Annotated in this window: 44 protein-coding genes and 2 pseudogenes (1 of these 46 running past the window's edge); 14 read left to right on the plus strand and 32 right to left on the minus strand. The window is 71.4% G+C overall.

Annotated elements, in window-relative coordinates; translation table 11 throughout:
* Nucleotides 1-449: 449 nt before the first annotated feature.
* The 3 genes from AB0N27_RS27370 to AB0N27_RS27380 all read left to right on the plus strand — a co-directional run bounded on the left by AB0N27_RS27370 (nucleotide 450) and on the right by AB0N27_RS27380 (nucleotide 3,638).
* On the plus strand, nucleotides 450-1,472 hold the full coding sequence (locus AB0N27_RS27370) for a polysaccharide deacetylase family protein (protein WP_364375687.1): 1,023 nt from the start codon (nucleotides 450-452) through the stop codon (nucleotides 1,470-1,472).
* A gap of 194 nt (nucleotides 1,473-1,666) precedes the next feature.
* Nucleotides 1,667-3,127, plus strand: a complete 1,461-nt coding sequence (locus AB0N27_RS27375; RefSeq protein WP_364375690.1) for an SDR family NAD(P)-dependent oxidoreductase — start codon at nucleotides 1,667-1,669, stop codon at nucleotides 3,125-3,127.
* Between the two features lie 34 nt (nucleotides 3,128-3,161).
* Nucleotides 3,162-3,638, plus strand: a complete 477-nt coding sequence (locus tag AB0N27_RS27380; protein WP_364375693.1) for a heme-degrading domain-containing protein — start codon at nucleotides 3,162-3,164, stop codon at nucleotides 3,636-3,638.
* A 42-nt stretch (nucleotides 3,639-3,680) separates the two neighbouring features.
* Here the strand turns inward: AB0N27_RS27380 and AB0N27_RS27385 are convergent, their stop codons facing one another.
* Entirely contained in the window at nucleotides 3,681-5,060 is a 1,380-nt protein-coding gene (locus AB0N27_RS27385) for an FAD-dependent monooxygenase (RefSeq protein ID WP_364375696.1), read from the minus strand.
* Nucleotides 5,061-5,294: 234 nt separating this feature from the next.
* Between AB0N27_RS27385 and AB0N27_RS27390 the strand changes: the two genes are divergently transcribed.
* The gene (locus AB0N27_RS27390; protein WP_364375699.1) at nucleotides 5,295-6,662 is read left to right on the plus strand and encodes a serine hydrolase domain-containing protein; all 1,368 of its coding nucleotides are present in this window, start codon (nucleotides 5,295-5,297) and stop codon (nucleotides 6,660-6,662) included.
* 22 nt (nucleotides 6,663-6,684) lie between these two features.
* On the opposite strand, the gene AB0N27_RS27395 is transcribed toward AB0N27_RS27390, so the two are convergent.
* The gene (locus AB0N27_RS27395; protein WP_364376061.1) at nucleotides 6,685-7,368 is read right to left on the minus strand and encodes a DUF1275 family protein; all 684 of its coding nucleotides are present in this window, start codon (nucleotides 7,366-7,368) and stop codon (nucleotides 6,685-6,687) included.
* Between the two features lie 237 nt (nucleotides 7,369-7,605).
* On the opposite strand from AB0N27_RS27395, the gene AB0N27_RS27400 reads away from it, so the two are divergent.
* Nucleotides 7,606-7,851, plus strand: a complete 246-nt coding sequence (locus tag AB0N27_RS27400) for a hypothetical protein (protein ID WP_364376064.1) — start codon at nucleotides 7,606-7,608, stop codon at nucleotides 7,849-7,851.
* A 788-nt stretch (nucleotides 7,852-8,639) separates the two neighbouring features.
* A pseudogene (locus tag AB0N27_RS27405) lies at nucleotides 8,640-8,729 on the plus strand (IS5/IS1182 family transposase); the annotation flags it as partial.
* Nucleotides 8,730-8,797: 68 nt separating this feature from the next.
* Here the strand turns inward: AB0N27_RS27405 and AB0N27_RS27410 are convergent.
* From AB0N27_RS27410 to AB0N27_RS27440, 7 genes are all read right to left on the minus strand, one after another.
* Nucleotides 8,798-9,775, minus strand: coding sequence for a hypothetical protein (locus AB0N27_RS27410; protein ID WP_364375702.1), 978 nt, complete (start codon nucleotides 9,773-9,775; stop codon nucleotides 8,798-8,800).
* Nucleotides 9,776-9,807: 32 nt separating this feature from the next.
* Nucleotides 9,808-11,334 (minus strand): copper-binding protein, encoded by a 1,527-nt coding sequence (locus AB0N27_RS27415; RefSeq protein WP_364375705.1) that lies wholly within the window; start codon nucleotides 11,332-11,334, stop codon nucleotides 9,808-9,810.
* Nucleotides 11,335-11,342: 8 nt separating this feature from the next.
* Nucleotides 11,343-15,287 carry a ThuA domain-containing protein gene (locus AB0N27_RS27420; protein ID WP_364375708.1) on the minus strand — a complete coding sequence of 1,315 codons (3,945 nt, stop codon included), beginning with the start codon at nucleotides 15,285-15,287 and terminating at the stop codon, nucleotides 11,343-11,345.
* 18 nt (nucleotides 15,288-15,305) lie between these two features.
* The gene (locus tag AB0N27_RS27425; RefSeq protein WP_364375711.1) at nucleotides 15,306-16,310 is read right to left on the minus strand and encodes a multicopper oxidase domain-containing protein; all 1,005 of its coding nucleotides are present in this window, start codon (nucleotides 16,308-16,310) and stop codon (nucleotides 15,306-15,308) included.
* Nucleotides 16,311-16,607: 297 nt separating this feature from the next.
* On the minus strand, nucleotides 16,608-17,447 hold the full coding sequence (locus tag AB0N27_RS27430; protein ID WP_364375714.1) for an amino acid ABC transporter ATP-binding protein: 840 nt from the start codon (nucleotides 17,445-17,447) through the stop codon (nucleotides 16,608-16,610).
* A 5-nt stretch (nucleotides 17,448-17,452) separates the two neighbouring features.
* A complete protein-coding gene (locus AB0N27_RS27435; RefSeq protein ID WP_139585342.1) occupies nucleotides 17,453-18,247 on the minus strand; it encodes an amino acid ABC transporter permease in 795 nt (264 codons plus the stop codon).
* 75 nt (nucleotides 18,248-18,322) lie between these two features.
* Nucleotides 18,323-19,141 carry a basic amino acid ABC transporter substrate-binding protein gene (locus AB0N27_RS27440; RefSeq protein WP_364375718.1) on the minus strand — a complete coding sequence of 273 codons (819 nt, stop codon included), beginning with the start codon at nucleotides 19,139-19,141 and terminating at the stop codon, nucleotides 18,323-18,325.
* Between the two features lie 233 nt (nucleotides 19,142-19,374).
* Between AB0N27_RS27440 and AB0N27_RS27445 the strand changes: the two genes are divergently transcribed.
* A complete protein-coding gene (locus tag AB0N27_RS27445) occupies nucleotides 19,375-19,725 on the plus strand; it encodes a hypothetical protein (protein WP_364375721.1) in 351 nt (116 codons plus the stop codon).
* Between the two features lie 197 nt (nucleotides 19,726-19,922).
* A complete protein-coding gene (locus tag AB0N27_RS27450) occupies nucleotides 19,923-25,382 on the plus strand; it encodes a carboxyl transferase domain-containing protein (RefSeq protein WP_364375722.1) in 5,460 nt (1,819 codons plus the stop codon).
* On the opposite strand, the gene AB0N27_RS27455 is transcribed toward AB0N27_RS27450, so the two are convergent.
* From AB0N27_RS27455 to AB0N27_RS27485, 7 genes are all read right to left on the minus strand, one after another.
* Entirely contained in the window at nucleotides 25,351-27,213 is a 1,863-nt protein-coding gene (locus AB0N27_RS27455; RefSeq protein ID WP_364375725.1) for an ABC transporter ATP-binding protein, read from the minus strand. The genes AB0N27_RS27450 and AB0N27_RS27455 overlap by 32 nt on opposite strands.
* Nucleotides 27,210-28,919 (minus strand): ABC transporter ATP-binding protein, encoded by a 1,710-nt coding sequence (locus AB0N27_RS27460; protein ID WP_364375728.1) that lies wholly within the window; start codon nucleotides 28,917-28,919, stop codon nucleotides 27,210-27,212. Before AB0N27_RS27460 ends, AB0N27_RS27455 begins: the two co-directional genes overlap by 4 nt.
* A 5-nt stretch (nucleotides 28,920-28,924) precedes the next feature.
* Nucleotides 28,925-29,773 carry an ABC transporter ATP-binding protein gene (locus AB0N27_RS27465; protein WP_364375731.1) on the minus strand — a complete coding sequence of 283 codons (849 nt, stop codon included), beginning with the start codon at nucleotides 29,771-29,773 and terminating at the stop codon, nucleotides 28,925-28,927.
* The gene (locus AB0N27_RS27470; RefSeq protein ID WP_364375734.1) at nucleotides 29,770-30,804 is read right to left on the minus strand and encodes an iron chelate uptake ABC transporter family permease subunit; all 1,035 of its coding nucleotides are present in this window, start codon (nucleotides 30,802-30,804) and stop codon (nucleotides 29,770-29,772) included. Before AB0N27_RS27470 ends, AB0N27_RS27465 begins: the two co-directional genes overlap by 4 nt.
* Complete coding sequence (locus AB0N27_RS27475; RefSeq protein ID WP_364375737.1) at nucleotides 30,801-31,844, minus strand: iron ABC transporter permease; 1,044 nt, start codon at nucleotides 31,842-31,844, stop codon at nucleotides 30,801-30,803. Before AB0N27_RS27475 ends, AB0N27_RS27470 begins: the two co-directional genes overlap by 4 nt.
* The gene (locus AB0N27_RS27480; protein WP_364375740.1) at nucleotides 31,841-32,869 is read right to left on the minus strand and encodes an iron-siderophore ABC transporter substrate-binding protein; all 1,029 of its coding nucleotides are present in this window, start codon (nucleotides 32,867-32,869) and stop codon (nucleotides 31,841-31,843) included. Before AB0N27_RS27480 ends, AB0N27_RS27475 begins: the two co-directional genes overlap by 4 nt.
* A gap of 143 nt (nucleotides 32,870-33,012) precedes the next feature.
* Nucleotides 33,013-33,921, minus strand: coding sequence for a hypothetical protein (locus AB0N27_RS27485; protein WP_364375743.1), 909 nt, complete (start codon nucleotides 33,919-33,921; stop codon nucleotides 33,013-33,015).
* A 195-nt stretch (nucleotides 33,922-34,116) separates the two neighbouring features.
* Here AB0N27_RS27485 and AB0N27_RS27490 point away from each other — a divergent pair, with 195 nt between their 5' ends.
* Complete coding sequence (locus AB0N27_RS27490; protein ID WP_364375746.1) at nucleotides 34,117-35,055, plus strand: superoxide dismutase; 939 nt, start codon at nucleotides 34,117-34,119, stop codon at nucleotides 35,053-35,055.
* A 71-nt stretch (nucleotides 35,056-35,126) separates the two neighbouring features.
* On the opposite strand, the gene katG is transcribed toward AB0N27_RS27490, so the two are convergent.
* From katG to AB0N27_RS27535, 9 genes are all read right to left on the minus strand, one after another.
* Nucleotides 35,127-37,403 (minus strand): catalase/peroxidase HPI, encoded by a 2,277-nt coding sequence (gene katG / locus AB0N27_RS27495; RefSeq protein ID WP_364375749.1) that lies wholly within the window; start codon nucleotides 37,401-37,403, stop codon nucleotides 35,127-35,129.
* A complete protein-coding gene (locus AB0N27_RS27500) occupies nucleotides 37,400-37,855 on the minus strand; it encodes a Fur family transcriptional regulator (RefSeq protein WP_364375752.1) in 456 nt (151 codons plus the stop codon). Before AB0N27_RS27500 ends, katG begins: the two co-directional genes overlap by 4 nt.
* A gap of 83 nt (nucleotides 37,856-37,938) precedes the next feature.
* On the minus strand, nucleotides 37,939-38,514 hold the full coding sequence (locus AB0N27_RS27505; protein WP_364375755.1) for a hypothetical protein: 576 nt from the start codon (nucleotides 38,512-38,514) through the stop codon (nucleotides 37,939-37,941).
* 18 nt (nucleotides 38,515-38,532) lie between these two features.
* Nucleotides 38,533-39,681, minus strand: coding sequence for a zinc-dependent alcohol dehydrogenase (locus AB0N27_RS27510; protein WP_364375762.1), 1,149 nt, complete (start codon nucleotides 39,679-39,681; stop codon nucleotides 38,533-38,535).
* Between the two features lie 186 nt (nucleotides 39,682-39,867).
* Nucleotides 39,868-41,451 carry a polysaccharide lyase family 1 protein gene (locus tag AB0N27_RS27515; RefSeq protein WP_364375765.1) on the minus strand — a complete coding sequence of 528 codons (1,584 nt, stop codon included), beginning with the start codon at nucleotides 41,449-41,451 and terminating at the stop codon, nucleotides 39,868-39,870.
* A gap of 268 nt (nucleotides 41,452-41,719) precedes the next feature.
* A complete protein-coding gene (locus tag AB0N27_RS27520) occupies nucleotides 41,720-44,203 on the minus strand; it encodes an FtsX-like permease family protein (protein WP_364375768.1) in 2,484 nt (827 codons plus the stop codon).
* Nucleotides 44,200-44,961, minus strand: a complete 762-nt coding sequence (locus tag AB0N27_RS27525) for an ABC transporter ATP-binding protein (RefSeq protein ID WP_364375771.1) — start codon at nucleotides 44,959-44,961, stop codon at nucleotides 44,200-44,202. Before AB0N27_RS27525 ends, AB0N27_RS27520 begins: the two co-directional genes overlap by 4 nt.
* Nucleotides 44,962-45,072: 111 nt before the next feature.
* Nucleotides 45,073-45,729 carry a response regulator transcription factor gene (locus AB0N27_RS27530; protein ID WP_364375774.1) on the minus strand — a complete coding sequence of 219 codons (657 nt, stop codon included), beginning with the start codon at nucleotides 45,727-45,729 and terminating at the stop codon, nucleotides 45,073-45,075.
* On the minus strand, nucleotides 45,717-46,931 hold the full coding sequence (locus AB0N27_RS27535) for a sensor domain-containing protein (RefSeq protein ID WP_364375777.1): 1,215 nt from the start codon (nucleotides 46,929-46,931) through the stop codon (nucleotides 45,717-45,719). Before AB0N27_RS27535 ends, AB0N27_RS27530 begins: the two co-directional genes overlap by 13 nt.
* 500 nt (nucleotides 46,932-47,431) lie before the next feature.
* Between AB0N27_RS27535 and AB0N27_RS27540 the strand changes: the two genes are divergently transcribed.
* The 3 genes and pseudogenes from AB0N27_RS27540 to AB0N27_RS27550 all read left to right on the plus strand — a co-directional run.
* Complete coding sequence (locus AB0N27_RS27540; protein WP_364375781.1) at nucleotides 47,432-48,460, plus strand: glycoside hydrolase family 11 protein; 1,029 nt, start codon at nucleotides 47,432-47,434, stop codon at nucleotides 48,458-48,460.
* A 209-nt stretch (nucleotides 48,461-48,669) separates the two neighbouring features.
* Nucleotides 48,670-49,077: a YciI family protein gene (locus tag AB0N27_RS27545; protein ID WP_364375784.1), complete on the plus strand. Its 408-nt coding sequence runs from the start codon at nucleotides 48,670-48,672 to the stop codon at nucleotides 49,075-49,077.
* 8 nt (nucleotides 49,078-49,085) lie between these two features.
* Nucleotides 49,086-50,216 (plus strand): annotated as a pseudogene (locus AB0N27_RS27550) (DUF6596 domain-containing protein); the annotation flags it as partial.
* Nucleotides 50,217-50,281: 65 nt separating this feature from the next.
* Here the strand turns inward: AB0N27_RS27550 and AB0N27_RS27555 are convergent.
* Together AB0N27_RS27555 and AB0N27_RS27560 are read right to left on the minus strand one after the other, a co-directional pair.
* The gene (locus AB0N27_RS27555) at nucleotides 50,282-50,944 is read right to left on the minus strand and encodes a response regulator transcription factor (RefSeq protein WP_364375786.1); all 663 of its coding nucleotides are present in this window, start codon (nucleotides 50,942-50,944) and stop codon (nucleotides 50,282-50,284) included.
* The gene (locus tag AB0N27_RS27560; RefSeq protein WP_364375789.1) at nucleotides 50,941-52,083 is read right to left on the minus strand and encodes a sensor histidine kinase; all 1,143 of its coding nucleotides are present in this window, start codon (nucleotides 52,081-52,083) and stop codon (nucleotides 50,941-50,943) included. Before AB0N27_RS27560 ends, AB0N27_RS27555 begins: the two co-directional genes overlap by 4 nt.
* Nucleotides 52,084-52,276: 193 nt before the next feature.
* Between AB0N27_RS27560 and AB0N27_RS27565 the strand changes: the two genes are divergently transcribed.
* A complete protein-coding gene (locus AB0N27_RS27565; protein WP_364375792.1) occupies nucleotides 52,277-52,789 on the plus strand; it encodes a DUF1772 domain-containing protein in 513 nt (170 codons plus the stop codon).
* A gap of 39 nt (nucleotides 52,790-52,828) precedes the next feature.
* On the opposite strand, the gene AB0N27_RS27570 is transcribed toward AB0N27_RS27565, so the two are convergent.
* From AB0N27_RS27570 to AB0N27_RS27590, 5 genes are all read right to left on the minus strand, one after another.
* Nucleotides 52,829-53,287, minus strand: a complete 459-nt coding sequence (locus tag AB0N27_RS27570) for a hypothetical protein (protein ID WP_364375795.1) — start codon at nucleotides 53,285-53,287, stop codon at nucleotides 52,829-52,831.
* A 49-nt stretch (nucleotides 53,288-53,336) separates the two neighbouring features.
* On the minus strand, nucleotides 53,337-53,930 hold the full coding sequence (locus tag AB0N27_RS27575) for a hypothetical protein (RefSeq protein ID WP_364375798.1): 594 nt from the start codon (nucleotides 53,928-53,930) through the stop codon (nucleotides 53,337-53,339).
* Nucleotides 53,931-54,003: 73 nt separating this feature from the next.
* Nucleotides 54,004-54,534 (minus strand): matrixin family metalloprotease, encoded by a 531-nt coding sequence (locus tag AB0N27_RS27580; RefSeq protein WP_364375801.1) that lies wholly within the window; start codon nucleotides 54,532-54,534, stop codon nucleotides 54,004-54,006.
* A 222-nt stretch (nucleotides 54,535-54,756) separates the two neighbouring features.
* Complete coding sequence (locus AB0N27_RS27585) at nucleotides 54,757-54,975, minus strand: VanZ family protein (protein WP_364375804.1); 219 nt, start codon at nucleotides 54,973-54,975, stop codon at nucleotides 54,757-54,759.
* 17 nt (nucleotides 54,976-54,992) lie between these two features.
* A complete protein-coding gene (locus AB0N27_RS27590) occupies nucleotides 54,993-56,171 on the minus strand; it encodes an aminotransferase class I/II-fold pyridoxal phosphate-dependent enzyme (protein ID WP_364375807.1) in 1,179 nt (392 codons plus the stop codon).
* A 200-nt stretch (nucleotides 56,172-56,371) separates the two neighbouring features.
* On the opposite strand from AB0N27_RS27590, the gene AB0N27_RS27595 reads away from it, so the two are divergent.
* A protein-coding gene (locus AB0N27_RS27595) for a glycoside hydrolase family 15 protein (RefSeq protein WP_364376067.1) crosses the window boundary here: on the plus strand, nucleotides 56,372-57,671 show its 5' portion. 548 nt of this gene lie beyond the right edge of the window; 1,300 of the gene's 1,848 nt are visible here — the first part of the coding sequence; its start codon is at nucleotides 56,372-56,374; its stop codon lies off the right edge, out of view.

A 57,671-nucleotide genomic window follows, 5' to 3' on the forward strand; every position in this document is an offset into this window, starting at 1 on the left:
CCGGGTGTGCTGGGGGGTGCGCGTCCGCTCTTTGGGGGGGGCCTGCCGTGGGCGTGGCCCCCCCCCCGGCGCCCCACCCCCCCGCCCCCCCCGGCGGGGGGGGGGGGGGGGCCCCCCCCCCCCCCCCCGCCACACGCGCTCGTCGAAAGTTTCGACAGCATTCCGGATCATCTGACGAATAACCGCGTCTATCCATGATCATCCAGTCCGGACTCCACGATCCGGCCACTACGGAATACCCGGTCGAACCATCCGAGGCCGAGGCAGATGCTTCCGGAGCACTTCCGGAAGTTGTTGACGTGCCGGAAATCACGCTGCAATACTCCGATTCATTCAGGTCGATGCGATGAGCCTCGTCGGTGTCGATCGACCGTCCCACCCATACCCACCTGTCCGCCGCGCGCCGCCGCATGTCCAGGCGCGTGCGGGCTTGGCCGAAGGGGCACCAGATGAGCACAGTCTCCGCTGGCACGGTCGGAGGGCCCAAGCGACTTCGCGCGGCGCTCGCCGTCCTCGCCACCGCCGTCGCGACCTGCGGCGTCGTCATCGCCGCCACCGCCACCCCGTCCAGCGCCGCCACCTGCAGCGGCTACGTCGGGCTGACCTTCGACGACGGACCGACAGGCAGCACCAGCGCGCTGCTGAACGTGCTGCGCGCCAACGGCGTCCGGGCAACGATGTTCAACGTCGGGCAGAACGTGCAGAACAACAGGTCGGCGGCCCAGGCGCAGGTGGCCGCCGGCATGTGGGTCGGCAACCACAGCTGGAACCACTCGCACATGACCTCGATGAGCCAGTCGCAGATGCAGTCCGACCTGTCCCAGACGAGCTCGGCGATCCAGTCGGCCACCGGGAGCCGACCGCAGTTGTTCCGCCCGCCGTACGGGGAGACCAACGGCACGCTGCAGTCCGTCGCCTCGTCACTCGGTATGCGGCAGGTGATCTGGGACGTGGACTCCCAGGACTGGAACGGCGCCAGCGTCAGCCAGATCGTCTCCAACGCCAGCCGGCTGCAGAGCGGGCAGGTCATCCTCATGCACGACGGGATCCAGAACACCCGCGACGCCATCCCGCAGATCATGGCCAACCTCACCAGCCGCAACCTGTGCCCCGGCATGATCTCGCCGTCCACCGGACGCGCCGTCGCGCCGGACGGCACCACCCCACCGACCGACGGCGGCACCACCCCACCGCCCAGCGGCAGTTGCACAGCGACGGCGACGACCACGAACGTCTGGGGTGACCGGTACAACACCTCGGTGACGGTCAGCGGCGCCAGCACCTGGACCGTGGTCGTGGCGATCCCCTCACCTCAGCAGGTCTCCACCACCTGGAACGGCACCGCCTCCTGGGACGGCAGCGGCAACATGACCATGCGGTCCAACGGCAGCGGCAACACCTTCGGCTTCACCACGATGTTCAACGGCAACAGCGGCGCCCGACCGCAGATCCGTTCCTGTACCGCCGGCTGAACGCCGACGGCTCCACCGGCCGTGCGTGGCGACTCGGCGGTCGCCACGCACGGCCACCACGTGCCACCACCTCTCACGCCGCCGACGTGCCGACGCGTGGGGTGCAGCACGGCCACCCAGGTGCGTACAGTTCCGGGTCGGACGTGGGCGGGCCGGAATGATCCGGCGTGGGGAACGGGACGAGACGAAGACGCATGACGGCGGACAGCATTACCGAAAACGGTCAGGACGGGATCGACCAGGACCGGCTGGAGACCTGTCTCAGCGTCTTCGAGGCGCTGGAGTCCCTGCCACCCGACCACCCCGACGTGGTGCGGGTGCAGCGGGCCACCGCGAAGCTGTACAAGGTGATCAAGCAGCGGCGGCGCGAGGAACGGCGGGACGCCATCCTGGCCGCCGACCGCGCCGTGACGGAAGCCACCGCCACCGGCGCCCCGGGCCGGATCGACGACGAGACCCAGGGCATCCCCCTCGCCTCGCCCACCACCGGCACCACCGCCGGCTTCCTGCACAACCCGCGCGGCTGCTACATCTGCAAGCAGCGCTACCGCGAGGTCGACGCCTTCTACCACCAGCTCTGCCCGTCCTGCGCCGCGCTCAACCGGGAACGCCGCGACGCCCGTACCGACCTGACCGGTCGGCGCGCCCTGCTGACCGGCGGCCGGGCAAAGATCGGCATGTACATCGCGTTGCGGCTGCTGCGCGACGGCGCGCACACGACGGTCACCACGCGCTTCCCCCACGACGCGGTCCGCCGGTTCGCCGCGATGCCGGACAGCGCCGACTGGCTGCACCGCCTGCGGATCGTCGGGATCGACCTGCGCGACCCGGCCCAGGTGATCGCCCTCGCCGACTCCGTCAGCAGCCAGGGACCGCTGGACATCCTGATCAACAACGCGGCGCAGACCGTTCGCCGCTCCCCCGGGGCGTACGCCCAGCTCGCGGCCGCGGAGTCCGCGGCCCTGCCGGACGGTCCGCTGCCCGAGCTGATCACGTTCGCCAAGCCCGACGGCCAGGGCGGCCCGGCGGGCAGCCTGACCGCCGGCCCGCAGTCGACCGCGCTCACCCCGCACGCGCTCACCGCCCTGGCGCTGACCAGCGGCTCGGCCTCACCGGAGCGGATCGCCGCGTCCACCGCCATCGACGCCGGCGGCCTGGTGCCGGACCTCGACCCGGTGAACAGCTGGGTCCAGCGGGTGCACGAGGTCGACCCGGTCGAACTGCTCGAAGTGCAACTGTGCAACGTGACCGCGCCGTTCGTGCTGGTCAGCCGCCTGCGCCCGGCGATGGCCGCGGCGCCGGCCCGCCGCAAGTACGTGGTGAACGTCTCGGCGATGGAGGGCCAGTTCGGCCGCGGCTACAAGGGGCCGGGGCACCCGCACACCAACATGGCCAAGGCCGCGTTGAACATGCTGACCCGCACCAGCGCCCAGGAGATGCTTACCGACGGCATCCTGATGACGAGCGTGGACACCGGCTGGATCACCGACGAGCGGCCGCACCCGACGAAGATGCGCCTGGCCGACGAGGGCTTCCACGCCCCACTCGACCTGGTCGACGGCGCCGCGCGGGTGTACGACCCGATCGTGCGCGGCGAGCAGGGCGAGGACCTGCACGGGGTCTTCCTGAAGGACTACGCGCCCTGCGCCTGGTGATCGACGTTCCACCCGCTCGACGAGGAGAAGACACATGTCATCCGACCATGACCAGTGGCCGACGCTTGACGACCTGCTGCGCGAGGAGAGCCAGCTGGAGCTCGCGGGCCTGACCGAGACGGACGCGTACGAGTTGGGCGTGCTGGCTGTCACGGCCGCCGCGCAGCAGCGGCTCCCGGTCTCGGTAGGCGTGTGGCGGGCCGGGCGTCAGCTGTTCCACTGCGGTCTGCCGGGCTCGACGGCCGACAACGACGGGTGGCTGCGCCGCAAGGGGCGGGTGGTCATGCGCTTCGAGCACTCGTCGCTGTACATGGCCCGGCTCTGCCAGGACAAGCAGACGACGCTCACCGACAAGTTCGGCCTGCCCGCCTCGCGGTACGCCGCCGCCGGCGGCGCGGTGCCGCTGCGTGTTCGTGGCACGGGCGTCGTGGGCTGGTTCGGGGTGTCCGGGCTCCCGCAGCTCGACGACCACCGCTTCGTCGTCGACATCCTCGGCAGACTCCCCCGCTGACCCCGCCGCCCGTGGGCCGGTGGCCCGGCCCACGGGCGAGCGTCAGCGCCCGGCGCGCAGGTTGGCGCGCAGAGACCGCAGGAGAATCCCCGGGGTGCTCAGCGTGCGCGGATGCTCCCGCATCGAGACGACGTCGTTGAACCGCCTGGCAACCGCGACGTCGGTGACCGTCGCCGCCACGATCTGCCGGCCCGCCCAGCTGGAGAGCCGGTAGCCGCGCGGGTAGGGCCCCCCGACGTGGGGCAGCGCCAGGTCCGCCGATGTCGAGATCGACCAGGCCGCGTCCACCACGACCTTCTGCATGTCGAGGTACGCGCGGGCGGGCAGGCTCAGGTCCGGGTCGGAGCGCAGGTACGTCGACAGGCACGCCGCGTGCAGCGCGGCCGCGGTCATCCCCTGCCCGTACACCGGGTTGAACGAGGCGACGGCGTCCCCGACGCTGACGAGCCCGGCGGGGAACCGCGCCAACGCGTGGAAGTCCCGTCGCCGGCTGTCCGCGTGCGCGTACGTCCGGACGTCACCGATCATCTCGCTGCCGGCGACCTCGCCGAACTCCGGCGGGAACTGCTCACGCAGCCGGCGTACGAAGTCCTCGGCGGTACGACCCGGGCGATGGTCGCCGTACCCGGCCATCATGGCCATCCACCTGCCGTCCTCGATGGCGAAGAACGCGGCGCCCGCCACGTCCGAGGACATCTTCGGACTGAACAGTGCCATGACGACCGCCAGGTCGGGGCTCACCTCGGTGCGCCGGAACAGCGCCGTCGCGTAGTTCAGGTGCACAGTCATCCGCCGTGTGACGGGCCGCTCCCAGCCGCCCTGCTCCAGCCAGTCCGACAGTCTGCTCGACCGCCCCATGGCGTCCACCACGAGGTCGGCGCTCTCCGCGCCCGGCAGTCCGTCCACATCGCAGCGGACCCCGGCGACGGCGGCCCCGTCGAACACGAGGCCTGTGGCGCGGGCGACCACCGTCTTGACGTTGGGAAGCCGGAGCACCTGCTGGCGGATCAGCCCCTCCAGCAGCGGCCGGCTCCCCGCCAGGCTGTCGGCGTCGTCGGGCACGACAACCTTCAACCGACCGTCGAGGTACGTCCGTCTGGCCGCGGGCCGAGCCTCCACCGCCCCCGCCGCCAGGGCCTGCTCGCGAAAGCCGGGGAACAGCCGTTCGAGCTGGAGGAGCCCACCGGGCAGCAACGCGTGCAGCTGCGTGCCCTGCGGGACACCGGGCCGCTCGCCGGCCACCTGGAGGTCGTCACGCTCGATGATGACAACACTCTGCGCGTAGTCGGACAGCACCCGCGCGGCGAGCAGCCCGGCGACGCTGCCGCCGACCACGACGGCCTTGCCCACGACCGGCGACGCCTGGCCGGGAGGCGGTGCGGCGTTGAGCGCGGCGAAGACCTTTGCCGGGGAGAGGGACATCGTGCTCTCCAAGAGTTACGAGGCGTGGCGCCTCCCCGAGCCCGTCGGCGGACGCTACGCGGGACGGGGGCGGTGGACGGCCGTTCCGACAATGCCCATCGATCGTTGCACACACGTCGGACGTCGCCCGGACGGCTCCACCCGGGTGTCGGATACCGGCCAGCACGCTGGACGACGTCGACGTTCGGGTGAACCGGTCTGGCGTCACCTTCCGTCGGCTGTCACGATCACCCGATGCCCATCGCCCGTCGTACCCTGCTCGGAGCTGGCCTGGCCGCCGCGACCTCCGCCGTGACCGGCTGCGGCGACCACGGCGCGGCCGTCGGCGACGGCCCGACAGGCGCGGTCACCGCGACCGACGCGGCGGGCAACAGGGTCGGATTCGGCGCGGCCGGGCAGAGCCCGGCGGCCTCCGGTGCCCCGTCCCCGGGTGGTGTCGCCCCGCCCGCCGGTCAGGCCCGCTACGCCGCGGACGTGACCGCCCTGCTCCGCCGGCACCTGCCCGGCACCCCGCAGACCGTCCAGCACAAGGGCTTCCCCGGCGCGGTCGCGGTCGTCCTGGTCGGCGGGAAGACGACTGTGCACACGGCCGTCGGTGAGGCGCTGCGGTACGGGGCCGGCCCCAGGCTGCTCCCCGCGAACCAACGCGTCGCGATGCGACCCGACTCCGTCTTCGATCTCGCCTCGGTCACCAAGGTCTACACCGCCATCCTGCTGCTCCAGCAGGTCGACAGGGGACGTGTCGAGCTGGGCGCGCCGGTCCGCGACTACCTGCCCGGCTTCACCGGTGCCGGCAAGGACCGGATCACCGTCGAGATGCTGCTCACCCACACCAGCGGCCTCCCCGTCGGCGCGAAGGTCACCGGCCTGCCGGACAACGCGGCCCGCTGGAACGCCGTGCTCGCCACGCCGCTGATATCCGGCGCCGTGCCCGGTGACACGTTCCGCTACTCCAGCGTCGGGCTCATGGTCGCCGGCAGGATCGTCGAAAAGGTCACCGGTCAACGCCTCGACCGGGCCCTCACGACAAACCTCACCGGCCCGATGGGCCTGCACGACACCGGCTTCAACCCCATCACCCGGCTGTCCGCCGGCGCCCGGGCCACCCGCCTGGTCGCCACCGACGCCCGCTCGTCGCGCGGCCTGCTGCGCGGCACCGTCCACGACGACGTCGCCAACCACCTCGGCGGGATCGCCGGTCACGCGGGCATCTTCGCCACCGCCACCGATCTCGCCGCCGTCGGCCAGCTCCTTCTCGACGGCGGCACCTACCGGGGCAGGCGGATCCTCGCGGCGGCGACGGTGCGACGGATGCTCACCAACCTCAACGCCGGGAAACCGGCCGTCGACCCCGAGCGCCCCCGCCGCACCTCGGCACACGGCCTCGGGGTCGTGCTCGACCAGCCCTGGTTCATGGGCGCGCTGGCCTCGGCGCGGACCTTCGGCCACACCGGGTTCGCCGGGCCCTCGCTCCTGGTGGATCCCGGCCGCAAACTCGTCCTCGCGCTGCTCACCAACCGGGCGCACCCCAACTGGAGCTGGGCGAACCCGGACCCGGTCCGTGCGGCCGTCGGCGACCTGCTGGCCGAGAAGGTGCGCTGAGCCCGGTCGACCCCTCGCGACCTCACCGTCGCGTACGCGTCGACCGCCGGCCGAGGGTGAGGGCGATCATCACCAGGGCCAACGCCCAGACGATCGCGAAGCTCCGGATCGGACGGTCCTGCGTTGACGCGCCCAGGGCTCCTCCGACGGCATAGCTGACCAGGCAGAGCAGCCCGATCAGGGCGAGCCGACGGACACGTGAGGTGTCGCCGCGACCGAAGACCCACTCGGCGAGCCCCTGGGTGGTGCGCAGCAGGGTCCCGGTCTGGTACGACGTCGCCGTCTGGACACCTGAGGTACGGACCACGAGGCCACCGAGGATGCCGATGGGCAAGGCGCACAGGGCGGTCAGCAGGGTGCGTTCGGCCGACGAGTCGTGACCCGAGTCGAGCCCCGTGTCGACAAGTCCCCAGACGACCAGCAGCACGAGCATGACCACCAGTTCCACAGTGGGCGGCGTGATCGGACCGGCTGCCGGGATCCGTCGGAGGCCGGCACCGAGCAGACCACCGAGACCGAAGGCGACAAGAGAGGCCAGGGCGGACTGCCAGGCCGGAAGGTGCCCGGCGAGTCCCACACCGACGAAAACCACGTTTCCGGTCTGATTTCCCACGAAGACCCCGTACCGCAGGATCGCGAAACCGTCGACCACGCCGGCCAGGACGATGCTCGTCGTCAGCGCGAACAAAGGCGCCCGGAAGGCCACGTCGGTCGTCCGCCACCGGTCCGGTGAGACCTGGGCCGATCGTCCGGATCCGTCAGGGGCCCTTAGACATTTGACACCCTTCCCGAAACGCATGCCGTAAAACTCCCCCTCGGGGCGGCCGAATGGCGCGATCACGCGATTCCCCAGGCGAATCCAGCGCGGAATGGTAGGCAGAAGAGACACGAGGCGCGAGGACCAGCCGCCTTGCGACGACACCGCACGGAGAAGGAGGATGCGATGGACCCGGCCCGCACGGCCAGAATGCGCCTGAAGCTCTATTCGTTCGCCCTCGTGGCCGTTGCCGGAATCGTCGTCGGCGCTCCCCTCTGGAGCATCCTGGCGCCGATCTTCATCTGTGTCGCCATTCCGTTCGCGGCCGCGGCCCAGGGCATCGGGCCGGTCCGCGCGCTGTTTCTTCCGTCCCGGGTCGACCCGCCGGCGCCCACCGCGCGAGAGGCCGTCCACCATGGGCGGGTCCGCTGACGGGATGCGGGCCCAGCCGCCGCCTCCCCGGGCGTCCCAGGCTCGGGCGAGCGCCACTCGGCTCCGGACACCGAGCTTGCCGTAGATGGCCCGCAGGTGGGTGTCCACGGTGTGGAACGACAGGAAGAGTTCGGTCGCCGCCTGCTGCTTCGAGGCGGCGAGTGCCTCCCGCGCCGGAACCGTCGTGAGCGGGCCAGCTCCAGCAGCGCGTCGGCGAACGCCGGGCGCGCGGACGTGGTGCGCAGGAAGGCAACGGCCGTCCGCAACGCCTCGGGATCACCGGTGATGAGCCCGTCCACATGATGGGCGACGCCTCGCCACAGCCGGTCGTTCGTCCTGGCGGCGGCGTGCGAACGAGGTACCCGATTCCCTGCAGGGACTCACGACCGTAAGGTTGGCCGGCCGGGGTGTGCAATGCCCTGGCCGGCCGTTTCGTGAAGGAGGCGCGGCGGTGGGGCTCGACGTGTATGTCGAGAACCAGGTGCACGAGCGACGTTATGCCGGCGTGGAAGCGGGCTCTTCGCTGCAACGCCTGGTGGCGGCGAGCGACCGGGAGCGGCACCACCTGGTGTCGAGAATCGACTCCTACGGCGACACCATGATCAACCTGATCCAGCTGCCGCAGCTGGCCGCCGAGCTGGACGAGATCGCGAGCCGCAGACCCGGAGCTCCGGGTCGACGTGCGGGCGCTGGGGGCGCTCATCGAGGAGGCGACCCGGGCGCGCGGATATCTCTGGATCTCCGGCGACTGAGGCCGGCCCGGGCCGGGACGGACAGGTCGGTCGCAGATCGACCGGGTCGCCGATCAGAAGCCCTGCTACTCCGGGAAGCACCGACGTCATGGCATGAACGTGCAGGTCAGCGCCGGCCCCCTCGGTGTCCGGGCCACGACGTACGGCGGCGGCCGGTCTCCCTCACGGGTCACCGGCCGCCGTCGCGTCATCGGCTACAGCCGGGCGGCGCCCGCCTCGGTGGCCTCGCGCACCGCCGAGGTACGGCGCACCTCGGCGCGTTCGTCGCCGGCGTCCTCCCGCTCCGGCGCGGCCGCCCGGGCCGCCCGGTTGGCGCTCGCGGGTGCCTGGTCACCGGTGACGCCGCCACGGATCCGGTTGTTGTCGGCAACCTGGGCGGCCGGCTCGTTGCCCGTCGCGGTCAACGCGCCGTTGATGATGTTGTCGTCGACGGTGACGCCACCTGTGGTGCTGGTGACGCTGACGTCCGCGCCCCAGTAGCCGCCGGAGGCGCAGCTGTCGAGCCCGCCGTTCGGGCCGAGCTGCACGCCGCCCAGGTTGCCGGCGAACGTGGCCTTGCCGCGTACGGCGCTGCCGCACACGACGCTGCCGGTGGCGCTGTTGAGCACCGACAGGGTGCCGTCGACGAACGAGTCGTGCACGTCGGTGTAGTAGGTGCCGGTGCTGCTGAGGTTGCGGTGCACCTGGGTGCCACTGTCTAGTCGGACCTCACCGGCGCCGACGGTGACGTTCCCGGCGACCGTCGACGCCTCGGCGAACAGGAAGCTGTCGATTGTCGCCGAGCCCTTCGGGCGTACGGTCACCGTGCCGGTCCGGGCGTCCTTCAGGAAGATCCCGTACCCGCCGGCGGCCAGCACCACCTGGCCGTCGACTGTCGTGTCGGTGGCGTCGAGGTAGCCGTCGGCGGCGACGCGTACCTCGCCGCTGACCCGTCCACCGGTCACCACCAGGTTGCCGCCGGCCGCGACCGTGACGTTGCCGGTGATCGTGGTGCCGGTCAGCGCGCAGGACTCGCCGGCCGGCACGTACAGGTCGTTGGGCACGGTCACCGCACCGCCGGTGCCGATGCAGTGGGTGACCAGGTCGGCGTGGGCGGTGGGCGCCACGGTCAGCACCGAGGCGGCGACGACGGCGCTCACGGTGGCCAGCTTGGCGACGGTACGTCCGGGCATCGTGGTTCTCCCTGTCGATGAGATTCGAGGACTCATGCGCCTACCTCCGATCGGGCCGCGGCCCGGACGATGGCGCCCTGCTGCCGCTTGGTGAGCGTTCCGCCGGTCACCAGCGCGGCGGTGACCGTCTCGACGTGCCGGACGAAGGCGGCGTGGTCCGGGTAGTCGGCGTGTTCGTCGATCAGATCGTTGATGGTGCAGCCGTCACCTGTGTCGACGTTGGCGACTCCGGTGTCGTCACCGTCGACGACCACTGTGGCCCGGGTGTCGGACGCGGGGCAGGCGTCGGTGCCGTCGGCCACCACCGTGAACGACGTCGACTGCTCCGTGGAGGCGTTCCCGGCGGCGTCGGTGGCGCGGTACCGCAGGGTGTGCGCGCCTGTCGCGCGCACGGTGACCGGGGCCGTGTACGCGGTCCACGCCCCGGTGTCTAGCGCGTACTCGACCGACGCCACACCCGAGCTGTCGTCGGCGGCGGTGAGGGTCACGGTCGCGGCGCCGACGTACCCGCCGTCGTCGTTCCGGGTGCCGGTGACCGTGACGGACACCGTCGGCGGGGTCTCGTCCTCCTGCGCCGGTGCGACGACCGTGAAGTGGGCCATCTGCTCGGCCGAGGTGTTGCCGGCGACGTCCGTCGCCCGGTAGTGCAGCATGTGCGCCCCGACCCCGGTCACCACTACCGGGTTCGTGTACGGGGTGAAGTCGGCCCCGTCGAGGGCGTACTCGATGGTGGCCACACCGGAACCGGCGTCGGTGGCGGTCAGCGTGGCGGTGGCCGTACCTATGTAGTTGCCGTCGCCGTCGCGGTCGCCGGCCAGGGCGGCGGTGACCACGGGCGCGGTGGTGTCCTCCTGTGTCGGCTCGACGATCCGGAACGCCACCGAGCCGACGGCGCTGGTGTTGCCGGCCTTGTCGGTGGCGCGGAACTGCACCGAGTGGTCGCCGACGGCGGTCAGCCGGACCGGCTGGGTGTACGGCTGGAAGCTGGTGTCGTCGACCTGGTATTCGACGGTGTCCACACCGGATCCGGCGTCGCTGGCCGAGACGGTCACCGTGGCCGCGCCGATGTAGTTGCCGTCCGCGTCGCGGTCACCCGCCACGGCGGCGGAGACCGTCGGCGCGGTGGTGTCCTCGCCACCTCCGCCGTCGGTGACCACCAGTTCGCCGACCATCTGGCTGTGCCCCGGGATCGCGCAGAAGTAGCGGTACCGGCCCGGGGTCAGCGTCACTGTCGCCTGGTGGCGGCCGTCGTTGGCGTCGAACGGGTTGGCCAGGATGTTCAGTGTGACGTCGTGGTTGTAGCCCTCGGTGGAGGTGTCGAAGGTGAGCGTGTGCGGCATCCCCGTGGTGTTGCCGGTGGCCGCGCTGTTCTCCCAGATGATCGTGGTCGGGCCGGCCACCGCCTGGGTGGGCACCGACTTGTAGCGGGTGGTGTCGTCGTCGGCGGTCCAGGTCAGGACCTGGTCGGCGACGATCGGGGCGGCGGAGGCGGGCGGCGCGGCAAACGGGGTCACCGTGAGCAGCAGCGCCGACAGCGCAGCCGTGAGGCGTCTGATCATCGTGTCTCCTAGAGTTCCCGCACGCGGATGTTGCGGAACTCGGTCAGGTCGTTGTCGCCGTGGTTCTGCAGGCCGATGAAGCCGCGCAGGAACTGCCGCAGGTCGGTAGGTGGGTCGCCGGCCCGGGACGACTGCTTGCCGGGCGTGTTGTCGAACTCGTTGATCACCACACCGTTGCGGATCATCGTGTAGTGCTGCCCGACCGCGCGGATCTCGTAGTCGTTCCACTGCTCCTTCGGGGTGACGCCGGCCTGGGCAAGCGGCACGGGGTCGAAGTTGTAGACCGAGCCGGTCTTCTGCGGCTCGCCGGTGTCACCGTCGTAGATCTGGATCTCGTGTCCGCAGTAGATGGCCATCCAGGCCGGGGAGGTACGGGCCGAGCCGACGGTGCCGCAGCTGCCCGGTGGCCGCTGGTCGAGCGGGGTGCGCAGGTCAGGGAACCGGATGAAGACGCCCGTGTTGGCCCGGCCGGTGCCCGGTGCGATGTCGCGGAACTGCACCTTCAGCGAGAAGTCGCCGAGTTCCCTGGTGTGCCAGAGCATGCCCAGGCCGCCGCTGGAGCGCAGCGACCCGTCCGGCTGGATGGCGAACGAGCCCGACGGCGCCTGCTGCCAACCGCGCAGCGACTCCTCGGTGCCGTCGAAGAGCGGCTCGTAGCCGGTGTGCCCGTCCCGGCCGATCGGGGACGCGGCGGCCAGCCGGGTGAGCGTGCCCGCTTCCCTGCTGGTGAGCAGGTCGTCGTCCTGCGCCGCGCGGGCCACCGCGCCCACGTGCCTGACGAAGGCGTCGTGGTCGGTCCAGGTGCTCTCGTCGTCGATCAGGTCGTTGACCGTGCAGCCCTGCCCGACCGTACGGCTGGGCACCCCGGTGTCCGTGTCGCCGAGCCACACGTTCTGCCGGGCGTCGGGCACCGCGCAGCCCACCGTGACGCCCGTCTGCGTCGTCGCCGTCGAACCGTCGGCGTACGTGACTGTCAGCTTCGCGGTGTAGCTCCCGACCCGGGCGTACGTGTGCCGGGGGTTCGCCTCGGTGGAGGTGGCGCCGTCGCCGAACTCCCACCGGTAGCCGACGCCGCCGGAGCGGGAGCCGGTGAAGGCGATGGTCAGGGGCTTGTTCTGCACGGCCACCGAGGTCGCGGCCGGCGCCGGGGTGGGAGCGCCACCGGTGTAGGTGATCCGGATCAGCTTCTGGTTCGGGTGCAGGCTGAAGAACCCGCCTCCGTAGTCCAGCAGGTACAGCGCCCCGTCCGGGCCGAACTTGGCGTCCATCCAGCTCTGCAACCTGTTGTCGCCGTTGCCGCTCGGGATGATGGCCCGCAGCGACTCGGCGTACACGGGTGGGGCCGCGGTCGGCACGCCGGCCGGGTCGACGGTGACCGCTACCCGGTTGGCCGCGTTCGACTGGTCGCCGATGAGCCACTTGCCGTCCCAGTGCTCCGGCCAGGCCACGCCGCTTGTCGTGTCGACGAGTTCGCGGTGGTAGGTCGGACCGGACATGATGGCCTGCCCGCCGCCGCGCAGGTACGGCTGGGTGTAGGTGGCGTCCGCGGCGACGTACGTCGGCAGGCCGCTGCCGTCGGTCCGCTTCGGGAACACCGGGCCGCCACCGCTCGGCGAGTACCAGATCATGTTGTCCCGGGCCGCCGGGATGTCCACCAGGCCGGTGTTGCGCGGCGAGGTGTTCTTCAGGTTGTCGCAGTCGTACCAGCCGGTCAGCACCGTGGCGTCGGTGTCGCTGCGGTCGCGGTACGGCTGCCTGTTGCCCATGCAGTAGGGCCAGCCCTGGTTACCGGCCGAGGTGATGATGGTGGCGGTCTCGTACTTGGCCGGGCCCAGGGTGGGGCTGGGCGTCGACGCGTCCGGGCCGACCCAGCCGGCGGTCAGCCACTTGCGCACCGGGTCGAACTGGAGGCGGGCGATGTTGCGCACGCCCATCACGTAGATCTCCGGTCGGGTCTTCTCGGTCCCCGGTGGGAACAGGTTGCCCTGCGGGATGGTGTACGTGCCGTCCGGCTCCGGGTGGATTCGGATGATCTTGCCGGCGAGGTCGTTGGTGTTGCCCGAGGTACGCCGGGCGTCCTGGAACGAGATCCCCTGGTACTCCTCGGTCCAGTTGTTGCCGGAGTAGCCCTGCGACCCCTCGGAGGAGTTGTTGTCGCCGGAGCCGACGTAGAGGTTGCCCCTGTCGTCGAACGCCATGCCGCCACCGGCGTGGCAGCAGCTGTGGATCTGCACCGGGAACTGGAGCAGGTCCTTGCGGGTCGCCTGGTCGATGCTCTGCGCCTGGCGGTCGTAGGTGAACCGGGAGATCGTGCGCTGACCGATCCGCTTCACCCGGTCGATCGACTCGTGCGGCATCCAGTAGACGTAGAGCCAGCCGTTGTCGGCGAACGCCGGGTCGGGCACGATGCCCAGCAGGCCCTCCTCGTTCTTCACCAGTTCCGAGCCGCTGCCCCGGTTGCCCATCACCTTCAGCGTCGTGAGGAGTTTGACCTGCTTGCTGCGCGGGTCCCAGGAGTGGATGGTGCCGCAGCCCAGGCCGACGTTCGGGTTGGTCCAGTCCGCGACCGGGCCGCTCGGGCAGGCCGCCTTGCCCACGTAGAACACCGTGCCGTCCGGGGCGATGGTCAGCCCGTGCGGCTCACCGATCTGGTCGAGCTGACCGGTCTGGTTGGCCGCGGTGAGCCGCTCCACCTTGTAGTTCGCGGCGATCGTCGCCTGACAGTCACCGCGTACCCGCCCGGTGGTCCAGTTGAGGGCGCCGGTCAGGTGCGCGCGGAACGCCTCCTCGCCGTAACTGCCCTCGGTGTGACCCATTCCCGTGTAGAACGACCGGCCCCCGTCGTAGTCCCGGCACCAGGACACCGGGTGGAAGGGACCGTTGGCGGCCGGCCCCGGGTCGTAGTGCCGCTCCTGCACCTGGGCGAGGGTGTGCACGCTGCCGATCGGGTTCGGGTCCCAGTTCTCCCAGCGGTCCGACCGGGTGACGGTCAGCGGCAGCGACGCCGTGGCCGGGTGCCTGCGGTCCAGGATGTCGACCACCGCGCGGTTCACGGCTGGCGGCGGCGGTGCCGTGGTGCTGCCGGTGAACAGGCGCAGGTCGGCGAGCTGGGTCAGCGGCTCCCCGCTGTTCGCCGTGATGTTGAGCCGGTAACGGGTGAACTCCTGTGGCGTGGCGATGTCGAACCGGCGGGTCTGGAACCGGTCCGGGAAGCTCTGGCCGGTGCGTCGGTCCAGATCGGACCAGGTCTGCCCGTCCGTGGAGCCCTGCAGGGTCCAGTCCTTCGGGTCGCGTCCGGCGGAGTCGTTGGCCGACGTCAGCGCGTACCCGGTGATCCGCTTGGGCGCGGCCAGCTCGTACGCCACCCAGGCGGTCGGGGTGCGGACCAGCCACTTGGTGTTGGCGTCGCCGTCGGTGAGCTTCTCCTTCGTCTCGTTCGGCGCGTTCTCGCCGCTGGCGGTCACCCGGGCCACCGGCTCGGCCACCGGGATGGCGCCGGCCGGGCGGGTGCCGATCAGGCCGGTGAACCAGGTGGAGTCGACCTGCGCGCGGGCGGCGTCGGCGATGCCGACGAAGCCGCCGCCGGCCTTCATGTAGCTCTGTAGCGCCGACTCCTGGTCGCGGTTGAGCGCGGCGCCCGTCGCGGAGAGAAAGACCACGCTGCGGTACGCGGACAGCCCGGCCGTGGTGAACACGCCCGGGTCCGTGGTGGCCGTGACATCGATGTCATTACTGACAGCAAGCTGTCGGATGGTGTCGACGGCGCGCGAAACCGGGTCCTGCTGCTCGGCCACCGGGCCGTGGAACACGAGGACCGCTGTCTTCGTCTGCGGTGTCGCCGCCGCCGGCGCCGCGGTTCGCGGCGCGGCCGCGGCCGACGCCGTCGCCGTTGCTGGGATCAGTGTCGCGATTGCCGCTACCGCGGCGAGGGCTCGTCGTAGATCTCTGGTCATCCCCGTCCCCACTTTCGGTCAGCTTCCGTGCGTGTGGGTGTGGCCCTGGAACCGGTGGATCGCCTCCTCGGCTCCGGGCGGCATGCTGCCGTCGGCGTTGCGCACCAGGAAGATCCCGGCCATGCCGCCGTCGGAGTGGAACTGCACGTGGCAGTGGTACATCCAGGCACCGGGGCCGACGTTCTCGCCGGCCAGCACCTGGAACCCGAACGAGCTGCCCGGGTTGAGGTCCTTGTTGTCGATCACGAGGCTCGGGTCGGCCGGACCTTCCAGCATGCCGGTGCGGTTGTCCGCCCAGCGGTGCGCGTGCAGGTGGAAGGTGTGGAAGGTACCGCCGTGCCCGATGGCGATCCACTCCACCCGTTCGCCGAGGTTCGCCTCGAACATCGGGGTGTCCGGCGCCATCAGATTGTTGATCATCATGTCGTTGAACACGACAGTGAACTGCTTCGACGGCAGGATGTCGCCGCGCCGCCGGACGACGAGCGCGCCGTACAGTCCCTTCGCGACACCGCCGGTGCCGTGGTCGGTGCCCATGGCGTGGTCGTGGTAGTGCCAGTAGCCGGCGCTGCCCGGCATGTACCGCCGGCCCGCCGAGGCCACCATCTCGTGCGAGCGCCAGACGTACGTCCGCGTCTCACCGGGATTGTTGAACGAGGCGTTGAACGGGCTGCCGTCCGAGTCGGTGCTGTAGTCCACCCCGTGCGGATGGATGGACAGCCGCTGGTTGGTGGTGTTGACGAGGGTGATCTCCAGGGTGTCGCCCTCGTACATCTCCAGGACCGGCCCCGGCACGGTGGCCCGGCCGGGTGCGAGGCCGTACCCGAACAGCCCTCCGGGCAGCTGCTCGGCGTAGAGGGTGACCTTCCTGGTGACGCCGGCGGCGGCCCGGGCAGGGCTGCCTCCGAACGCGGTGCCGAGCGTGGGAGCTGACGCGCCCAATGCTCCGGCGGCGAGCGCCCCGGTGGCGATCAGGGATCGACGGGACAGGTGGCGGTGGGAGCCAACGGCGTGATCGTCCATGGGTCTCCGTTCCCGACCGGGCGAAGACGCGACGAAGGGCAGGGTGCATCGACCGCCGAGCACGGGGTCCAGGCACGACTGAGGGTGAGGCTCGTCGCGGGCTTTGCTCGGAAGACTCAGAACTTTCGGTGGATGACAGCAACTTATGTAATCCATCGACGAAAGTACAGGTCTGATTGCAAAAAGATTACCTTGACATCACGACGTGCTTCGATCGAGCATGAACCTGCCGGTGCGGCGCCACCGCACGCACCAACGGCCCGCCGACACCTGCCGGCGGGCTGTGGAGAGCGTGCGTCAGATGCGGTGGCGGTCGTCGGCCGGCAGGCCGGGGGCCGCCGGCGGCTCGGGAGCCTGGTCGGGCTGGCCGAGCTGCGCGACACGGGTCGGGTCGAGGACCCGGGAGAGGAACGCACGGGTCCGTTCGTGCTTCGGCGCGCCGAGCACCTCCTGCGGCGGCCCCTGCTCGACGACCACGCCACCGTCCATGAAGACGACCCGGTCGGCCACGTCGCGGGCGAACGCCATCTCGTGGGTGACCACCATCATCGTCATGCCGTCCTCGGCCAGCTTGCGCATGACGGTGAGCACGTCGCCCACGAGTTCCGGGTCGAGCGCCGAGGTCGGCTCGTCGAAGAGCATCAGCTTCGGCTCCATCGACAGCGACCGGGCGATCGCCGCCCGCTGCTGCTGCCCGCCGGAGAGCTGCGCCGGGAACGCGTCGGCCTTGTCGCTCAGCCCGACGCGCTCCAGGTTGGCCCGCGCGATCCGCTCGGCCTCCGCCCGGCCGCGCCGCAGCACCTTGCGCTGCGCGACGGTGAGGTTGTTCAGCACGGTCAGATGCGGAAACAGGTTGAACGACTGGAAGACCATGCCGATGCCGCGACGCACGGCGTCGACCTCGACGTCCGGGTCGGTCATCTCGACGCCGTTCACCCAGATCCGGCCGGCGGTCGGCTCCTCGAGCAGGTCCACGCAACGCAGCAACGTCGACTTCCCGGAGCCGGACGGCCCGACGACGCAGACCACCTCACCCTCGGCGACCTCGAAGTCGATGCCCCGGAGCACCTCGAGCGGCCCGAAGGACTTGTGCAGGTCGCGGATCTCGACGGCGGGACGGGATGGCGTGGTCGTCATGCGGGTCACCGGGCCTTGGCGTAGCGGAGTTCGAGGCGTCGTACCACCTGGGACAGCGGCAGGGTGATCACCAGGTAGGCGAGGCCTGCCACCAGCAGCGGGGTTGCGTTCACCCGGTCGTTGAGCATGTCCCGGCCGAACTTGGTGATCTCGATGGTCTGCGCCGTCACACCCAGCACGTAGGCCAGCGACGAGTCCTTGGTGAGCAGGATCAACTCGTTCGTCAGCGGCGGGATCACGATCCGGAACGCCTGCGGGATGACGATCGTGCGCATGGCCGTGAAGTGCGACATGCCGAGGGTGCGCGCCGCCTCCATCTGCCCCTTGGGGACGGCCTGGATGCCGGCCCGGATGGTCTCGGCCATGTACGCCGCCGCGGTCAACCCGAGGCCTATCGCGATGGAACCGAACACGCCGCCGGGAATCTGGCGCTCCGGGAAGGCGATCGGGATGCCGTACCCGACGAGGAAGAGCACCAGCAGCGCGGGCAGACCCCGGAACAGCTCGATGTACGCCGTCGCCACCCAGCGGTACGGCGCCACCCGGGACAGCCGCATGAGCGCCAGGATGGTGCCGAACACCAGGCCGAAGGCGAACGCGCCAAGCGTGTAGAGGATGGTGTTGCGCAGCGCGACCGTGATGATCGTCGGGAACATCGACTTGATGATGTCGACGCGGAAGAAGGCGTCGGCCAGCCTGTCCCAGTCCGCGGCGAAGAGCACCGCGGCGATGACGGCGATGAACACCAGGTACTGGATACCGAGGGACAGTCGTTCCCGCTGACGGCGTCGCAGCTTCACGTTCGGTCGTTGCCTTCCCAGAGGGGGTGCCGACGGGCAGGGCGCCGGGGCGCGCCCTGTCCGGTGGAGCGTCGATCAGGCGCTCGGCCGCTTGCCGATCCACTTCTCGTAGATCGTGTCGTACGAGCCGTCCTGCTTGGCCTTGGTCAGCGTCTCGTTGATCTTCTTGAGCAGCTCCGGGTTGCCGTCCTTCTTCACCGAGAAGCCGTACTGCTCGCCGGTGTCGAACTCGGCGGCCACCTCGAACCCACCCGGGTTGTTCTTGAGGTACTCGGTCCAGACCGGCAGGTCGTTGATGGCGGCCTCGACCTGACCGTTGGCGACGGCCTGCTGAAGGGCGGCGAGGTCCTCGAACTCGACCAGCTGCAGGCCCTTCTCCTTCTCGTACTTCTTGGCGTAGTCGCGGCCGGTGGTCGCCGCCTGGACGCCGAGCTTCTTGCCCCGCAGGTCGTCGAGCGACTTGTACGCCTTGCCGGTCTTGACGAGCATCGCCTGGGTCGCGTCGAAGTACGGGTCGGAGAAGTTCATCACCTTCTGCCGTTCCTCGGTGATCGTCATGCCGGCGGCGGCGGCGTCGCACTTGCCGGTGTTGAGGTCCTGGCCGGACTTGATCCCCTCGAACGGGGTGTCGATGATCGTCTGCTCGACGCCCAGCTCCTTGGCCACCAGGTCCATCAGGTCGACGTCGAAGCCCGTCACCTTGCCGCTGGCGTCCTTGGACTGGAACGGCGGGTACGGCAGGTGGGTGCAGACCGTCAGCTTGCCCGCCTGGACGAGCTTGACGCCGTTCGCCTGGACCTCGCTGTCATCCTTCTTGGCGCATCCCGCGGTCACCGCCAGCGCGGCGATCGTCACGAGGAGCCCGGCCTGGCGGGCTGCGCTTGAGAACCTCACGGCTGTGTCCCTCCGGTGCGGCTCCCCCTGTGACGGGGCAGCCAGGTTGGTGCGAAGACTGTGTGACAGGCGACGGTACCCGATCACACGGGCAGCACCCAGATCGCGGCAGGTGGTCGACCTCCGCGGAGGCGCGGAACCCGACACTCCGCCCGCAACCGGGCGGCTCCCGCGGTCCCGACGCGGCGGCTAGCCTGTCCCCATGCGCGAGTCGGTGTCCGGGAGTGATCCCCATGGCTGACGCCGACGATCTTCGGAGTCTGGTCCGGTCGCTGCCGGACGTCGCCGAGATCGACAGCGAGGGCTTCGACTTCCGGGTCGCCAACAGGGGCTTCGTCTGGTCCTATCCCGAGCGCAGACCCGGACAGCGCCGCCGCATCCGTACCGACGTCGCGGTGCTGTACGTGGGCGACGAGGCGGAGAAGCAGGCGCTCCTGCTCGGCGAGCCCGAGCTGTTCTTCACCGCGCCCGGGTACGACGGGCTGCCCCTGGTCCTGCTGCGGCTCGAGCGGGTGGACGTGGAGCGCCTGACCGAGCTGGTCACCGACGCGTGGCGGATGCGCAGCGCCGCTCGCTCGGAGTAGCAGCCCCGCCACACGACGTGGCACCCTCGCCCTATGTCGGACGGGGACCAAAAGATTTGTGGAGTTCCTACAACTGAGGGCCGGTTGGTTCGGTGATTGCGTCATGGCGCCGCCCGCCCGCAGCCGGAAAAGTGATCACTGCCGGGAGTCGTCCACTCGCGGCGCGCAGGCCATGGTCTACCAAAGGGGTCAGTCGGGTGTTCAACCGTATCGCCATCGTCAACCGAGGTGAGGCCGCCATGCGGCTCATCCACGCGGTCCGCGAGCTGGCTGCGGAGACCGGCGTCCCGCTGGAAACCGTCGCCCTCTACACCGACGTCGACCGCACCGCCACCTTCGTCCGCGAGGCGGACATCGCCTACGACCTCGGTCCGGCGTCCGCCCGCCCGTACCTGAATCTCGCCACGCTGGAGCGCGCCCTGGTCGAGACCGGGGCCGACGCCGCGTGGGTCGGCTGGGGCTTCGTCGCCGAGGACCCGGCGTTCGCCGAGCTGTGCGAGAAGATCGGTGTCACCTTCGTCGGGCCGAGCCCGGAGGCGATGCGCCAACTCGGCGACAAGATCGGCTCGAAGCTCATCGCCGAGAAGGTGGGCGTGCCTGTCGCGCCGTGGAGTCGCGGCGCCGTCGAGACGCTCGACGCGGCGCGGGCCGCGGCGGCCAAGATCGGCTACCCGCTGATGCTCAAGGCCACCGCGGGCGGCGGCGGGCGCGGCATCCGCGTGATCACCAGCGAGGCCGACCTCGCCGAGGCGTACGAGCGCACCAGCCAGGAGGCGGCACGGGCCTTCGGCAGTGGCATCGTCTTCCTGGAGCGGCTGGTCACCGGCGCGCGGCACGTCGAGGTCCAGGTGATCGCCGACGGGCAGGGCACCGCGTGGGCGCTCGGCGTGCGGGACTGCTCGGTGCAGCGCCGCAACCAGAAGGTCATCGAGGAGTCGTCGTCGCCGGTGCTGGACCGGTCACAGGCGGCCGAGCTGAAGGCGTCGGCCGAGCGGCTCGCCGTGGCGGTCGGCTACCGGGGAGCGGCCACCGTCGAGTTCCTGTACCACCCGGGCGACCGGCTGTTCGCGTTCCTGGAGGTCAACACCCGCCTGCAGGTCGAGCACCCGATCACCGAGCTGACCACCGGCTTCGACCTGGTCAAGGCGCAACTGCACGTGGCCTCCGGCGGGCGCCTGGACGGTGCTCCCCCGGCCGAGCGCGGCCACGCCATCGAGGCCCGGCTCAACGCCGAGGACCCCGATCGCGACTTCGCGCCGTCCCCCGGCCGCATCGCCCGGCTCGACCTGCCCAGCGGCCCCGGCATCCGGGTGGACACCGGCGTCAGCGAGGGCGACACCATCCCCGCCGACTTCGACTCCATGATCGCGAAGATCATCGCGTACGGACGCGACCGCGACGAGGCGCTGGGCAGGCTGCGGCGGGCCATGGCGAACACCACCGTGATCATCGACGGTGGGGCCACGAACAAGAGCTTCGTGCTCGACCTGCTCGACCAGCCCGAGGTGATCGACGCCAGCGCGGACACCGGCTGGATCGACCGGGTCCGAGGCGAGGGTCGACTCGTCGCGCACCGGCACAGCGCGGTCGCCCTGGCCGCCGCCGCCATCGAGTCGTACGAGGAGGAGGAGCGCGTCGAGCGCCAGCGGCTGCTGTCGACGGCGTCCGGTGGGCGCCCGCAGGTGCAGCACGCCAGCGGTCGACCGCTCGACCTCAAGCTGCGCGGCGTCGACTACCGCACCCGGGTGGCACGGGTCGGCGCGCACCGCTTCCGGGTGGGCATCGAATCCGGTGGTGTGGTGCGCACCGCGGACGTCGAACTCGACCGCTTCGACAGGCACACCGGCCAGATCGTGGTCAACGGCATCCGGTACCGCCTGCTCATCGGCACGCACGGGCCGACCCACCTGGTCGAGGTGGACGGTGTCACCCACCGGGTCAGCCGCGACGAGGGAGGCGTCCTGCGCTCCCCCATGCCCGCGCTCGTCGTCGCCACGCCGCTGGAGATCGGCGACGAGGTCGAGGCGGGCGCCCCGGTGCTGGTGCTGGAGGCCATGAAGATGGAGACGGTGCTGCGGGCGCCGTTCAGGGCGCGGCTCAAGGAGTGCGCCGTCTCCGTGGGCAGCCAGGTGGAGGCGGGCGCGCCGCTGCTGCGCCTGGAGCCCCTCGCCGACGACGGCGACGCCACCGCGGACACCACCGCCGTCCCGTCTGTCGAACTGGACCTGCCCACCTCCGCCGAGCGGTTCTCGGCGTCCGAGCGCAGCCGGCGCGGCCAGGAGGACCTGCGCGGCCTGCTGCTCGGCTTCGACGTCGACCCGCACGACGACCGCCGGGTGCTCGACGACTACCTCACCGACCGCCGTGCGGCCATCGAGGACGGTCACCGACCGCTGGCCGCCGAACTCGACCTGCTCACCGTGTTCGCCGACCTGGCCGAACTGAGCCGTAACCGGCCCACCGGCGAGGACGGCGGCGCGCACGTGCACAGCGCCCGCGAGTACTTCCACACCTACCTGCAGAGCCTCGACGTCGAACGCGCCGGCCTGCCGGACGCCTTCCAGGCCCGGCTCGGCAAGGCGCTCGGCCACTACGGTGTCACCGACCTCGACCGCAGCCCCGACCTCGAAGCCGCCGTGTTCCGGATCTTCCTGGCCCAGCAGCGCGCGTCCGCCGACGCCGCTGTCGTCGCGGCGCTGCTGCGCGCCTGGCTGCGGGAGACCCCGCCGGACGAGACGCTTCGCGAGCCGGCCGGCCTCGCCCTGGAACGGCTGATCGCCGCCACGCAGGTGCGCTTCCCGGTCGTCGCCGACCTCGCCCGCGGTGTGGTGTTCGCCTGGTTCGCCCAGCCGCTGCTGCGCCGCAACCGCGCCCGCGTCTACGCCGAGGTCCGCGGACACCTGCGGCACCTGGACGCCCAGCCGGACTCGCCCGACCGCGCCGAGCGCGTCGCCGCGATGGTCCGCAGCACCGAGCCGTTGGTCCGGCTGCTCGGCCAGCGCCTCGTCCGCGACCACCTCGACAACACGGTCATGCTCGAGGTGCTCACCCGCCGGTACTACGGCAACAAGGCGCTCACCAGCGTCCGCACCCGTACGGTCGCGGACTGCTCGTTCGTGGTCGCCGAGCGCGCCGGCTCCAGTGTGGTCTCCGCCGCGGTGAGCTTCGACGCGTTGGACCGGGCCCTGCGCGGGCTCGCCGACCTGGCCACCGGCGAGGAGTCCGTCGACGCCGACATCTACCTCGGCTGGGAGAACCAGCCGGAGGACTTCGACACGATGGCCGCCGCGCTGCTCGCCGTCATCACCGCGCACCCGCTGCCCCCGCAGGTCCGTCGGCTCACCGCCACCGTCGCGGGTCGCGGCGGTGCCGTCATGCACCACCACTTCACGTTCCGCCCGTCCGGCGCCACCCTGGCCGAGGACCGGCTGATCCGTGGCCTGCACCCGTACATCGCCGAGCGGATGCAGCTGGAGCGGCTGCACAAGTTCGACCTGACCCGGCTGCCGTCGTCAGACGAGGAGGTCTACCTCTTCCAGTGCGTGGCGCGGGAGAACCCGGCCGACGAGCGCCTCGTCGCGTTCGCCCAGGTACGGGACCTGACCGAGCTGCGCGAGCAGGACGGCCGCCTGGTGGCGCTGCCGACGACCGAGGACGCCATCGCGGCCTGCCTCGACTCGATCCGCCGCGCCCAGTCCCGCCGGCCGTCGAAGACCCGGTTCAACACCAACCGGATCGTGGTCTACGTCTGGCCGCCCAGCGAGCTGACCCGCGAGGAGATGGAGATGATCGCCGGGCGGGTGCGCCCGACGACAGTGGGCGCCGGGCTGGAGGAAATCCTGTTCATCGCCCGCCAGCGTGACCGCCGGACCGGCGAACTGGCCAAGATCGCCGTACGGATCTCCTTCGACGCCACCGGCGGCGCGGAGCTCGCCGTCGGCGAACCGCCTGTGGAGCCGGTCGAGCCACTGGACGAGTACCGGCTGAAGGTGCTGCGCGCGAGCAGCCGCAACACGGTGTACCCGTACGAGCTGACCGGCCGGCTCGGCGACTTCGTCGAGCACGACCTCGACGACGCGCACGTGCTGGTGCCGGTGGACCGGCCCAGGGGGCGCAACCGCGCCGCGATCGTCGCCGGCGTCGTGACCACCCCGACCGAGCGGTACCCGCAGGGTGTCACCCGGGTGGTGCTGCTCGGCGACCCGACGAAGTCACTGGGCGCCCTGTCGGAGCCGGAGTGCCGGCGGGTCATCGCCGCCCTGGACCTCGCCGAGCGGATGCAGGTGCCGCTGGAGTGGTGGGCGCTGTCCGCAGGCGCCCGGATCTCGATGACCTCCGGCACGGAGAACATGGACTGGGTGGCCGCCGCCCTCAAGCGGATCGTCGAGTTCACCCAGGCCGGCGGTGAGGTCAACATCGTGGTCGCGGGCATCAACGTCGGCGCGCAGCCGTACTGGAACGCCGAGGCGACGATGCTGATGCACACCAAGGGCGTGCTGGTGATGACACCGGACTCGGCGATGGTGCTCACCGGCAAGCAGTCGCTCGACTTCTCCGGTGGCGTCTCCGCCGAGGACAACTTCGGCATCGGCGGCTACGACCGGGTGATGGGACCGAACGGGCAGGCGCAGTACTGGGCGCCGAACCTCACCGCCGCGCGGGACGTGCTGATGGCGCACTACGACCACACGTACGTCGCGCCCGGCGAGGACGCCCCACGGCGCGCGGCCACCACCGACCCGACCGACCGCGACATCTCCGCCTTCCCGCACGACGTGGCGGGCAGCGCCTTCACCACCGTCGGCGAGATCTTCTCCGCCGAGGCCAACCCGGACCGCAAGAAGCCGTTCGACATCCGTACGGTGATGCGCGCCCTCGCCGACCAGGACCACCCGGTGCTGGAACGCTGGGCGGGCATGGCCGACGCGGACACCGCCGTCGTGCAGGACGTCCACCTCGGTGGCATCCCGGTCTGCCTGCTCGGCATCGAGTCCCGCTCGGTGCCCCGGCACGGCTTCCCGCCCACCGACGGCCCGGACACCTACACCGCCGGCACGCTGTTCCCACGCTCGTCGAAGAAGGCCGCGCGGGCCATCAACGCGGCGAGCGGCAACCGGCCCCTGGTCGTGCTGGCGAACCTGTCCGGCTTCGACGGCTCACCGGAGTCGATGCGCAAGCTCCAACTGGAGTACGGCGCCGAGATCGGCCGGGCGATCGTGAACTTCCACGGACCCATCGTCTTCTGCGTGATCTCGCGCTACCACGGTGGAGCCTTCGTGGTGTTCTCCAAGGCGCTGAACCCGAACATGACGGTGCTGGCGCTGGAGGGCTCGTTCGCCTCGGTGCTCGGCGGCGCCCCCGCCGCCGCCGTGGTGTTCTCCGCCGACGTCAACGCCCGTACCGCTGCCGACCCCCGGGTACGTGACCTGGAGGCGCGCGTCGCCGCCACGTCCGGCACCGAACGCGCCGCGCTGACGGCCGAACTCGACGAGCTGCGCTCGTCGGTGCGCGCGGAGAAGCTCGGCGAGGTGGCCACGGAGTTCGACCGGGTGCACAACATCCAGCGGGCCGTCGAGGTCGGCTCGGTGGACGCCGTCATCCGCGCCGCCGAACTGCGTCCGCGCATCATCGAGGCCATCGAGACGCGTCTGCGGTAACGGGCTCGGCGCTTGCGCGTCCGGTCGGGGCCACGAGGTCGGGCATGCTCCAGGAACGCCACAGCTGGCTGTACCCGCCGCCGGCCTCCAGCAGTTCGGTGTGCGTACCCTGCTCGGCGATGCGCCCGTGGTCCAGGACGACGATGCGGTCCGCGGTGGCCGCCTGGCTGAGGCGGTGGGCGACGACAAGTGTGGTCCGGCCCTCGGTGGCCGCCACGGCGGCGCGGTCGAGGTCGCGCGCGCCCGCGCTGCCCGCCTCCGCGGTGGCCTCGTCGAGGACCGCGACGGCGGGGTCGGCGAGGACGAGGCGGGCCAGCGCGAGCTGCTGGGCCTGTGCCGAGGTGAGCTGCCGGCCCCCCTCCCCCACGGCCGTGGCCAGGCCGTCCGGGAGGGTACGCAGCCAGTCGGTGGCGCCGACGAGGTCGAGGGCGGCGGTCAGCTCGGCGTCGGTGGCGTCCGGGTTGGCCAGGCGCAGGTCGTCGGCGAGCGGGCCGGCGAAGACGTGCACTTCCTGGCTGATCAGGGCGATCTCGCGACGGAGGCGGTGCTCGCCGAGGTGCGCCAGCGGCACGCCGCGTAGGCGCACCGAACCGTGGCTGGGCGTGATGATGCCGGAGATGATGCCGGCGAGCGTGCTCTTGCCCGCTCCGCTCGCGCCGACGAGCGCCACCCGCTCCCCTGGTGCGAGACGCAGGGTGATGTCCCGCAGGACGACGGGCCCGTCGTCGTAGCGGTGCCGCGCGACAGTCACCTCCAGCGCCGCTGGTTCGGGCCGGTGCTGTCGGGCGGGTTCGGGGCTGGCCGGGGACCCGGTGGTGTCGGGCAGTGTGGTGACGCCGACGAGCCGGGCCAGGCTCGCTCCGGCCTGCAGCACGGAGTCCGATTCGAACAGCAGCAGGCCGATGGGGTTGAAGAGGCGGTGGAAGTAGAGCGCGGCGGTGGTGGCCGCTCCCACTGTGACGAGGTCGTCGCGCACCAGCAGGAAGCCAGCGAGCAGCACGGCGGCGAGCCCCACGAACTCGGACCTGTTGATGCGCAACCCGAACCGCGTGAACATGCCGAAGATCTCCAGCGACAGGTCGCGGGCGACAGCCGAGCGATCCGCGATGCGGGTGACGTGGGCGTCCTCCATCCGGTACGCGCGAACGGTCGCCGAGCCGCGCAGCGCCTCGGCGGTCGCCTGCGTACGCTCGCCCGTCGCCACGCGCTCGCGCGCGTAGTAGGAGACCGACCGCTTGAGGTACCAGCGCAGCGCCAGCGCGTATGCCGGCACGGCGACCAGCCCGGCGATGCCGAGTCGCCAGTCGAGGGCGAAGAGCCCCGCCCCGGTCAACACGATCGTCAGCAGCGCGCCGAGGAAGGCGGGGCCGCTGGTGGCGATCACATTCGTCACCACTGCCACGTCGTCGCCGGCACGCGCCACCAGGTCCCCGGTCCCGGCTCGCTCCAGGGTGGCCGACGGCAGGTGCAGGGCGCGGTCGAGGACCCGCTCCCGGAGCCGGGCCAGCACTGTCTCGCCCAGTCGTGCGGCGATCGCCGCTCCGGCCGCCGTGAGGAGTCCGGCGAGCACCGCGGCGCCCGCGATCACGCCCGACCAGGCGACGACCTGTCGCGTGTCGGACCCGGCGATGACGTCGTCGACGAGGCGGCCGAGCACCCACGGTGCCACGAGCCCGGTCGCGGCCGCGGCGACAAGCAACGTGCCGGCGAGGAGGCTGAGCCCCGGAAGGCGCGCCAGCTCGGTACGCAGGGCCACCCACGTCTGCCGGCCGGTGGCCGTCGGCAGCAGCCGCCGGGACTCGACACCGGTCACTGTGGACTGGTCGGTCATCGCAGGATCTCCTCGCGGTAGCGGGCGTCGCTGGCGAGCAACCGCTCGTGTGCGCCCTCGGCCACGACCCGCCCACCGTCGAGCACGGCCACCCGGTGGGTGACCCGCAGCAGCGCCGGGCTCGTGGTGATGAGCACAGTGCCACGGCCTCCCGCGCCGCGAGCGGAGGCCAGACCCTCGGCGAGCAGCCCCTCGGTCACCGCGTCGACAGCAGTGGTGGGGTCGTGCAGCACCAGCACCGGCGGGTCGGCGACGAGTGCCCGGGCCAGCCCGATGCGCTGCCGCTGCCCGCCGGACAGGTTCGCCCCCCGCTCGGTGAGGACGCGGTCGAATCCGTGCGGGTGCGCGGCGAGCACGTCCTGGGCCGCGGCCGCGCGGACGGCGGCGCGCAGGACCGAGTCGTCGAGGTCGGCGCCGGCGCTGAGATTGTCCCGCAGGGTCCCTTCGAACAGCGCCACGTCGTGCTGCTCGACCAGGACGGTGGCGCGTACGGCGTCGATGTGCAGCTCGTCGGCGGGTACGCCGTCGACGTGCAGCCTTCCCCGGTAGTCCTGGCGTGGGACCCGTCCCGCCAGCAGCGTGACAAGCGCCTCGGCGTCGCTCGGGTCGTAGGCGAGCACGCCCAGGATCTCACCGGCGCCGACGCGCAGGCTGACGTCGTCGAGACCTGCGTAACGGACCGAGTCGAGGGCGAGGCGGGACGTCGCCGGTGCGGGAGGGCCCGCGCCGCCGGGCCGGTCGACGGGTGCGGCGCCGACGACCCGGGCGACCCGACCCGCTGAGGCGCGGGCCATGGCGAACAGCTGGACGCAGTACCCGAGCGTCTGCACGGGCTCGGCGATGAACTGGGCCAGCCCGACGACGGCGACGAGTTCACCGATGGTGAGTCGGCCCTGTAGCGCGAGCCAGCCCGCCACGCCGGCGACCGTCGCGAGGAAGAGGCCGTTGACCATCGTGGTGAGCCCGAGGTGCAGGCCCTTGGTGGTGGCGGCGCGCAGGGTGACGTCGAGGGCGTGTCGGCTGGCGCCGGCGTACCGGCGGGCGGCGTGGTCCTGGGCGCCGATGCCGCGCAGCACACGCAGGCCGGTGACGAGGTCGACGGCGAGCGCGGTCGTGGCAGCGAGGGCCTCCTGTTGGGACGTGCTGCGCCGGGTGAGCAACGGTGCCATCCGTTGCAGGGCGACGACCAGCAGCGGTACGCCGATGAGCACCCCGAGGCCGAGCGGGATGTCGACGACGACAAGCGCGACGGCCGCGACCACGATGGCGGTGAGCGCCGCCGCGGTGAGTCCCGCGACCCGCACGACGAGTGCCGACAGCTCGGCGTCGGATGCGGTGACCGACAGCAGCTCTCCGTCGCGCATGCCCGAGCGGTGCCCGTGCGGGTCGAGCGCGCTCCTGGCGATCTCGACCCGGATGGCGTGCGCCTCGTGTTCCACAGCGGCGTACGCCATCCGGGCGCCGGTCCGGTAGGCGAAGGCGAGGACTGTGAACAGGACGGCGAGGCCACCGAGCGAGAGCGCCAGCGCGCGTACGTCCCCGGTGGCGACCGCACGGTCGATGACCACGCCGATGGCGACCGGGATGAGGGCCTCGGCGGCCTGGTGGGTGCAGAGCAGTGCGATGCCGAGAACCACACGTCCACGCTGTCGGCGCAACGCCCGACGCAGCACCGCCGCGCCGCTGACTCCCGGGACAGCCGTCACCGGCGTCACGACCGGGCGACCTGGACGAGCGCGTCGTCCGGCCGGTCGGTGGCCGGGACGACGTGGTGGCGGCCGATCGGCAGCATCAACGGCTTGCCCGACGTGGGATCGATGACGACCCTGCTGTCCAGCCCGAAGACGGCGCGTACGCATTCCTGGGTCAGGACCTGCGCCGGCTCACCCGCGGCGTGCAGCCGCCCGCCCGTCAGGGCGATGAGGTGGTCCGCGTACCGGGCGGCGAGGTTGAGGTCGTGCAGCACCATGACGATCGTCGTTCCGCGCGTCAGGTTGAGGTCGGTGAGCAGGTCCAGGACCTCGACCTGGTGACTGACGTCGAGGAAGGTCGTCGGCTCGTCGAGCAGCAGCAGGTCCGTCTGCTGGGCCAGGGCCATGGCGATCCACACCCGCTGCCGCTGGCCGCCGGAGAGTTCGTCGACCGAGCGGTCGGCGAGGTCCGCCGTCCGTGTCGCGTCCAGGGCGGCCGCCACCGCGGCGTCGTCCTCCCTGCTCCAGCGCGACAGCATCCGCTGGTGCGGGTTGCGCCCGCGCCCGACGAGGTCGGCCACGGTGATCCCCTCGGGCGCGGTCGGCGACTGGGGAAGCAGACCGAGGGTACGGGCCAGTTGCTTGGCCGGCAGCCGGTGCACCTGTTTGCCGTCGAGCAGGACGTGACCGGTACGGGGTGCGAGGAGGCGCGACATCGACCGCAGCAGTGTCGACTTGCCGCAGGCGTTCGCCCCGACGATCGCCGTGATCTTCCCGGGTGGCACGTCGAGGTCGAGCGAGGAGATGACGATCCGGTCCCGGTAGCCGAGGGTCAGACCCTCGACCGCGAGCGTATGGGTGGTGGTCACAGCGAGCCTCCCGCGCGGTTCGTCCGGATGAGCAGGTAGATGAGGTAGGGGGCACCGAGCACGCCTGTGACGACACCCACCGGGTAGCGCGTGTCGAAGGCGAACTGGCCGACGAAGTCCGCGACGAGGACCAGGAGAGCGCCGACCAGCGCGGACGGCAGCAGCAGTGAGCCGGACGGGCCGACGAGCCGGGCGGCGATCGGCCCGGACAGGAAGGCCACGAAGGCGATCGGCCCGGTCGCCGCGGTGGCGAAGGCGATCAGACCCACTGCCGCGATGATGACGAGGATCCGGGTGCGTTCGAGGCGCACCCCGAGCGCCGCCGCGGTGTCGTCGCCGAGCCGCATCATGGACAGGTTGCGGCCCTGGCTCAGCAGCACCGGCACCAGGACGGCCACGGCGACTGCCACCGGACCGACCTGCTTCCAGGTGGAGCCGTTGAGGCTGCCGGTCAGCCACCGCAACGCCTCCTGCAGGTCCCACTCGGCGGCCTGGGTGAGCACGTACGCGGTGAGGCTGTCGAGCATGGCCGCCATGCCGATGCCGATCAGCACGAGGCGCGTACCGGCGACGCCGTCTTTGAACGACAGGAGGTAGATGACGACCGCCACCGCCAGCCCGGCGACGATCGCGAAGGCGGACACCCCGGCCCCTCCGAGTTGCAGCGTCACGATCGCGAAGGCCGCCGCGGCGCTCGCGCCGGAGCTGATGCCGATCATGTCGGGGCTGGCGAGCGGATTGCGGAGCATCGTCTGGAAGGTGACGCCGCCGAACCCGAAGCAGGCTCCGACCAGAATCGCGAGGACCGCCCGGGGCAGGCGCAGCGTGCCGACTGTGAACGACGCTCCGGGGACGTCCTGGCCGGAGATCACCGCCAGCACGTCGGACGGCGGGTAGAACGTGCGTCCCGCCATCAACGACACGGCGAACGCCCCGACGACGAGGACGGCGAGGACGGCGAGGACGGCACCGCGGCGGCGTGTCCGGCGGACCCGGCCGTTGGTGACGGCCTCAAGGGTCGTGGTGCTCACAGCTCGCGAACCTTCTGCCGTCGGACGATGTAGATGAAGAAGGGGGCGCCGATCAGTGCCGTCACGATGCCGACGTCGATCTCCGCGGGGCGCGCCACCACCCGGCCGACGACGTCCGCGGCGGTCAGCAGCGCCGCGCCGATGAGCGCGGAGAACGGTAGCAGCCACCGGTGGTCGAGCCCGACGAGGAGGCGACACACGTGCGGGACCACCAGACCGACGAACCCGATGGGTCCGGCGACCGCCGTGGCGGCACCGCACAGCAGCACGGAACCGGCGCCCGCGACGCCGCGCACCACGGCGACCCGCTCGCCGAGCCCTGCCGCGAGGTCGTCACCGAGGGCGAGCGAGTTCAGGGCCCGGCCGGACAGGAGGCAGATCACGAGACCCACGGCGAGGAACGGCAGGGCCTGCCGGATGCTGTCGTAGGTGGCGCCACCGACCCCGCCGATCTGCCAGGAGCGGAAGTTGCCGGCGATGTCGTTGCGGGGCAGGACGAAGGCGCTGATCAACGACGCGAGCGCGGCGGACGTGGCAGCGCCCGCGAGCGCGAGCTTGAGCGGCGTCGCGCCGCCGCGTCCCAGCGAGCCGACGGCGTACACGAAGACGGCCGCGAGGGCGGCGCCGAGGATCGCCACCCACAGGTAGCTGGTCGGCGAGGAGAGGCCGAACAGGACCATTCCGGTGACCACCGCGAGCGACGCCCCCATGTTCACGCCCAGAATGCCGGGGTCGGCAAGCGGGTTGCGGGTCACGCCCTGCATCACCGCCCCGGCCAGGCCGAGTGCCGCGCCGACGAGCACGGCGAGCAGGGTCCGCGGGATCCGTTTGGTGACGGCGGCCTGTTCCATCGTGTCGTCGGCACCCTGGAACGCGGCGACGATGTCGGACCACCCGACGTCGCGGGATCCGAGGGCGACCGACGCCACCATGAGCGCCAGGAGCACCGCGGTCGCCACGAGGAACCACACCAGGCGTACCCGTGCCGGACGCCGCACCACTGCGACGTCCGGCACGGTACGCGAGTCGAGCGCGGTCATGAGACCCGGTCAGCAGCCTTGGCGAGCATCGCGACGTAGTCGTCCAGCACGAACGGGAGGGCCAGCGGAGTCGGGTTCGCCGCGGTGCCCAGCGGGGTGGAACCGGAGAGCATGACCACCGAGCCGCGCTTGATCGCGGGGATCTTCGACAGCAGGGGGTCGGCCTGCGCGGCGGCGAGGAGCTTGTCGTCGCCGTACGCGACGATGACGTCCACGTCGTCGAAGACCTGGATCTGCTCGGCGCTCTGCTCCAGGCTGAACTTGTCGGTGCCGGCGGAGAGCGTGGCGATGCTGGCCGGCACCTTCAGGCCGAGGTCGGTGAAGAACTGGGCCCGGGTGTCGTGCGTCGTGTAGAAGCCGATCTTGCTCAGGTCGGTCGGGTCGACGTGCGTCATGAACATCGCCGACTTGCCTGCCAGCTGGGGGTGCTTCGCGGCGGTGTCGGTCATCCGCTTCTCGAAGTCGGCGATCAGGGCGTCGCCTTCCTTCGCGAGGCCGAGGGCCTGGCTCTCCAGCTTGATCGTGTCGCGCCACGCCGTGGCCCAGGGCGCCTCCGGGTAGGCGACCACCGGTGCGATCTTGCTGAGGGTGTCGTACTCCTGCTGCGTCAGCCCGGAGTACGCGGCGAGGATGACGTCGGGCCGGGTGTCCGCGACCGCCTCGAAGTTGATGCCGTCGTTCTCGTCGAACAGCACAGGCCTGGTGCCGCCGAGCGATGTGAGCTTCTCGGCGACCCAGGGCAGGATGCCGTCGTTGTCGTCGTCGCCGAAGTTGGCCTTGGCCATGCCCACGGGAACGATGCCGAGGGCCAGCGGAACCTCGTGGTTCGCCCAGGCCACTGTCGCGACCCGCTTCGGCTTCTCCTTGATCGTGGTTGTGCCGAGCGCGTGCGTGATCGTGATCGGGAAGGCGGCGGCGGGGCTGCCGTCGGCGGCGTCCTCGGCCGTGGAGGACCCGCCGCAGGCGGCGAGCGCCAACGTCGCGGCCAGGGCGACGACCCCGGTCAGGAAACGGTTAGCACGCATAGAACTGAGCTCCATCGCTTAGGTAAGGGAAGGCTAACCTAACACAGCGATATGAGTCGTTCTCGCGACCGGGTCAGGGGTGTGTTCGCTCGCTGGGCCTTCCCTTCCTGGGTTGACGGGCCGGCAGAGGCTGAGACCGCGCCTCAGCGCGCGGCGCCGCCCGGTCGACGCCTGCCGCTGCCGGACGGCCGGTGACCGATGCGCGGCGCCCGTACCGCTGAGGGCCTGGCCGACTCCGGACGGACGTCGCGGGCCGCGCTGGCCACCATCTCGTCGGGATCGCGCCGCAGTGCCTGCCGGACGTGCTCCGGGACGACCTCGGACTTCGCAAGCGCCAGTCGGACCTGCACGGAACGGTCGTCCACCAGGCGGGCCAGATCCGCGTCGTCCAACTCGACCGCGCCGACGAGGGCGACACGGACGTCGACCACCGGGTCCTGGGCGAGCGCGCTGCGCTGCTCGGCGGTGGTCCGCGGATTGCGGGCGAGCCCCTTACGGACACGGGCGGTGCGATCGGCGAGCAGCGCGGTGATCACGTCAGGGTCCCGGGTGTGGGTGGCGAGCCGTTCCCGCACCTCCGGTGAGACGTCCTCGACCAACCTGGCCGCCAGCTCCGGCTCCAACTCGCGCGACTCGGCCAGGAGGCCGCGAAGCTCCTTGTCCGCCGCCTCCGACATCACCCGACGAACCGACTCGTCACACGCCGGGTTGCCGGCGACCGCCCAGCGGACCCACCGGTCGGCGTCCTTGACGAGACGCACCAGGTTCGCGATCGACGCCGAGGGGTTTCTCGCCACTGCCTCCCGTACCCCACGGTCAGGGTCCCGGGTCAGCGGGCGCAGAGCCTGGGCGGGAGCGTCGGCCCGCGACGCGACGGCCTTACGCACCGCCGCCGACCTGTCGGACGCCAGGTCGAAAAGGGTCATCTGTGGCGTTGCGGGATCCTGCGCGAGGGCGAGCCGCGCGTCGACGTCGCCATCGATCGCACGCTCGTCGGTGGTGCCTGACCCGCTGTGACCGTCGGACCCGCCGACGTCCTGCTGCTTTGCCATGGACGCAATCATGTCACTGACCTGCTGAGGCATCGCGCGCCCGGACCAGGGCACTGACGACTGTCGAAGCGGTGCGACCCGGGCGGGAGCACTCGTTCGTCCCCGGCGGGCTCCCCGCAGCGGTCGTACAGTGGGGAAGGTCCTGGCCCCAGTGATCGTGGCGGGCACGTTCCCGGCCCGCCCGGAAGGAGCACAGTGAACCGTCCCCTCCGGACCGCCCTCGGCGTCGTCCTGAGCGCCGCACTACTGACCACCGCCGCGCCCGCGCCCGCGCAGGCGCACGGCGCGGGTCGACCGCCCGCCGTCATCGCGCTGCCCGACGGGTTCCAGCCCGAGGGCATCGCCACCGCCGGCCGGTACGCGTACCTCGGCTCCCGCGCCACCGGCGCCATCTACCGGGTCGACCTGCGCACCGGTCAGGGCGCGACGATCGGCGCACCCACAGGCACGCCGTCGCTCGGCCTGAAGGTCGACAGGCGCGGTCGGCTGTTCGTCGCCGGTGGCACCGCCGGCGACGCCCGCGTCCTGGACACCCGCACCGGCGAGGTGCTGGCGAGCTACCAGTTCGCCACCGCCCCGACGTTCGTCAACGACGTCGTGCTGACCCGCGACGCCGCGTACTTCACCGACTCCAACCGGCCGGTGCTCTACCGGCTGCCGCTCGGCCGTGGTGGCGCGCTACCGCCCGCCGACGGGTTCACCACCATCGCGCTTACCGGCGCGTACGAGCAGGTGGGCACGGGCGTCAACCTCAACGGCATCGTCAGTACGCCGGACGGCAGAGCGTTGATCGTCGTGCAGTCGAACACCGGCACGCTGTTCCGGGTCGACCCGGTGACAGGCGCCACCACGGTCGTGGACGTGCCCGGCTACACCTTCACCAACGGCGACGGGCTGCTGCTGATCGGCCGCACCCTGTACGTCGTACAGAACTTCCTCAACCAGATCGCGGTGGTCACGCTGAACCGGGCCGGCACCGCCGGGACGGTCACCGGCACCATCACCGACCCGAACTTCGACGTGCCCACCACTGTCGCCCCGGCACTGGGTCGGCTCTACCTGCCCAATGCCCGCTTCTCGACCACCCCGACGCCGACCACGCCGTACTCGGTCGTCGCCGTCCGCGCCCGCTGAGCGACAGCCGCGCCCACTGACGAGCCCCGGTCGATCCTTCGCGGATCGGCCGGGGCTCATCGGTGTGGCTGTCAGGCGATGTCGAACCTGTCGTTCTCCATGACCTTGGTCCAGGCCTTGACGAAGTCGGCCACGAACTTCTCGCGCGCGTCCTGGCTGGCGTAGACCTCCGCCAGGGCCCGCAGCTGGGAGTTGGAGCCGAAGATGAGGTCGACAGCGGTGGCCGTCCACTTCACCTCGTCGGTGGACAGGTCCCGGATCTCGTACACGTGCTCCTCGGACTTCGACGCCGTCCAACGGGTGCCCGGGGAGAGCAGGTTGGCGAAGAAGTCGTTGGTGAGCACACCGGGCCGGTCGGTGAGAACGCCGTGCGTCGCGCCGCCGACGTTGTTCCCGAGGGCACGCAGGCCGCCGACGAGGACGGTCATCTCCGGCGCGGTCAGGTTGAGCATGAAGGCCCGGTCGACGAGCAGCACCTCCGGCTGGGTCTTCTCGCCCGGCCGCAGGTAGTTGCGGAACCCGTCCGCGCGGGGCTCCAGGACGCGGAACGAGTCGACGTCGGTCTGCTCCTGGGTGGCGTCGGTGCGGCCCGGCCGGAACGGCACGGTCACCTCGACGCCGGCGTCACGCGCCGCCTTCTCGACGGCGGCCGAACCGGCAAGCACGATCAGGTCCGCGAGCGAGATCCGGGCGCCGCCGGCCGCGTTGAAGTCCCGCTGGATGCCCTCCAGGGTCTCCAGGACCGTGGCGAGCTGCTCGGGCTGGTTGACCTCCCAGTTGCGCTGCGGCTCCAGCCGGATCCGCGCGCCGTTGGCACCGCCGCGCTTGTCGGTGTGCCGGAAGCTCGCGGCGGACGCCCAGGCGGTGGAGACCAGCTGGGCGGTCGTGAGACCGGAGTCCAGGACCTTCGCCTTGAGGGCGGCGACGTCGGCGTCACCCACGAGCTCGTGGTCGACGGCCGGCACCGGGTCCTGCCACAACTGCGGCTCGGCCACCCACGGGCCGAGGAAGCGGTCGATCGGGCCCATGTCGCGGTGCAGCAGCTTGTACCACGCCTTGGCGAAGGCCAACGCGAACTGGTCCGGGTTCTCCAGGAAGCGGCGCGAGATCTTCTCGTACGCCGGGTCGAACCGCAGCGCCAGGTCGGTCGTGAGCATCGTCGGCTTGTGCTTCTTCGACGCGTCGAACGGGTCCGGGATGATCTCCGGGGCGTCCTTGGCGACCCACTGCTTCGCGCCGGCGGGGCTGGTGGTGAGCTCCCACTCGAAGCCGAAGAGGATCTCGAAGAAGCGGTTGCTCCACTGCGTCGGTACGTCGGTCCAGGTCACCTCGAGACCGCTGGTGATGGTGTCCCGGCCCTTGCCGCTGCCGTGGGTGCTGAGCCAGCCGAGGCCCTGCGCCTCCAGCGGGGCACCCTCGGGCTCCGGACCCACGTGGTTGTCGGCCGGGGCCGCGCCGTGGGTCTTGCCGAAGGTGTGGCCGCCGGCGATCAGCGCGACGGTCTCCTCGTCGTTCATCGCCATCCGGCCGAAGGTCTCCCGGATGAAGTACGCCGCCGCCCGCGGGTCCGCGTTGCCGTTCGGTCCCTCCGGGTTGACGTAGATGAGGCCCATCTCGGTCGCGCCGACCTCGGGCGCCATCTCGGACTCGCCGACGTAGCGTTCGTCACCCAGCCAGGTGTCCTCCGGACCCCAGAAGATCTCCTCGGGCTCCCAGATGTCCTCCCGGCCGAAGCCGAAGCCGAAGGTCTTGAAGCCCATCGACTCCAGGGACACGTTGCCGGCGAGCACGAGCAGGTCGGCCCAGGAGATCTTCTGGCCGTACTTCTGCTTCACCGGCCACAGCAGGCGGCGGGCCTTGTCGAGGTTGGCGTTGTCCGGCCAGCTGTTGAGCGGCGCGAACCGCTGACCGCCGTCGCCGGCGCCGCCACGGCCGTCGTGGATGCGGTACGTGCCGGCGGAGTGCCAGCTCATCCGGATCATGAGGCCGCCGTAGTGGCCGAAGTCCGCCGGCCACCAGTCCTGCGAGGTGGTGAGGACCTCGACGATGTCCCGCTTCAGGGCCTCGACGTCGAGCTTCGCGAACTCCTTGGCGTAGTTGAAGTCCGGCCCCAGCGGGTTGCCCTTGGGCGAGTTGCTGTGCAGCACCGACAGGTCGAGCTGGTTGGGCCACCAGTCGCGGTTGGTGCGCGGGCGGCCGCCGGTCTTCGGCGTCGGCGAGTCGATCGCCGGGTTCTCGCTCTCGCTGCCGTGCGAAGTCACCGAGTCGTGCGCGACCGGGCAGCCGGCCGCCTCCTTCTTGTCCACGCCCTGTGCGCTGCTGGGGGCCTGGTCCTGGGTGTCGCTCATGTACTTCCTTCCGAACTGGCGGATCGCTGGGCGGTGTGTTCGGTCGCGCAGTCGGGGCAGACGCCCCAGAAGACGACCTCCGCTTCGTCGACCACGAAGCCGTGGTCGTCGGAAGCGGTGAGACAGGGGGCGTCGCCGACGGCGCAGTCGATGTCGGCGATCGCGCCGCAGGAGCGGCACACGATGTGGTGGTGGTTGTCCGCCACCCGCGCCTCGTAGCGGGCGGTGGCGCCGGCGGGCTGGATGCGCCGCACCAGACCCGCGTCGGTGAGCGCCCGCAGGACGTCGTACACCGCCTGGTGCGAGACAGTGGGGTGCTCGGCGCGGACGAGCCGGAGCACGGCGTCGGTGTCGACGTGCGGATGGTCCCGCAGCGCGGCGAGCACCGCCAGCCGGGGTCGGGTCACGCGCAACGAGACGGCTCGTAGCTGCGCCTCGAAGCCGGACCTCATGTGCCGAACATTAGTCCACTCTTTTGGAATGAATCAAATTTCGCCGAATCTCGCCGCGTCCGTTTCCTGCCGATCGTGCCCGATCAGCCCCTCCTGCGTCGAACGACCCGCCGGGCGGCCAGGTACGCGACGCCTCCGGCCAGCACCCACGGCGCCGCGACGACGACCGGGTCCAGCGGGTGGTGCACCCGGTCCACCCGCTTGCCGCGCAGGCGCGAGGAGAGGCCGTGGTGGGTGAACTCGCTCAGGACGCCGGTCTCGGTGACCGGGTTGTCTGGGTGCCGGGTCAGCATCGAGCGCAGGGTGCTCTCCACCGCGTCCACCCGGTCAGCCGCGAGCAGGAGCAGCCAGTGGGCGGCCCGAGCCTCGCTGTACGTCCGGTAGGAGTACCGGCGGATCACTCCGGAGAGCCCCCGCGGCGGGCACGAGGTGCCGAAGACCGGGGTGAGGAACTTGTGCTCGATCGACATCTCCCGCGGCCACTTCTCCGGCTGCCGCTCCGGGAACTCCCAGTGGGCGCCGTTGAGGCCCGGGTCGAACCGCTCCTTCGGCACCGAGGGGCGGTCCCGGGGGTCGAGGTCGACACCCCACCCGGGAATGCGAGCACGCAGCTCGTCGGTGGATTCGGCAAGCTTCGGCTTGTCCGGCGTGTAGGGCATGGCGGCGCTCCCGGTCGGTCAGGCGGCGTTCGGGACGATGATCGGCTTGATGCAGCCGTCGAGCTTGGCGGAGAAGATGTGGTACGCCTCCGCGACGTGCTCCAGCGGGATCCGGTGGGTCACGATGTCGCTGGGCTTGAGGTAGCCGTTGCGGATGTGCTCGAACAGGCGCGGCCACTGCCGCTTCACCGGGCACTGGTTCATCCGCAGGGTCAGACCCTTGTTCAGTGCGTCGCCGAACTTCACGGCGCTGAACATCGGCCCGTACGCGCCCATGACCGAGATCGTGCCGCCCTTGCGGACCGAGTCGATCGCCCAGTTGAGGGCCACCGGGGAGCCGCCCTGGAGCTTGAGCTTCGTGGCGGTGACGTGCTGCAGGAAGTTGCCGTCCGCCTCGGCGCCTACCGCGTCGATGACCACGTCCGCGCCGAGGTGGTCGGTGATCTTCTTGAGGTGCACGACGATGTCGTCGTACTCGGCGAAGTTGCAGGTCTCGGCCTGGGCGAAGGACGCGGCCTTCTCCAGCCGGTAGTCGAGGTGGTCGACGACGATGACCCGGCCGGCCCCCATCAGCCAGGCGGATTTGGCGGCGAACAGACCCACCGGGCCGGCGCCGAAGACCACTACCACGTCACCCTCGGCGATGTCGCCGAGCTGCGCGCCGAAGTAGCCGGTGGCGAGCGCGTCGGTGAGCAGGACGGCGTCGTCGTCGTCCATCCACTCGGGAATCGGGCTGGGGCCGACGTCGGCGAACGGCACGCGGACGAACTCGGCCTGGCCACCGTCGTAGCCGCCGCAGGTGTGCGAGTAGCCGTAGATGCCGCCCACGGCCGTCGCGTTGGGGTTGACGTTGTGGCAGTTGCTGAACAGGCCCCGGGCGCAGAAGTAGCAGGAGCCGCAGTACACGTTGAAGGGGACCATCACCCGGTCGCCTGGCTTGACGTTGCGCACCGACGATCCCACCTCGTCGACCACGCCGATGAACTCGTGACCGAAGGTCGTTCCGACCCGGGTGTCGGGCATCATCCCGTGGTAGAGGTGCAGGTCGGACCCGCAGATCGCGGCCCGCGTCACCCGCACGATGGCGTCGTTGGGGTGCTCGACGGTGGGGCGGTCCTTCTCCTGCACCCGCACCCGGTAGGGACCGCGGTAGACCATTGCGCGCATTACTGCCTCCTGGACCAGCGTGCTGCCGGACAATCCGCCCCGGCACCACCCGAAGCACAGGTGTCCCTACCCCCGCGCATCGGAGGCAAACTGGTGGCCGGGTCCTGCGCGCCAGCCCGGTCCAGGTCCGCGAACCGCGCGGGTGCGACCCTGACCGCCGGGTCAGGGCCGCACCGTCCCTTCCGGTCAGCTGGCGTACGTCTCGAACTCGCCGACCCGGGGCGCGCCACCCGAGCTGGTGATCGTGAAATTAATCTTGGTCAGTGACGTCGCGGCGATGGTGATGGCGCCCGCCCCGCTGCCGGAGGCGAGGACCGCCCCGGTGTCGTTGTTGACGAGCTGCCAGGACCCGATCGAGCCCTGCGTGCCGGACGGCTCCCGGATGATCACCCGGGAGACGCGGGTGGCGGAGCCCCACTTGATCGAGATGGTGCCCGTGGACCCGGCGGGCGACCAGTACGTGCCGAGACTGCCGTCGCGCACGTTGCCGTAGCTCGTGCCGCTGGCCTTGCTGGAGCCGTCGGCGCCGGCGCCGAGGCTCAGGTTGGCGCCGCTACCCGGTGGCGGCGTGGTCGGCGGGGGCGTGGTGGGTGGGGGCGTGGTCGGCGGGGGCGTGGTGGGCGGCGGCGTGGTGGGCGGGGGCGTGGTGGGCGGCGGGGTCTGCGGCGAGCAACTGCCGTCGGACACCCGCAGGCCCGTGTTGGCGCCCACCGTCTGACGGACGACGTCCGGGACGCAGCTCGCCCCGTCCAGCCGGTACGAATACGGGATGCTGACCGTCGTGTTCGACGTCGGGTTCGGGCCGGCCGGGTACGTCTCGCTGCCGGCGCCGGACCACGTCACGTTGTCGAAGATGTTGCCGCTGACCTGCCAGTAGCCGCGCTCGTTGGTGTAGAAGGTGCCCAGCACGTCCTTGGAGTCGCGGAAGTAGTTGTTCTCCACCTTCGCCCTGGCGCCGGCCCGGGAGTTGATGCCGGACTCGTGCAGGCTCACGTAGTGGTTGTTGTAGATGTGGGCGATGCCGCCGCGCAGCAGGGGCGTACGGGAGTCGATGTTCTCGTACAGGTTGTGGTGGTACGTGATGAAGCCGTTGGAGAGGTCGCTCTCGCTGGATCCGACCAGGCCGCCGCGACCGGAGTTGCGCAGGATGCTGTAGGACAGCGTCACGTACTGGGTGTTGTCCTTCATGTCGAACAGGCCGTCGTACCCTTCGGACTCCCCGCCCGACGCCTCCAGGGTGACGTGGTCGACCCAGACGTTGCGCACCGTGCTCTCCATGCCGATGGCGTCGCCGCCGTTGGAGGTGGGCGAGCCCGACTTCTTGACGTTCCGGACCGTCACGTTCTGGATGATGATGTTGCTGGAGTCGCGGATGTGGATGCCGAGCTGGTCGAAGACCGCGCCGCCGCCGACCCCGATGATGGTGACGTTGCTGATCTGCTTGAGCTCGATCACGCCGGCGGCGGTGTTGCAGCTCGACCCCGACACCTTTGTAGTGTTGCCGTGGTTGATGGTCCCGGAGACCTCGATGGTGATCGGGGTGCTGCTGCTGGCCCGGCCGCACAGGGCCGCGTGGATCGCGGTGCCGGTGGTGGCGCGTACCGTCTGCCCGCCCGCGCCGCCTGTGGTCCCGCCGTTCTGGGTGGCGTAGCCGGTGGCGCTGCCCACCGCGGCCGAGGCCTGCGGCGTGGCCAGGGCCACCCCGACCGCCACACCGACTGTCACCGTTGCGAGCACTGCCTGAAGTCGCAGCGCGACTGGTCGTCCCATCTCGCCTCACCTTCGCCTTCGAATTGCTTTCCTGATGACTGAGTCGAAAATTGCCCACGGTGAATGCGCGCAGCCTCGCTGGGAGCGCGGAATGGGCACGTCACTGATGGCGTCACTCGAAATTCGTTCGCCCGGACGAAGAATGAGACATCGACGTGACACAATCGTAGGAAAGCGGTTTCCCTCGATGCAAGGGTTAGCGTTTGCAGGTTGTTTGCAGTCGTGCGGGCCTGGCAGGTGCCGCAGCACCCGCCAGGCCCGCTGACGACTACTCCCTCGTGCCGATGTTGTCGACAGGCGGAACCCGCAGCAGTCGCCGCACCGGCAACACCGTCGTCGCCAGCGCCAGCAGCGTCGCGCCACCGAGCACGGCCACCCCGCCGAGCGGCGGCACGTACGGGATCGGGCTGCCCGTCACGGCGTTGACGATCGCGCCCAACGTCAGCGCCGCGATCGTCGCGCCGACGAGCACCGCGACACCGAGCAGCCCGGCCTGCTCGGCGTGGACCATCCGGCGGATCTGCCGGCGGGTCAGACCGACCAGTTGCAGAAGGGCCAACTCCCGGCGGCGGGCCAGCGCGGCGAGCACCATCGTGGTGGCCGCGGCCAGTGCCGCATACCCCACGAGCACGCCGATCAGCAGCCGGTTCAGCCAGGCGCCGAGCGCCAGATCCCCGCCGATCAGCCGGGTACGGGTGGCCGCGTCGAGCACCGCGCTGCCCGGATGCCGGGCCGACCAGTCGGCAAGCGCCGCGTCGGCGTCCCCGTCGGCGCGGACCAGGATCTCGTCGTCGGCGACCCCGTCGGTGTGCCCGGCGACCGTCTGGGCGGCAAGCGTGACGTCGCCGAAGCCGAGGCCCCGACCGTAGACGGCGATCACCCTCAGCTCGGCCGGGGTGCCGTCACCCAGCCAGAGTCGCGCCGTGTCACCGACCCGCCAACCGGACGCGGACGCCTGTGTGGCGGACAGCGCGACAGTGTCGGCGCGCAGCTCGGTCAGGCTGCCCTCGCGCACGTCGAGGTCCATGGTGGAGGTGATCTGGTCCGGGTCGACCGCCTGCGCGGCGACCGGCTCGATCCCGTCGAACGAGCGCACCACCACCTGCGTACGGCGTACCCCGGTGGCCGCCCGCACCCCGGCCAGCTCGCGGACCTCCCGGGCCGCCTCCGGCGCCAGCCCACCCGGGGCGGCCAGCACCCGCTCGGCGACAGTTCCCGCCCTGCTCTGCTCCACCGTCTGCCGCTCCAGGTTGGTCTGCAGGAACCAGACCGAGCCGCCGAACCCGATCGACAGCACCAGGGCGGTCAGCACGGTGGCCATGCCCTGCGCGTTGGCCCGCAGGTTGGCCGCCGCCAGATAGCCGCTGACCGGCGAGATGCGGGACAGCGCGGGGGTGAGCAGGCGTGCCGCGTACGCGTTGAGCCTCGGCGCGAGCAGCGCCACCGCGATGACGAACAGGTACAGCATGCCGACCGCGGCGGCCAGCGCCCCGGTCGCCCCGGAGCCGCTGAGGGTGAACGCGCCGGACGTGACGGCCCCCGCCAGCGTCAGCACACCGGCGACCAGCCGCACGCGACCGCTACCTCGCGGTTCCACGGCGATCTCGCCGAGGGCCTCCACCGGCTTGATCCCGGCGACCCTGCGACCGGCGATCAGCGTGGCGAGCACCGCCACGAGCACCGTCGTACCTACCGCGGCGGGCACCGCGAGCAGGCCACCGGTCATCGGGAAGTCGGCCGGGACGAACCCGCGCCCGACCAGTTCGCCCCGCACCCACCGAGCGGCCAGCAGACCGGCGGGCGCTCCGATCGCGGAGCCCACCAGGCCCAACAGGGCCGCCTCGGCGATCAGCATGCGGCGGATCTGGCCCGGTGTGGCCGCGACCGCCCGCAGCAGCGCCAGGTCACGGCGACGGTGCCGGACGGACAGCCCGATCGTGCCGGCCACCACGAACACGATGAGCAGGATGACGTACCCGCCGAACGCCGAGCCGGCCGTGACGAGCATCGACTGGGCCGCCAGGTTCGCCGACTGCTCGGCCTGCCCCCGGTCCCCACCAGCGTACGTGCTCGCGCCGGCCGCCGAGGCCATCCGACGGACCTCGTCGGCGACCGCGCCACGGTCGGCGTCGGCGGCCATCCGCACACCTATCGCGTCGAGCCGGCCCGGCCGCGCGGACAGCCGTGCCGCCTGCGCGTCGGTAAAGAACACGTCGGCCGCTCCGGTGTCGGCGACCGCGCTCACCAGGTACGACCGGGTGACCCCGCCGACTGTCAGGTCGAGCCGGTTCCCCGGTGCGGCGCCCAGCCGCGAGTCGGCCAGCACCTCGTCGTCGGCGCGCGGGACGACGCCTGAGGTGATCGGGCGACCCGTGAAGGCGTACGTGCCCCAGCTGTGCCCCACCGCCGCGGGCGCCCCGATCACCACCCGGTCGTCGCCGGTCACCGCCGCCACGCCGGGCAGCCGCCGGATCTGGTCCACCAGCGCGGCGTCCACGGTGCCGCCCTCGGGCAGCGCGACGGTGCTCGTGGTCATCTCGCCGTCGAACTCCCTGCTGGTGTGGCTGACCGTCCGGTCGGCGACGACCAGGTCGGCACCGACCCAGACCCGGGGCTCCGGCCGGAAGCGCAGTCCGGACTCGACGAGGGTGCCCATGGCAACCAGGATCATCACTCCGGCGAGCAGGGCGAGCAGCGTGGCGGCCGCCGGGCCGGCGCGGTGGCGCAGCAGCCGGGCCGCGAGCGCGGTCATCGGGCGACCCGCCGATCCAGCGACGCCAGGTGCTCGGCGATGCGGGCGGCCCCGAGCTGCGGCAGGTCGGCGACGATCCGGCCGTCGGCCAGCACGAGCACCCGATCGGCGTACGACGCGGCGACCGGATCGTGGGTCACCATCACCACTGTCATCCCGTGCTCGTCGACGACCGCGCGCAGCAGCGTCAGCACCTCCGCGGCGGTACCCGTGTCGAGCGCGCCGGTGGGCTCGTCACAGAAGATCACCTCCGGACGGGTGGCCAACGCCCGCGCGATCGCCACCCGCTGCTGCTGGCCGCCGGACAGGGCCGCCGGCCGGTGGTGCAGCCGGTCGGTGAGCCCGACCCGCTCGATCACCCGGGTCAGCCAGGCGCGATCCGGACGGACGCCTGCCAACCGCAGCGGCAGGACGATGTTCTCCTCGACGGTGAGCGCGCCGATCAGGTTGAACGCCTGGAAGACGAAACCGATCCGGGTACGCCGCAGCTCGGTGAGGCGGGTCTCGGACAGCGGCGACAGGTCGACACCCCCGATGACCACGCGGCCGGAGGTCGGCCGGTCCAGGCCCGCGGCGTTCTGCAACAGCGTGCTCTTGCCCGAACCGGACGGCCCCATCACGGCGGTGAAGGTGCCGCGGGTGAAGTCGGCGTCGACCCCGGCCAGCGCGTTCACCCGGTTCTGGCCGGTCTCGTACACCCGGGTGAGGTGTTCGACGCGTACGGCGGCGTCGACTGTGGGTACCGGACAGGTGGACATCCTGGTGGCCTCTCTGCAGGTCGTCGTTGTGGTCTGCGCGCACCACAAACGCTATTGACCTGCGGAGACGGTCACCATCCCGCGTGCTGCCGGGACGGGGTACAGCAGGCGCTACCGCTGGCCGCCGTCGAGGTAGCGCAGCACCGCGGTGACCCGACGGTCGGCGCGGTCGTCAGGCGGCAGTTGCAGCTTCGCGAAGATGCTGCGGATGTGCTTGTGCACCGCGCCGTCGGTGACGAACAGCCGCTCGGCGATCGCCGTGTTGCCGAGCCCCTCGGCCATCAGCCCCAGCACCTCGCGCTCGCGCGGCGACAGCTCGCTCAGCGCCGTGTCGGGGCGGCGGTTGCGGGCAAGCAACTGCGCCACCACCTCCGGGTCGATCACGCTGCCGCCGTCCGCCACCCGGCGCAGCGCGGCGAGGAACTCCTCCACCCGACCCACCCGTTCCTTCAACAGGTAGCCGAGCCCGACGGCACCGACCGCGAACAGATCGGTGGCGAACGCCTGCTCCACGTACGCCGACAGGACCAGCACCGCGAGACCGGGCCGGCGCCGGCGGGCCTCCACGGCCGCCACGATGCCCTCGTCGGTGTGGGTCGGTGGCATCCGCACGTCCACGATCGCCACGTCGGGTGCGTGCTCGTCGACAGCGACCAGGAACTCCCCCGGCGTGCCCGCCGTGGCGACCACGTCCAGCTCCTCCGCCCGCAGCAGCAGCGCCAGCCCCTCGCGCAGCAGCGGGTCGTCCTCGGCGATCACGATCCGCATGGCAGCTCCACGTGCATTCTCGTCGGCCCACCGGGTGGGCTGGTCAGTGTCATCCGGCCGTCGTACGCCTCGACCCGCCGGCGGATGCCGGTGATCCCGGAGCCGCGTGCCTCGTCGGCGTCGCCGCGCCCGTCGTCCTCGACTGTCACCAGCAACCGGCCCCGCTCGCGGCGGACGGCGACGTCCACCTGGCTCGCCCCACTGTGCCGGACCGCGTTGGTCAGCGCCTCGGCCACCACGAAGTACGCGGTGGCCTCGACGGAGGCCGCGCAGCGCACCGCCACGTCCACCTTTAGCCGGCACGGTATCGCGCAACTGCCGGCCAGGCCCGCCAGCGCCCCGGCGAGGCCCCGGTCGTCCAGTACCGGCGGCAGGATCCCGCGCACCACCGTACGCAGCTCGGCGAGCGCCTGTTCGGCGGCGTCCTGCGCCTGCCCGAGGATCTCGTCGGCCCGGTCCGGGTTGCGCCGCACGGCCCGCCGCGCGGCGCCCAGCAGCACGTTCACCGCGACCAGCCGGTTCTGGGTGCCGTCGTGCAGCGACCGCTCGATCCGGCGCAGCTCCACCGCGTGCGCGTCCAGTGCCGCGGCCCGGGTGGCGGTCAGCGCGGCGACCCGCAGCGACAGGTCCACCCCGGGCGGTGGAGGCAGCAGCCACCGGCCCGGCCACGCCTGGAAGCGGGCCAGGGCCGGAGTGAACGCGACAGTGGCGGCGAGCCAGCCCACCCCGACCACAGCGACCAGCAGCGCGTCGGACAGCCCGTCGATGCGCCACCAGAAGATGCCGGGCGCGCCGTCCTCGGGTGAGAGCAACCGGTACCACAGCGGGAACGTGATGTCCTGCGCGGCGTAGAGCGGGAGTGCGACGCCTACCAGACCGGAGGTCAGGCCGGTGACCGAATGGAGCGTGACCCAGCCGAGCTCCCGGCGGACGAACGGGTCGCGTACCGCCGCCCGCAGCCCGGCCGGCACCGGCCCGGGCGTGGGGATCTGCGCACCCAGGCGGGACAGTCGGGCACGCTCGCGGTCGGCCACCGCACGCACCGCCCGCAGCGCGCCGGGCACCGCCCACAGCCCCACCCCGATCAGGCAGGCCACCCCGACGGCCAGCGTCCAGAGCAACGCGCCCAACGCCAGCACGGCGGTGCCCAGGCCGCCGAGGAGGTGCCGCACGGCGCTGACCCGGCCCCACACGTACGCCATCGTCCACCTCCCGCGCCAACATAGGCCGCCGTGCGTCGCGATGACGACGCCCGGCGCGGAAAGTACAGCCTGCTGTACCGCGGCCACGGTGGCGCCGGCGCGGCGGCCGCGGCCGGGTGGCCCTCCCGTACCGGCTCAGCGATGGTCCGGAAAGGCTCCGGAAATTTCGGCGACAGAATTCGCTGATCAGGACCCTCCCGCTCCGACACCGCGGTGATCTGCCTGATTCCTGATCGACTAATGACCTGGAGGGACGGCCCGCACACCGGCAGTCGCCACATCGACCAAGGTTTCCGCGATGCTTCCGGAAAATGTTGACAGGTTGACGACGGAGTCAATACGGTCGCCATCGACGGTGCTCTATCACCGTCACTGTCATACACCGCGACCCACTCCTCCGGTCGTCGTGCGGACGACCGGCCACCACCACCAGGCGGCACGACGCCGGGTGATCGTCCCCCGGTCACCGGCAGCGTGCCGCCACGAGGAGGAACAGGTTCATGACCGACACCAACCACACCCCCGCCAGACCGGGGAGGCGCGGCCGCCTACGGCTGCTCCTCGGCGCCGCCTGCGCCGCCGTCCTGGCCGTCGCCGGCACGATGACGGCCACCAACGCGTACGCCGAGGCCGACCGGACCCTCACGTCGAACCTGGTCGGCACCCACAACGGGTACTACTTCTCGTTCTGGAAGGACAGCGGCAACGCCAGCATGACGCTGCGTGCCGACGGTCGCTACTCCAGCAGCTGGGACCGGAGCACCAACAACTGGGTCGGCGGCAAGGGTTGGGCCACCGGCAACCGACGGACCGTCAGCTACTCGGGCTCCTACAACCCGGGGAACAACAACACCTACCTCGCCCTGTACGGATGGACGCGCAACCCGCTCATCGAGTACTACGTGGTGGAGAACTTCGGTAGCTACAACCCGAGCAGCGGCGCGCAGCGACTGGGTACGGTCACCACCGACGGCGGCACCTACGACATCCTCCGCAGTCAGCGGGTCAACGCGCCCTGCATCGACGGCGACCGCTGCACCTTCTACCAGTACTGGAGTGTGCGCCAGCAGAAGCGCAGCAGCGGCACCATCACCACCGCCAACCACTTCGACGCCTGGGCCCGCGCCGGCCTGAACCTCGGCAGCCACAGCTACCAGATCATGGCCACCGAGGGCTACCAGAGCCAGGGCAGCTCGGACATCACCGTCTGGGAAGGTGGCGGCGGCACCCCGACCACCCCGCCCACCACCGGCAACCCGGGGACCGGCAACTGCACCGCGACGATCTCCGCCGGTCAGCAGTGGGGTGACCGGTTCAACCTGAACGTGGCGGTCAGCGGCACCAACAACTGGGTGGTCAGCCTCGGTCTCGGCGGCGGGCAGAGCATCCAGAACAGTTGGAACGCCTCGGTCAGCGGCACCTCCGGCACCGTCACCGCGAGACCGAACGGCAACGGCAACAACTTCGGGATCACGGTCATGGCCAACGGCAACTGGACCTGGCCGACCGTCACCTGCAGTACCGGCTGACGTCGACCATCTCCTGACACCACCCTCTGGCGTGGCGGCCCCGGCCGCCACGCCAGAGCCGTCGTCGCCGCCCGCACCCTCAGGCGCCTCCGCGCGTGGCAAAAAAATCCGCGATACGGCAGAGCACCATGTCGAGAACGCGTGGCCGGCTCCGTCCCCGGTGTGAGAGCGACCATGATGGGTCGCAGTCGCACCGAGGAGATCTGACCATGGCGAAGTACCTGCTGCTCAAGCACTACCGGGGCGGTCCGGCGGCCGTCAACGACGTACCGATGGACAAGTGGACGCCCGAGGAGATCTCGGCGCACATCCAGTACATGCACGATTTCGCGGCCCGGCTGGAGCAGACCGGCGAGTACGTCGACGGCCAGGCCCTCGCCCCCGAGGGGACGTTCGTCAGGTACGACGGCGAGGGCAACCCGCCTGTCACCGACGGGCCGTTCGCCGAGACCAAGGACCTGATCGCCGGCTGGATGGTGATCGACGTGGACAGTTACGAGCGGGCCGTCGAGCTGGCCGGTGAGCTGTCGGCCGCCCCCGGGGCCGGCGGGAAGCCGATCCACGAGTGGCTGGAGCTGCGGCCCTTCCTCACCGAGCCGCCCACCATCACGGAATGACCGCTCAGTTGGACGAGGCTCTGCTGCGGAGCCTCACGCCGGGCGTCCTCGGGGTCCTCGTCCGCCGCGGAGTCGACTTCGCGGCGGCCGAGGACGCCGTGCAGGACGCGCTTGTTGAGGCGGTCCGCGTCTGGCCGGCCGACCCACCACGGGATCCGAAGGGCTGGCTGGTCACCGTGGCGTGGCGGCGGTTCCTCGACACGACCCGCGCGGACGTCGCCAGGCGACGACGCGAGGACCTCGTCGACGAGGAACCGCCGCCCGGGCCCACGCCCTCGGTGGACGACACGCTCCAGCTCTACTTCCTGTGCGCGCACCCGTCGCTGACGCCGTCGTCCGCGGTCGCGCTCACCCTGCGTGCCGTCGGCGGGCTCACCACCCGCCAGATCGCGCACGCCTACCTGGTGCCCGAGGCGACGATGGCGCAGCGCATCAGCCGGGCCAAGCGCACCGTCTCCGGCGTGCGGTTCGACAAGCCCGGCGACGTCGCCACGGTGCTGCGCGTGCTGTACCTGGTCTTCAACGAGGGCTACTCAGGTGACGTCGACCTCGCCGCCGAGGCCATCCGGATCACCAGGCAACTCGCGGCCGTGATCGACCATCCGGAGGTGGCGGGGCTGCTCGCCCTCATGCTGCTGCACCACGCCCGGCGCGCCAGCCGCACCGCGCCCGACGGCAGCCTCGTCCCGCTCGCCGAGCAGGACCGCGGCCGGTGGGACACCACCTCGATCGCCGAGGGCGTCCGGATCCTGCAGGCGGCGCTCGCCCGCGACCGGCTGGGCGAGTTCCAGGCCCAGGCCGCCATCGCGGCGCTGCACGCCGACGCGCCCACCGCCGAGGAGACCGACTGGGTGCAGATCGTCGAGTGGTACGACGAACTCACGCGCCTGACCGACAGCCCCGTCGTCCGGCTCAACCGGGCGGTGGCGGTCGGCGAGGCCGACGGGCCGCGCGCCGGGCTGGCGGCGCTCGCCGCGCTCGACGACTCGCTGCCCCGCCACACGGCGGTCGCCGCGTACCTGCACGAGCGCGACGGCGACCCGGCCACGGCGGCACGGTTGTACGTGGAGGCGGCCCGCCGGGCATCCAACCTCGCCGAGCGCGACCACCTGACCCGGCAGGCCGCCCGGCTCAACGCGGGCGCTGACCGGGCCGGGCCGCGCGCCGACACCGAGCGGTCCGGACGCCTCACGGCCCCTGCGGCTCAGCCGTCGCCCGGGCGGACCAGCCCGCTCTCGTAGGCGATGACCACGAGCTGGGCCCGGTCGCGGGCGTTCAGCTTGTGCAGCAGGCGACTCACGTACGTGCGGGCGGTGTCCGGGCTGAGGTGCAGGGCGGCGCCGATCTCCACATTCGACCGCCCGGCGCCCACCTGGGCGAGGACGTCGCGTTCGCGGCCGGTGAGCCCGGCCAGCCGCGCCGGGTCGGCAACCGGCGAGCGTGCCGCCGCGGCGAGCACCCGCCGGGTGACGGCCGGCGACAGCAACGCGTCCCCACCGGCCACCACGCGTACGGCGTCCCGCAGGGCGTCGGGCGGGGTGTCCTTGAGCAGGAAACCGGAGGCACCGGCGCGGATCGCCTCGAAGAGGTACTCGTCGTCGTCGAATGTGGTCAGCATGACCACCCGCACGTCCGCCAGCACCGGGTCGGCGAGGATCCGCCGGGTCGCCTCGATGCCGTCGCCGCCGGGCATCCGGACGTCCATCAGGACCAGGTCGGGCCGCTGCTCGCGAACCACCGACACGCCGGTCCCGCCGTCGCCTGCCTCGCCGACCACAGTGATGTCCTCGGCGCGCTCCAGCAGCGCGCGGAGTCCGGTGCGCACCAGGTGCTGGTCGTCGACGAGGACGACACGTACGGCGCTCATGCGACGGGCCCGGCCAGCGGCAGGCGGACGGCGACCCGGAAACCGCCACCCTCGGCGTCGCCGGCGTCGACGGTCCCGCCGAGCAGGGCGACCCGCTCCGACATGCCCCGCAGCCCCTGACCGCGCTCGACGCCGTCGGTGCCCGCCCCACGGCCGTCGTCGACCACGTCCAGCGCCAGTGCCGTCGCGGTGGCCCGGACCGTCACCGCGACGCGTGTGGCACGCGCGTGACGTACCACGTTTGTCAGCGCCTCCTGCACGATCCGGTAGACGGTGCTGCCCACCACCGTGGGCAACGCGTCGACGGGCCCGTCGACGCGCAGGTCGACAGTCAGTCCACCGCGGCGGACACCGTCGACGAGCGTCTCCAGCTGGGCGAAGCCCGGGACCGGCGCGCGCGGCCCGGCGCGGCGCAGCGTGCCCAGCGTCGCGCGCAGCTCGGCCATCGCACTGCCGCTCACCGAGTGGATCGCCGCCAGGGCGGTCTCGACCTGACCGGGCTCGGCGTCGGCGAGGGCCTCCCGCGCCACCGCCGACTGCAGGGTGATCACCGACATCGTGTGCCCCAGTGTGTCGTGCAGCTCCCGGGCGATCCGCAGCCGCTCCGCCTCGACCTGGAGGGCGGCCTCGCGACGACGCTCCTCCTGCGCCGCTGCCGCCTGGCGCAGCAGGGCCGCCCGCAACGAACGCCTGTTGCGCACGGCGTCACCAAGCGTGATCACGGCGAGCATCAACGCCGCCTCGGTGCCGAGTTCGGCCCCGATCACGACGGAGATGTCGTCCCCCTCGATGAGCCGGGCGGCCACCGACACGACAAGCAGACTCCCGCCGACGGCGGCGGCGGGGACCACCCGGCCCCGCTGGGCGGCCACGTAGAGAACCGCGGCGGCCGGTCCGGCCAGACCGATCGGCGGCAGGTCCAGCGCGTAGTAGCAGAGGATGCCGGCGGCCGTGGCCAGCAGCGCGGCGACAGGCCAACGCCGGGCCGCCAGCAGGAGCGCCGCCCACCCGACGCCGAACACGTAGGCGAACGCCGCGCGGGCGGGCGCCGCGTCGTCGGTCACCACCGCTGCCGTGATCAGCACCAGGATGGCCACGGCGAGCAGCGCCTCGGTCCGGGTGGGTGAGGTGGCCTGCACGTGCGTGAGCCTAAGTCGGCGCGGGGCCGGGCCGCTGCCGTCCGCAGGCATCACCCCGGCGCCGGCACGTACGCCGAGAAGCGACAACAGCTCGCGCGTCCGCGCGGCAGACGGTCCCCCTCGGCCGACCTAGCGTCGACGGCGACAACACAGACCGTGTCCCCGAGGGGACCGACCGAGGAGAAGTGCCCACGTGTCCCGTACCAAACTGACGTGGATCGTCCTGATCGTGCTCGTCTGGACGGCGATGATGTCCTTTGGTGGGGTCGCCGCCGAGACCGTCATGCTCTACCCGAACATCTTCGGCGACGCGCCCGCGTCACTGGACCGGGCCCGTGAGTTCCTCGTCGCGGGCGGCCCGAGCGACTACTTCCCGCCGCTTGGCGCCACAGTCGTGCTGAGCAGCCTCGCCGCGATCGCGCTCACCTGGCGCAACCGGCGGCTGCGCTGGTTCGTCGCCGCCGCCGCGGCGGCCTTCATCATCTGCGAGTTCCTGTTCTCCGCCGTCTTCTTCTGGCCGCGCAACGAAATCATGTTCGTCGACCCGGTCGGCACGCACTCCCCCGAGTACCTGCGTCAGGTCGCCCGGGAGTTCGTCGCCGGCCACTGGGTACGCCTTGTCGGGGGCGCGGTGACCTCCGCGCTGGCGTTCACCGCCCTGCTGCGCTTCGCCTGGGAGACCGCGCCGGAGCGGCCCGGGCGGTGAGCTGGACACCGGCCACCGGCGCGCGTCGCCCCGCCCGGCTCAGTCGCAGCCGAGTGTCTGCGTCGTGCGCGGCCAGGCCTCCACCCGCTGCGAACGCGGGTAGACCACGTACGCGAGGTTGTCGGCGTCGCTCGGCGCCAACCACAGCTGCTGCCCGTCCGGGCCTGTGTAGTCGGTGGTACGGGCGTCGGCGGGCAACTCGGCGCGCGGGACGTAGCTGGCGCGTACCTCAGCACCGAGCTGACCCGCGGGATCCCTGACGTACTGCCGGTTCGCCGGTTCGCCGGTCTGCCCGGTCAGGGGCCACCGGACGTGCAGGAAGGTCAGGTCCTGCCACCCGCAGTGCGCCGAACCGGCGTACGACTCGACGGCCTTGTCCTGGTCGGTGCCGTTGCTCCAGTACGCGACCTCGGCGTCGCCCGACCCGCAGGCCGTGACGACGAGCGTGGCGCCCGCCAGCGCGCAGAGGGGGAACCACCGGGATCTGACGTCGAACATGTGGCCCCCCTCCGCGGGTGAGCTGTCAGGTCACCGACTCGCGTACCCGCTACTTCCGGGCCAACGTAGCAAGCTCGGCGACCGACGTGGTGATCCCGTTTCCGGGCAGCGAGCGCAACCCGTCACCGGACTCGACCGGGTACTGCGCCTGCACCGGATTCAGCAGCGAGGCCGGCTGGTCGGGGTACGTCTCCAGAAAGAGCGTGTACTGGCCGTTCTCCCGCAGCGGCACGCCGTGCTCCTCGGTGTAGGTCACCCCGTCCAGCTTGCCGCCCAACTGCTTGACCTGCACGACGTCACCCGGCTTGACGGCCCCCTTGAAGACCCGGGAGACCTTCACCGTACGGACGGTCACGACCATCCCCTCCCGGCGCTCCGCCTCCACCGGCGCCGGCAGCGTCTGCCCCGGCGGCGCCGCCTGCACCAGGCGGACGACCCGCTGGGCGGACTCGACATGCCCCTGCACCACCACGCTCGCCCCGGCGTACAGCTCACCGGCTGTGGCGTACGACGGATAGTCGGCGCGGTACAGGACGTTCTGCGGGTGGGGGGCGTCGCCGTGATCGGCGTTCGCGGAGCACGCGGTGGCCGCCGCCGCCAGCAACAGCGCGCCGACGGCGCGGACGATCAGTGGTGTCCTCATTCGAAACTCCTGTCCAGGTCGATGACTGTGAACTGCTGGTCCCGGTCTGTACGGCGTGGTCGGGGCCGTCGGCCTAGTAGTAGGCGTTGACGTCCGCCACGTCGTGGGACTGCGGAGCGGTCATCGAGTTTCGATTGCGGCTGTGATTCATGATCGATGCGGACAGGTCGTTGTGCGCGAGGTTCAACGCGTGACCCAGTTCGTGCACCACCACACTTGTCACGAAATTGCTGAAGTTGCTGGCGTCCCGGTTGATCGTCCGGGAGTTCACGCGTACGTACATGCAGCTCGATCCGCACGCCTGGTAGTAGCCGTACCACGTGTCGCTGTACGACGTCACCGTCAGCGTGGAGCTGGACAGCGTGTCCTTGTAGAAGTACGCGGGACTGGCGGTGCCGTTCCAGTTCGAGAGGGAACGGTCAAGGGGCGCCATCCAGGTGTTGTTGTAGTTGTACGGGTAGATGCTGATGTACGCGTTGAGCTGGCCCGTGCCGTTCCAGTGGGCGAGGGCTGGGGCCGGCACTGCCTGGGCAGCGACGAGCGCCGCGGCCAGCGCGGCGGCGGCAAGTGACGAGCGTCGGGCGGAAGGTCGGCGGAAGGGCACAGGCGTCTCCTCATCGTGGGCTTCGAACGCGTGGGCTTCGAACGCGATGGAGGCGCGTGAGCGTGCAACACACGGCATGCATCCAGCTCCCCCGTTGAGCCGTTCTGCGAATGGTGCGGTGCTGATGGAGTTCGTCGCCGGATGGTCGGACGGCCGTCGTTGTGCCGTGTTCGGATGATGTGCTTCCGGCGTGCCGCCAGCCTATCGGCAGATAGGCGTCCGTCAATAGGCCGTTCGGTGCCACCGGTGGCGTGACGCGAGCGCGGCCAGTCCTGCGCCGGCGGCGTTGAGCAGCACATCGTCCACACAGGACACGCGGTCCAGGCTCAGGGCGTACTGCGCGGTCTCGACGAGGATCGAGCAGGCCGCCGCGAGCGCCAGGATCCGCGGCACCGACGCCAGCGCCGCGAACCGCTGCGGCGCTAGGTACCCCAGGCTCACACCGCCCCGCCCGCTGCTCAGGCGACGGCGGCGGCCATCCGGCGTACCGCCTCGGTGATCAGCTCCGGTGCGGTCGCCAGATTCAGCCGGACGTGACCGGCGCCGCCGGTGCCGAAGGCCGAACCAGAGTTGAGCGCCACCCGCCCACGGTCGAGGAACACGGCGGCGGGATCGTCGCCGAGGCCCAGGGCGCGGCAGTCGAGCCAGGCGAGATAGGTGGCCTGGCCGGGCCGGTACCCGATGGCCGGCAGGTGCTCGGCGAGCAGCGCGGCCAAGAGCCGGCGGTTGTCGTCCAGGCCGGTCAACAGGGCGTCGAGCCACTCCCCGCCGTCGCGGAAGGCCGCCGTGTGGGCGATGACGCCGAGATGACTGGTGCTCACACTCGCCTCGAACGGCACGCGGGCGAGGTCCCCGGCCGCGGCCGGACCGGCGATGAGGAGCCCGCCGCGCAGGCCGGCCAGGTTCCATCCCTTGGAGGCGGACATCAGCGACAGGCCGTTCTCCGCTCCGGGCACCGAGAGGTACGGCGTGAAGCGCGCTCCCCCGGCCACCACCGGAGCGTGGATCTCGTCGGCGACCACCCGCACCCCGTGCCGCCCGGCCAGATCGGCGACGGCTGCCAGCTCGTCGGAGGTGTGGATGACACCTGTCGGGTTGTGCGGGCTGCACAGCAGGTACGCCGCCGGCCGCCCACCGGCCCGCGCGCCGCGGAAGGCGACCTCCAGGGCGTCCAGGTCGATCCGCAGGTCACCGCCGAGCGGGGCCTCCACGATCCGGCGGCCGGCGTGCGCCACGAACTCGTAGAACGGCGGGTAGACCGGGCAGTTGACGACCACCGCGTCCCCCGGACCGGTGACCACCCGCAGCGCCTCGACGACACCGTGCATCACGTCGGGCACCAACGCGGTGCGCTCCACGGCCAAGCCGTCCCAGCCCCACCGCCGCCTGGCGAACTCCGCCAGCGCCCGCGGGTACGCCGTACCTGCGGTGTAGCCGGTGTCGCCGCGAGCGACGGCGTCGGTGATCGCCCGGGCGACCGGCTCGGCCAACGGCACGTCCATCTCCGCCACCCAGAGCGGCAGCACGTCGTCCGGGTACTCCCGCCACTTGAGGCTGGTCCGTTGACGGAGCTGGTCGAGCGTGAGCTGGCGAAGGGGATTGACCGTGTCTCGGGCACCGCTGAGCACACCACTCATGACCGAAGCCTATTGCGCGCGGCACCGACCGCGCGGCGCCGGGTGCGGTGCCCGACGCTCGATGCTCCTGATCAACAGAGTGAGTAGCTGTTGACCACCCGTCGAGGCACGCGACAGGGTGGCGGAACGTGAATCCCACATAACTCGACAATTCTCCACCTATGTTCGATGCGCAGGACGCAGCCGAACCGGGGAGAGACGTGGACAGCTATCCGGCGATCGAGGATCACGGACTCATCGGCGACCTGCAGACCGCCGCGCTGGTGACGTGTGACGGGACTGTCGACTGGTTCTGCGCGCCGCGCTTCGACTCGCCGAGCATCTTCGCCTCGCTGCTGGACAAGGAGAAGGGCGGCTTCTTCCGCATCTCACCGCACGACGTCCACTACGTCACCAAGCAGCTCTACCTCCCCGGTACACCCATCCTGATCACCCGGTTCATCAGTGCCGACGGCGTGGCCGAGGTGATGGACTTCATGCCGGTCACCGGCGAACGGGCCACCGACTCGCACCGCCTCGTCCGCATGGTCACCATGGTCCGGGGCACCATGCGATTCCGGGTGGAGTGCCGGCCGCGGTTCGACTACGCCCGCGAAGAGCATCAGCTGGAGCGCCACCCCAACGGCTACGTCTTTCGCAGCCGGTCGGCGACGATGACGTTCAACCCCGTCGACCCCGTGCGGCGGCTGCTCGCCGAACGCGGCGACGTCCGCCTCGAGGGTGGCGACCTCGTCGCGTACGGCACCCTGAACGAGGGCGACACCGGCGGCGTGGTCCTGGAGACGGCCGGCACCGAGCCACGGATCTTCCCGCCGGAGGAGATCCAGGGCATGTTCGAGTGGACCAGGGACTACTGGCGGCGCTGGCTCGAACGCTCCCGCTACACGGGTCGCTGGCGGGAGATGGTCGAGCGCTCCGCCATCACGCTGAAGCTCATGACGTACGCGCCGACCGGCGCGATGATCGCCGCACCCACCGCCGCGCTGCCCGAACTGGTGGGCGGGACCCGCAACTGGGACTACCGCTACACCTGGGTACGGGACACGTCGTTCTCGGTGCACGCGCTGCTCGGCCTCGGGTTCACCGAGGAGGTCAGCCGGTACATGGACTGGCTGGACGAGCGGATCCGCGAGGCCAGCGCCCACCAGGACCCGCTGAAGATCATGTACCGGGTGGACGGCTCCTCCGACCTGCACGAGGAGGTTCTCGATCACCTGGAGGGCTACCGGGGCTCCCGGCCGGTCCGGATCGGCAACGGCGCCGCCGACCAGATCCAGCTCGACATCCACGGCGAGGCGCTGTACGCCATGCACCTCGCCGACGAGCAGGGCATCCGCGTGTCGCACCAGGTGTGGAAGAGCACCGTGCGCCTGATCGACTGGCTCTGCCACAACTGGGACCAGCGCGACGCCGGCATCTGGGAGAGCCGGCACCACCCCCGCAACTACACGTTCGGGCGGGTGATGTCCTGGGTGGCGCTGGACCGGGCCATCCGCCTGG

Origin of the sequence: Micromonospora sp. NPDC093244 (assembly GCF_040683695.1) — a bacterium.
In the GTDB taxonomy this organism is placed as follows: Bacteria; Actinomycetota; Actinomycetes; order Mycobacteriales; family Micromonosporaceae; genus Micromonospora.

Excerpts from the sequence above, each read along its gene's own strand:
- AB0N27_RS27475 (WP_364375737.1), bottom strand. The coding sequence starts at position 31,844 with ATGACCGCGCTCGACTCGCGTACCGTGCCGGACGTCGCAGTGGTGCGG.
- AB0N27_RS27400 (WP_364376064.1), top strand. The coding sequence starts at position 7,606 with ATGGACCCGGCCCGCACGGCCAGAATGCGCCTGAAGCTCTATTCGTTC.
- AB0N27_RS27590 (WP_364375807.1), bottom strand. The coding sequence starts at position 56,171 with ATGAGTGGTGTGCTCAGCGGTGCCCGAGACACGGTCAATCCCCTTCGC.
- AB0N27_RS27430 (WP_364375714.1), bottom strand. The coding sequence starts at position 17,447 with ATGACGACCACGCCATCCCGTCCCGCCGTCGAGATCCGCGACCTGCAC.
- AB0N27_RS27425 (WP_364375711.1), bottom strand. The coding sequence starts at position 16,310 with ATGGACGATCACGCCGTTGGCTCCCACCGCCACCTGTCCCGTCGATCC.
- AB0N27_RS27370 (WP_364375687.1), top strand. The coding sequence starts at position 450 with ATGAGCACAGTCTCCGCTGGCACGGTCGGAGGGCCCAAGCGACTTCGC.
- AB0N27_RS27530 (WP_364375774.1), bottom strand. The coding sequence starts at position 45,729 with ATGCGGATCGTGATCGCCGAGGACGACCCGCTGCTGCGCGAGGGGCTG.
- AB0N27_RS27455 (WP_364375725.1), bottom strand. The coding sequence starts at position 27,213 with ATGACCGACCAGTCCACAGTGACCGGTGTCGAGTCCCGGCGGCTGCTG.
- katG (WP_364375749.1), bottom strand. The coding sequence starts at position 37,403 with ATGAGCGACACCCAGGACCAGGCCCCCAGCAGCGCACAGGGCGTGGAC.
- AB0N27_RS27505 (WP_364375755.1), bottom strand. The coding sequence starts at position 38,514 with ATGCCCTACACGCCGGACAAGCCGAAGCTTGCCGAATCCACCGACGAG.
- AB0N27_RS27445 (WP_364375721.1), top strand. The coding sequence starts at position 19,375 with ATGGCTGACGCCGACGATCTTCGGAGTCTGGTCCGGTCGCTGCCGGAC.
- AB0N27_RS27515 (WP_364375765.1), bottom strand. The coding sequence starts at position 41,451 with ATGGGACGACCAGTCGCGCTGCGACTTCAGGCAGTGCTCGCAACGGTG.
- AB0N27_RS27380 (WP_364375693.1), top strand. The coding sequence starts at position 3,162 with ATGTCATCCGACCATGACCAGTGGCCGACGCTTGACGACCTGCTGCGC.
- AB0N27_RS27535 (WP_364375777.1), bottom strand. The coding sequence starts at position 46,931 with ATGGCGTACGTGTGGGGCCGGGTCAGCGCCGTGCGGCACCTCCTCGGC.
- AB0N27_RS27375 (WP_364375690.1), top strand. The coding sequence starts at position 1,667 with ATGACGGCGGACAGCATTACCGAAAACGGTCAGGACGGGATCGACCAG.
- AB0N27_RS27545 (WP_364375784.1), top strand. The coding sequence starts at position 48,670 with ATGGCGAAGTACCTGCTGCTCAAGCACTACCGGGGCGGTCCGGCGGCC.
- AB0N27_RS27485 (WP_364375743.1), bottom strand. The coding sequence starts at position 33,921 with ATGGCAAAGCAGCAGGACGTCGGCGGGTCCGACGGTCACAGCGGGTCA.
- AB0N27_RS27520 (WP_364375768.1), bottom strand. The coding sequence starts at position 44,203 with ATGACCGCGCTCGCGGCCCGGCTGCTGCGCCACCGCGCCGGCCCGGCG.
- AB0N27_RS27500 (WP_364375752.1), bottom strand. The coding sequence starts at position 37,855 with ATGAGGTCCGGCTTCGAGGCGCAGCTACGAGCCGTCTCGTTGCGCGTG.
- AB0N27_RS27555 (WP_364375786.1), bottom strand. The coding sequence starts at position 50,944 with ATGAGCGCCGTACGTGTCGTCCTCGTCGACGACCAGCACCTGGTGCGC.
- AB0N27_RS27390 (WP_364375699.1), top strand. The coding sequence starts at position 5,295 with ATGCCCATCGCCCGTCGTACCCTGCTCGGAGCTGGCCTGGCCGCCGCG.
- AB0N27_RS27385 (WP_364375696.1), bottom strand. The coding sequence starts at position 5,060 with ATGTCCCTCTCCCCGGCAAAGGTCTTCGCCGCGCTCAACGCCGCACCG.
- AB0N27_RS27480 (WP_364375740.1), bottom strand. The coding sequence starts at position 32,869 with ATGCGTGCTAACCGTTTCCTGACCGGGGTCGTCGCCCTGGCCGCGACG.
- AB0N27_RS27540 (WP_364375781.1), top strand. The coding sequence starts at position 47,432 with ATGACCGACACCAACCACACCCCCGCCAGACCGGGGAGGCGCGGCCGC.
- AB0N27_RS27575 (WP_364375798.1), bottom strand. The coding sequence starts at position 53,930 with ATGAGGACACCACTGATCGTCCGCGCCGTCGGCGCGCTGTTGCTGGCG.
- AB0N27_RS27570 (WP_364375795.1), bottom strand. The coding sequence starts at position 53,287 with ATGTTCGACGTCAGATCCCGGTGGTTCCCCCTCTGCGCGCTGGCGGGC.
- AB0N27_RS27525 (WP_364375771.1), bottom strand. The coding sequence starts at position 44,961 with ATGTCCACCTGTCCGGTACCCACAGTCGACGCCGCCGTACGCGTCGAA.
- AB0N27_RS27420 (WP_364375708.1), bottom strand. The coding sequence starts at position 15,287 with ATGACCAGAGATCTACGACGAGCCCTCGCCGCGGTAGCGGCAATCGCG.
- AB0N27_RS27510 (WP_364375762.1), bottom strand. The coding sequence starts at position 39,681 with ATGCGCGCAATGGTCTACCGCGGTCCCTACCGGGTGCGGGTGCAGGAG.
- AB0N27_RS27415 (WP_364375705.1), bottom strand. The coding sequence starts at position 11,334 with ATGATCAGACGCCTCACGGCTGCGCTGTCGGCGCTGCTGCTCACGGTG.
- AB0N27_RS27410 (WP_364375702.1), bottom strand. The coding sequence starts at position 9,775 with ATGCCCGGACGTACCGTCGCCAAGCTGGCCACCGTGAGCGCCGTCGTC.